This window comes from Pseudomonas sp. 5P_3.1_Bac2 (assembly GCF_025465995.1).
Classification (GTDB): domain Bacteria; phylum Pseudomonadota; class Gammaproteobacteria; order Pseudomonadales; family Pseudomonadaceae; genus Aquipseudomonas.
On record NZ_JANLNY010000006.1, the window covers coordinates 110865 to 168535 of the forward strand.

The 57671-nt window shown below is 57.4% G+C and carries 49 protein-coding genes (2 of these 49 cut by a window edge); 33 read left to right on the plus strand and 16 right to left on the minus strand.

The features are described from left to right. From glpD to NTD81_RS04915, 4 genes are all read right to left on the minus strand, one after another. On the minus strand, positions 1-1032 hold the 5' portion of the coding sequence (gene glpD / locus NTD81_RS04900; RefSeq protein WP_262180071.1) for a glycerol-3-phosphate dehydrogenase. The gene continues 516 nt to the left of window position 1, outside the view; only the first 1032 of its 1548 coding nucleotides appear in the window; the start codon lies at positions 1030-1032; the stop codon falls past the left edge of the window. Between the two features lie 180 nt (positions 1033-1212). Continuing rightward, complete coding sequence (locus NTD81_RS04905) at positions 1213-1968, minus strand: DeoR family transcriptional regulator (protein WP_262180072.1); 756 nt, start codon at positions 1966-1968, stop codon at positions 1213-1215. Positions 1969-2167: 199 nt separating this feature from the next. Further along, entirely contained in the window at positions 2168-3664 is a 1497-nt protein-coding gene (glpK, locus tag NTD81_RS04910) for a glycerol kinase GlpK (RefSeq protein WP_262180074.1), read from the minus strand. An 89-nt stretch (positions 3665-3753) separates the two neighbouring features. Beyond that, positions 3754-4560, minus strand: coding sequence for an MIP/aquaporin family protein (locus NTD81_RS04915; RefSeq protein ID WP_262180076.1), 807 nt, complete (start codon positions 4558-4560; stop codon positions 3754-3756). A gap of 332 nt (positions 4561-4892) precedes the next feature. Here NTD81_RS04915 and ybaK point away from each other — a divergent pair, with 332 nt between their 5' ends. The 3 genes from ybaK to NTD81_RS04930 all read left to right on the plus strand — a co-directional run bounded on the left by ybaK (position 4893) and on the right by NTD81_RS04930 (position 7158). Beyond that, positions 4893-5363, plus strand: coding sequence for a Cys-tRNA(Pro) deacylase (ybaK, locus tag NTD81_RS04920; protein ID WP_262180078.1), 471 nt, complete (start codon positions 4893-4895; stop codon positions 5361-5363). 100 nt (positions 5364-5463) lie between these two features. Beyond that, on the plus strand, positions 5464-6240 hold the full coding sequence (locus NTD81_RS04925; RefSeq protein WP_262180079.1) for a substrate-binding periplasmic protein: 777 nt from the start codon (positions 5464-5466) through the stop codon (positions 6238-6240). Positions 6241-6348: 108 nt separating this feature from the next. Further along, complete coding sequence (locus NTD81_RS04930) at positions 6349-7158, plus strand: PhzF family phenazine biosynthesis protein (RefSeq protein WP_262180081.1); 810 nt, start codon at positions 6349-6351, stop codon at positions 7156-7158. 6 nt (positions 7159-7164) lie between these two features. Here the strand turns inward: NTD81_RS04930 and NTD81_RS04935 are convergent, their stop codons facing one another. Both NTD81_RS04935 and argF read right to left on the minus strand, forming a co-directional pair. Further along, a complete protein-coding gene (locus NTD81_RS04935; RefSeq protein ID WP_262180083.1) occupies positions 7165-8262 on the minus strand; it encodes an ABC transporter ATP-binding protein in 1098 nt (365 codons plus the stop codon). Continuing rightward, entirely contained in the window at positions 8259-9179 is a 921-nt protein-coding gene (argF, locus tag NTD81_RS04940; RefSeq protein WP_262180084.1) for an ornithine carbamoyltransferase, read from the minus strand. The genes NTD81_RS04935 and argF overlap by 4 nt, the downstream gene beginning before the upstream one ends. 512 nt (positions 9180-9691) lie before the next feature. Here argF and grxD point away from each other — a divergent pair. Further along, entirely contained in the window at positions 9692-10018 is a 327-nt protein-coding gene (gene grxD, locus NTD81_RS04945) for a Grx4 family monothiol glutaredoxin (protein ID WP_262180086.1), read from the plus strand. 182 nt (positions 10019-10200) lie between these two features. Here grxD and bfr read toward each other — a convergent pair whose 3' ends face one another. Together bfr and NTD81_RS04955 are read right to left on the minus strand one after the other, a co-directional pair. Further along, positions 10201-10671, minus strand: a complete 471-nt coding sequence (gene bfr, locus NTD81_RS04950) for a bacterioferritin (RefSeq protein ID WP_262182041.1) — start codon at positions 10669-10671, stop codon at positions 10201-10203. Positions 10672-10869: 198 nt separating this feature from the next. Beyond that, positions 10870-11088, minus strand: coding sequence for a bacterioferritin-associated ferredoxin (locus tag NTD81_RS04955; protein ID WP_262180087.1), 219 nt, complete (start codon positions 11086-11088; stop codon positions 10870-10872). A 359-nt stretch (positions 11089-11447) separates the two neighbouring features. On the opposite strand from NTD81_RS04955, the gene flgB reads away from it, so the two are divergent. The 11 genes from flgB (at position 11448) to NTD81_RS05010 (ending at position 23112) form a co-directional block, all read left to right on the plus strand. Next, positions 11448-11855, plus strand: coding sequence for a flagellar basal body rod protein FlgB (gene flgB / locus NTD81_RS04960; protein WP_262180089.1), 408 nt, complete (start codon positions 11448-11450; stop codon positions 11853-11855). Positions 11856-11869: 14 nt separating this feature from the next. Beyond that, positions 11870-12319, plus strand: coding sequence for a flagellar basal body rod protein FlgC (gene flgC / locus NTD81_RS04965; protein WP_262180090.1), 450 nt, complete (start codon positions 11870-11872; stop codon positions 12317-12319). Positions 12320-12343: 24 nt separating this feature from the next. Continuing rightward, positions 12344-13033: a flagellar hook assembly protein FlgD gene (locus NTD81_RS04970; protein ID WP_262180092.1), complete on the plus strand. Its 690-nt coding sequence runs from the start codon at positions 12344-12346 to the stop codon at positions 13031-13033. A 40-nt stretch (positions 13034-13073) separates the two neighbouring features. Then, positions 13074-14444 carry a flagellar hook protein FlgE gene (gene flgE / locus NTD81_RS04975; RefSeq protein ID WP_262180093.1) on the plus strand — a complete coding sequence of 457 codons (1371 nt, stop codon included), beginning with the start codon at positions 13074-13076 and terminating at the stop codon, positions 14442-14444. 206 nt (positions 14445-14650) lie between these two features. Next, positions 14651-15391 carry a flagellar basal body rod protein FlgF gene (locus NTD81_RS04980; protein WP_262180095.1) on the plus strand — a complete coding sequence of 247 codons (741 nt, stop codon included), beginning with the start codon at positions 14651-14653 and terminating at the stop codon, positions 15389-15391. Positions 15392-15437: 46 nt separating this feature from the next. Next, positions 15438-16223 (plus strand): flagellar basal-body rod protein FlgG, encoded by a 786-nt coding sequence (flgG, locus tag NTD81_RS04985; RefSeq protein ID WP_262180097.1) that lies wholly within the window; start codon positions 15438-15440, stop codon positions 16221-16223. A 100-nt stretch (positions 16224-16323) separates the two neighbouring features. Next, a complete protein-coding gene (gene flgH, locus NTD81_RS04990; RefSeq protein ID WP_262180100.1) occupies positions 16324-17043 on the plus strand; it encodes a flagellar basal body L-ring protein FlgH in 720 nt (239 codons plus the stop codon). Between the two features lie 11 nt (positions 17044-17054). Continuing rightward, on the plus strand, positions 17055-18158 hold the full coding sequence (locus NTD81_RS04995) for a flagellar basal body P-ring protein FlgI (RefSeq protein ID WP_262180102.1): 1104 nt from the start codon (positions 17055-17057) through the stop codon (positions 18156-18158). A 10-nt stretch (positions 18159-18168) separates the two neighbouring features. Then, on the plus strand, positions 18169-19356 hold the full coding sequence (gene flgJ, locus NTD81_RS05000; protein ID WP_262180105.1) for a flagellar assembly peptidoglycan hydrolase FlgJ: 1188 nt from the start codon (positions 18169-18171) through the stop codon (positions 19354-19356). A 6-nt stretch (positions 19357-19362) separates the two neighbouring features. Continuing rightward, positions 19363-21408: a flagellar hook-associated protein FlgK gene (flgK, locus tag NTD81_RS05005; protein ID WP_262180107.1), complete on the plus strand. Its 2046-nt coding sequence runs from the start codon at positions 19363-19365 to the stop codon at positions 21406-21408. 42 nt (positions 21409-21450) lie between these two features. Then, entirely contained in the window at positions 21451-23112 is a 1662-nt protein-coding gene (locus NTD81_RS05010) for a flagellar hook-associated protein 3 (protein ID WP_262180109.1), read from the plus strand. 112 nt (positions 23113-23224) lie between these two features. Here NTD81_RS05010 and NTD81_RS05015 read toward each other — a convergent pair whose 3' ends face one another. Both NTD81_RS05015 and NTD81_RS05020 read right to left on the minus strand, forming a co-directional pair. Then, positions 23225-25057 (minus strand): tetratricopeptide repeat protein, encoded by a 1833-nt coding sequence (locus NTD81_RS05015; protein WP_262180112.1) that lies wholly within the window; start codon positions 25055-25057, stop codon positions 23225-23227. 77 nt (positions 25058-25134) lie between these two features. Continuing rightward, entirely contained in the window at positions 25135-28929 is a 3795-nt protein-coding gene (locus tag NTD81_RS05020; protein ID WP_262180114.1) for a hypothetical protein, read from the minus strand. 849 nt (positions 28930-29778) lie between these two features. Between NTD81_RS05020 and NTD81_RS05025 the strand changes: the two genes are divergently transcribed. From NTD81_RS05025 to NTD81_RS05075, 11 genes are all read left to right on the plus strand, one after another. After that, complete coding sequence (locus NTD81_RS05025; protein WP_262180116.1) at positions 29779-30069, plus strand: hypothetical protein; 291 nt, start codon at positions 29779-29781, stop codon at positions 30067-30069. 81 nt (positions 30070-30150) lie between these two features. After that, positions 30151-34557, plus strand: coding sequence for a glycosyltransferase (locus tag NTD81_RS05030; RefSeq protein ID WP_262180118.1), 4407 nt, complete (start codon positions 30151-30153; stop codon positions 34555-34557). A gap of 260 nt (positions 34558-34817) precedes the next feature. After that, positions 34818-36332 (plus strand): flagellin, encoded by a 1515-nt coding sequence (locus NTD81_RS05035; protein ID WP_262180120.1) that lies wholly within the window; start codon positions 34818-34820, stop codon positions 36330-36332. A gap of 71 nt (positions 36333-36403) precedes the next feature. After that, positions 36404-36757 (plus strand): flagellar protein FlaG, encoded by a 354-nt coding sequence (locus NTD81_RS05040; protein ID WP_262180122.1) that lies wholly within the window; start codon positions 36404-36406, stop codon positions 36755-36757. 75 nt (positions 36758-36832) lie between these two features. Further along, positions 36833-38569 (plus strand): flagellar filament capping protein FliD, encoded by a 1737-nt coding sequence (gene fliD / locus NTD81_RS05045; protein WP_262180124.1) that lies wholly within the window; start codon positions 36833-36835, stop codon positions 38567-38569. Beyond that, positions 38569-38961, plus strand: a complete 393-nt coding sequence (gene fliS, locus NTD81_RS05050) for a flagellar export chaperone FliS (protein ID WP_262180126.1) — start codon at positions 38569-38571, stop codon at positions 38959-38961. Before fliD ends, fliS (NTD81_RS05050) begins: the two co-directional genes overlap by 1 nt. An 81-nt stretch (positions 38962-39042) precedes the next feature. Next, positions 39043-39423 (plus strand): flagellar export chaperone FliS, encoded by a 381-nt coding sequence (gene fliS / locus NTD81_RS05055; protein WP_262180128.1) that lies wholly within the window; start codon positions 39043-39045, stop codon positions 39421-39423. 27 nt (positions 39424-39450) lie between these two features. Next, positions 39451-39747: a flagellar protein FliT gene (locus NTD81_RS05060; protein ID WP_262180130.1), complete on the plus strand. Its 297-nt coding sequence runs from the start codon at positions 39451-39453 to the stop codon at positions 39745-39747. Between the two features lie 231 nt (positions 39748-39978). Further along, positions 39979-41451 carry a sigma-54 dependent transcriptional regulator gene (locus NTD81_RS05065; RefSeq protein WP_262180133.1) on the plus strand — a complete coding sequence of 491 codons (1473 nt, stop codon included), beginning with the start codon at positions 39979-39981 and terminating at the stop codon, positions 41449-41451. A 182-nt stretch (positions 41452-41633) separates the two neighbouring features. Then, positions 41634-42845 (plus strand): sensor histidine kinase, encoded by a 1212-nt coding sequence (locus NTD81_RS05070; RefSeq protein WP_262180135.1) that lies wholly within the window; start codon positions 41634-41636, stop codon positions 42843-42845. A 6-nt stretch (positions 42846-42851) separates the two neighbouring features. Continuing rightward, entirely contained in the window at positions 42852-44252 is a 1401-nt protein-coding gene (locus tag NTD81_RS05075) for a sigma-54-dependent transcriptional regulator (RefSeq protein ID WP_262180137.1), read from the plus strand. A 28-nt stretch (positions 44253-44280) separates the two neighbouring features. Here NTD81_RS05075 and NTD81_RS05080 read toward each other — a convergent pair whose 3' ends face one another. Further along, positions 44281-44679 (minus strand): YbaN family protein, encoded by a 399-nt coding sequence (locus NTD81_RS05080; RefSeq protein WP_262180139.1) that lies wholly within the window; start codon positions 44677-44679, stop codon positions 44281-44283. A 15-nt stretch (positions 44680-44694) separates the two neighbouring features. After that, positions 44695-45285, minus strand: coding sequence for a YecA family protein (locus NTD81_RS05085; protein WP_262180141.1), 591 nt, complete (start codon positions 45283-45285; stop codon positions 44695-44697). Positions 45286-45470: 185 nt separating this feature from the next. Here NTD81_RS05085 and recQ point away from each other — a divergent pair, with 185 nt between their 5' ends. The 6 genes from recQ to NTD81_RS05115 all read left to right on the plus strand — a co-directional run bounded on the left by recQ (position 45471) and on the right by NTD81_RS05115 (position 53472). After that, the gene (gene recQ, locus NTD81_RS05090; RefSeq protein WP_262180143.1) at positions 45471-47597 is read left to right on the plus strand and encodes a DNA helicase RecQ; all 2127 of its coding nucleotides are present in this window, start codon (positions 45471-45473) and stop codon (positions 47595-47597) included. Positions 47598-47682: 85 nt separating this feature from the next. Next, entirely contained in the window at positions 47683-48849 is a 1167-nt protein-coding gene (locus tag NTD81_RS05095) for a diguanylate cyclase (RefSeq protein WP_262180145.1), read from the plus strand. Positions 48850-48964: 115 nt separating this feature from the next. Beyond that, positions 48965-49399 carry a MarR family transcriptional regulator gene (locus NTD81_RS05100; protein WP_262180147.1) on the plus strand — a complete coding sequence of 145 codons (435 nt, stop codon included), beginning with the start codon at positions 48965-48967 and terminating at the stop codon, positions 49397-49399. Next, entirely contained in the window at positions 49400-50803 is a 1404-nt protein-coding gene (locus NTD81_RS05105; RefSeq protein WP_262180149.1) for a DHA2 family efflux MFS transporter permease subunit, read from the plus strand. Positions 50804-51187: 384 nt separating this feature from the next. Continuing rightward, positions 51188-53065, plus strand: coding sequence for a FimV family protein (locus NTD81_RS05110; protein WP_262180151.1), 1878 nt, complete (start codon positions 51188-51190; stop codon positions 53063-53065). A gap of 116 nt (positions 53066-53181) precedes the next feature. Beyond that, positions 53182-53472: a SelT/SelW/SelH family protein gene (locus tag NTD81_RS05115; RefSeq protein WP_262180153.1), complete on the plus strand. Its 291-nt coding sequence runs from the start codon at positions 53182-53184 to the stop codon at positions 53470-53472. A gap of 4 nt (positions 53473-53476) precedes the next feature. Here the strand turns inward: NTD81_RS05115 and NTD81_RS05120 are convergent, their stop codons facing one another. The 3 genes from NTD81_RS05120 to NTD81_RS05130 all read right to left on the minus strand — a co-directional run bounded on the left by NTD81_RS05120 (position 53477) and on the right by NTD81_RS05130 (position 55523). Then, entirely contained in the window at positions 53477-54328 is an 852-nt protein-coding gene (locus tag NTD81_RS05120) for a DMT family transporter (RefSeq protein ID WP_262180155.1), read from the minus strand. Then, on the minus strand, positions 54325-54660 hold the full coding sequence (locus NTD81_RS05125; RefSeq protein ID WP_262180157.1) for a tRNA-binding protein: 336 nt from the start codon (positions 54658-54660) through the stop codon (positions 54325-54327). Before NTD81_RS05125 ends, NTD81_RS05120 begins: the two co-directional genes overlap by 4 nt. A gap of 110 nt (positions 54661-54770) precedes the next feature. Next, positions 54771-55523 carry an AraC family transcriptional regulator gene (locus tag NTD81_RS05130; RefSeq protein WP_262180158.1) on the minus strand — a complete coding sequence of 251 codons (753 nt, stop codon included), beginning with the start codon at positions 55521-55523 and terminating at the stop codon, positions 54771-54773. Between the two features lie 165 nt (positions 55524-55688). Here NTD81_RS05130 and NTD81_RS05135 point away from each other — a divergent pair, with 165 nt between their 5' ends. Beyond that, complete coding sequence (locus NTD81_RS05135; protein ID WP_262180160.1) at positions 55689-56513, plus strand: UDP-2,3-diacylglucosamine diphosphatase; 825 nt, start codon at positions 55689-55691, stop codon at positions 56511-56513. Here NTD81_RS05135 and NTD81_RS05140 read toward each other — a convergent pair. Beyond that, a protein-coding gene (locus tag NTD81_RS05140) for an adenylate/guanylate cyclase domain-containing protein (protein WP_262180161.1) crosses the window boundary here: on the minus strand, positions 56506-57671 show its 3' portion. Its footprint extends 217 nt past the window's final position; the window shows 1166 of its 1383 coding nt (coding positions 218-1383); its start codon lies beyond the right edge, outside the window; its stop codon occupies positions 56506-56508. The two genes, NTD81_RS05135 and NTD81_RS05140, sit on opposite strands and share 8 nt — an antisense overlap.

Genomic DNA, 57671 nt, shown 5'->3' on the forward strand with positions numbered 1-57671 from the left:
GTAATCACGGGTCACGGCTGATGGGTCGTCAGACTCGTCATTGCACAGCGGGCGTACGCCTGCGTAGGTGTGCAGGATATCGCTGCGGCTGATCTGGGTCTTGAAGTGGCGGTTGCACACATCCAGCAGGTAATCGGTTTCCGCCTCGGTGATTTTGACCTGAGCCGGGTCGCCTTGGTATTCGCGGTCAGTGGTGCCGATCAGGGTGAAGCGATCCTGATAAGGAATGGTGAAAACAATGCGCCGATCTTCGTTTTGCAAAATATAGGCGTGCTCGGCCTCGTACAGCCGTGGCACCACGATATGGCTGCCCTGAATCAGACGAATACCGTGGGGCGACTGCTGCTTAAGACCGGTATGGATAAATTCGGTGACCCAAGGTCCGGCAGCGTTGACCAGTGCGCGGGCGTGGATCGACAGCAGGCTGCCGTCACTGCGCTCTAAGTGAATGTGCCACAGGCCGTTGCTGCGCCGCGCGCTGACACAGCGGGTATGGGTGTGAATATGGGCGCCATGCTCGCGGGCGGCGATGGCGTTGAGCACCACTAAGCGGGCGTCATCGACCCAGCAATCAGAATATTCAAAGCCACGGCCGATCTCGCTTTGCAGCGGACTGTTGGCGCCAAAGCGCAAGCTGCGCGAGGCCGGCAGTTGTTCGCGCTTGCCCAAATGATCGTAAAGGAACAGGCCCGCGCGGATCATCCACGCGGGGCGCAGGTGCGGGCGATGGGGCAGCACGAAGCGCAGGGGCTTGACGATGTGCGGGGCCTTTTTCAGCAGCACTTCACGTTCGGCCAGGGCTTCGCGCACCAAGCGAAACTCATAATGTTCCAAATAGCGCAGGCCACCATGGATAAGCTTGCTGCTGGCGGAGGAGGTGTGTTTGGCCAGGTCGTCTTTTTCGCAAAGGAACACTGACAGTCCGCGTCCCGCCGCATCTGCGGCAATCCCTACACCGTTAATGCCGCCGCCAATAACCGCGACGTCGTAGCATTCGCTCAGGGGCTGAACAGGCAGGCTGGAATGGGGCACGGTAACTCTCCGCTTGAGTATTTAATATGAACATCAATGTTCGTTTGTGAAAATACTAGCGCAGGCAAATGAACTCGGCTAGTCGCCAGCGGCGAAATTGCCGTTGGTCTGACCAGCGGATAGCAGGCAGGCGTCAGCGCTGCTGCCAGCGGGCGATGGCAGCAGCAATGGGCTGGTGATTCACACCACTTCGAGGCGAATTTTGTGCTGGTTAAGCAACTGCATAAAACCGGCGGAAGGGGCGCGGTCTGTCACCAGGCAATCGATCAGGCTCAGCGAGCCCAAGCGCACCATGGCGTTGCGGCCGAACTTGCTGGAGTCGGCGGCCAAAATCACTTGTCGGGCGTTGGCGATGATCGCCTGGGAGACCCGCACTTCCTGGTAATCGAAGTCGAGCAGGCTGCCGTCTTCATCAATCCCGCTGATGCCGACCAGGGCGTAATCGACTTTAAATTGCTGGATAAAATCTGCGGCCGCCTGACCCACCACGCCACCGTCACTGCGCACCGTGCCACCGGCCAGCAGCACTTCAAAGTCAGCCTTGCTGCTCAATTGCGCGGCCACGTGCAGGTTGTTGGTGATGATCTTCAAACCTTGGTGGTTGAGCAGTTCACGGGCGATGGCTTCGGTGGTGGTGCCGATGTTAATAAACAGCGAGGCGTGATCCGGAATCAGCTTGGCCACGGCCTCGGCGATCTGTTGTTTCTCATCGCGCATCTGATCGGCGCGGGTGGCGTAGGCGGTGTTTTCGATGCTGGAGTCATAGGCCGCACCACCGTGGTAACGGCGCAGCAAATTGAGCTCAGCCAGTTGGTTGATGTCGCGGCGAATGGTTTGTGGGGTCAGCACAAACAGCTGGGCCATTTCCTCGATACTGACGTATCCGCGCTCATGCACCAGTTCTAAAATTTGTTGTTGGCGGGGCGGTAAATTCATGGCGGTCCTTAGGCTCTGTACGGAAAGTCCCTGCGCAGTGGTGCGCATGCTTATCTACCACGGGTAAGCCGCGCGTGCTCAGCGCTGTTGTCTCGCCTGAATGTGCGCTGCCGGAAAATCAGACAATCATCGGCAAAAGCTACGCAGGCCACAAGGTTTTACGGCAATTGGCCGCTCCTGTGGCGCTGCGCTACTGGGCTTATTCCTGATGGGGCTGCCAGTCGCGGGTGCGGCCCACGGCTTTTTGCCAGCCGGCATAGAGGCGCTCGCGCTCGCCTGCTTCGAGTTGCGGATTGAACTCACGCTCAATCACCGCCTTGCCGCGCAGCTCATCCAGACTGCTCCAGAAGCCGCAAGCGAGGCCCGCCAGATAGGCCGCGCCCAGCGCAGTGGTCTCACGCATTTGCGGGCGTTCCACGTGGGTGCCGAGGATATCGGCCTGGAACTGCATGAGGAAGTTATTGGCCACCGCGCCGCCATCTACGCGCAGGGCTTTGAGGCGTTCGCCGCAGTCGTGCTGCATGGCATCCAGCACGTCGCGAGTCTGATAGGCGATGGACTCCAGCGCCGCGCGGATGATGTGGTCTACCGTCACGCCACGGGTCAGGCCGAGCAGGGCGCCACGGGCGTATGGGTCCCAGTAGGGCGCGCCAAGGCCGGTAAAAGCCGGTACGAGGTACACGCCGTTGCTGTCTTTGACCTTACCGGCGAAGTATTCGGTGTCCAGGGCGTCGTTTACTACTTTCAGCTCATCACGCAGCCACTGCACCGTAGAGCCGCCGTTAAACACGGCGCCCTCCAGGGCATAGGCCACTTCGCCACGGGGTCCGCAGGCGATGGTGGTGAGCAGGCCGTGGGAGGAAATCACGGCTTTGTCGCCGGTGTTCATCAGCAAGAAGCAGCCGGTGCCGTAGGTGTTTTTCGCCTGGCCCGGGGTCACGCACATCTGGCCAAACAGCGCGGATTGCTGATCGCCGGCGATCCCGGCGATATCGATACCGCTTTTGGTTTTGCCGTACACCTCAGACGAGGAGCGCACTTCAGGCAGCATCTGGCGGGGGATGTTGAGCACCTGCAACATCTTCTCATCCCATTCGAGGGTGTGGATGTTGAACAGCATGGTGCGCGAGGCGTTGGTGTAGTCGGTGACGTGGACTTTACCGCCGGTGAATTTCCAGATCAGCCAGCTATCGATGGTGCCAAACAGCAGGTCGCCGCGCTCAGCGCGCTCACGGGCGCCGTCGACGTTATCGAGAATCCACTTAAGTTTGGTGCCAGAGAAATAGGGGTCGGTGACCAAGCCGGTGGTGGCGCGGATGTAATCCTGCAGGCCGTCACGCTTGAGCTGCTCACAAATTTCAGTGCTGCGGCGGCACTGCCAGACGATGGCGTTATACACCGGGCGGCCACTGTGCTTGTCCCACACCACCGTGGTCTCGCGCTGGTTGGTGATGCCGATGGCGGCCACCTGGGCATGGCTCAAGCCGGCTTGAGCCAAGGCTTCCACCATGGTCGCGCTTTGCGTGGCGAAAATCTCCATGGGGTCGTGCTCAACCCAACCACCCTGCGGGTAATGCTGGGCGAACTCACGTTGTGAGGTGCTGACCACATTGGCGTTGCGGTCGAAGATGATCGCCCGGGAGCTGGTGGTGCCTTGATCTAGGGCGATGATGTAGTTCTTATCCTGATCAGTCATGTTTTTGCCTTGCACAGATGGGTGGAGACTGGCGCTCCGCTAAATGAGTATTGCTGCATACGGGACTGCATTCGAGGTGATAGGCGCCGCTATGGGTTGGATGTAGGGCTAAGGCTGCGCGCAATGGCCAGACGATACAGGGCTGCGCCTATGCAGGTGCCGACTATCGGTGCACACAAGGGTACCCAAAAGTAAGGGATATCACGGCCACCGGTAAAAGCCATCTCGCCCCAGCCGGCTAAATAAGCCATCAGCTTAGGAGCAAAATCCCGCGCCGGGTTCAGTGCGAAGCCGGTCAGAGGGCCCGTGGCGCCACCAATTACCGCGATCAGCAGGCCGATCAGCAGCGGTGCTAGAGCGCCGCGGGGCAGGCCGTTATTGTCGTCGGTAATGGCCATGATGACCGCCATCAGAATGGCGGCAATCACCACTTCAACGGCAAAGGCTTGCAGGATGGAGAGAGCCGGGTGGGCGTAAGTGCTGAACACCGAAGCCAGCTCCAGGCTGGCCTGGCTGCCACGGACCATTTGATGGCTAAGTTCGTAATCGAAAAATAGCGCGTTATACAGGCCGTAGGTCAGCGCCGCGCCGCAGAAGGCACCGGCCATTTGCGCCAAGGCATAGGGCAGCAATTTGGCTTTGGGAAAGTCGCCAAATACGCTCAGGGCGATGCTCACCGCAGGATTTAAATGGGCACCGGAGATGCCCGCCGTCAGGTAGATCGCCATGCTGACGCCGATCCCCCAAATGATGCTGATTTCCCACAGGCCCAGGCTGGCACCGGCGACTTTGACAGCGGCCACGCAAGCCGTGCCGAAAAACAACAGCAGGGCCGTGCCGAGAAACTCAGCCAGGCATTGGCCAAACAGGGTAGGTTTAACTGGGGCAGTAGACATAGGTCGGTACGGATCTTGTTGTTGTATTGGGTCTGGTAAAACGTGCTGTGCCAGAGCCAAAACAGGCATTGCCTGTACTGCGTGGTTCGAGCAGGGCACAGAAGGAGATTTGTTCGTAAATGAAAAATATAGAGGCCAAATAGCCCTGTCAAACCGCGAAAGTGAACATTTGCTGGGATTCTGACCGGTGGTTTTTTCTATTAGCGCTTGGTCAAAGGCTCGCGGCGCTGGCTGAGGGGCGCTACGGGCAAAGGCTCTGGTGTACTGGCTGAGGGCCCATAATTGCCCTAGAGTGGCCGTCATTATTGCTGTTGCGCTTGGGGGAGCTGGCTGTGACACCTGCCTTGGACTTACTGAAAAAGCACCGAATCGAACATCAGGTACTGAGCTATAGCCACGATCCGAAAGTGGCTTCTTATGGCCTGGAGGCCGCCGACAAACTCAATTTGCCGCCGCCGCAGGTGTTTAAAACCCTGCTGGCCAGTAGTGAGAAAGGCGAGTTACTGGTGGCTGTGGTGCCGGTCACCGGCAGTTTGGATTTAAAAGCCCTGGCCCACGCTGCCGGGGTGAAAAAAGCGGATATGGCCGACCCCGCCGCCGCGCAGCGCGCTACCGGTTATTTAGTCGGTGGGATCAGCCCACTGGGGCAGAAAAAACGCCTGCGCACCTTTATTGATGCCAGCGCCCAGCAGTTTCCTCACATCTATGTCAGTGCCGGGCGGCGGGGTTTGGATGTGCAGCTGGCGGCCACAGACTTAGCTAGGCTGACTAATGGCCTGTTTGCTGCCGTTGGTCGTGCCTAGACGCAAAACCTGTGGTTGCTGTTGGCCTCAGCTAAGATGAGCAAGAGCCCGAATGATTAGGAGAGGGCGTCGACATAGGCATAAAGGAATGGAGTGGTGCATGTGGCCTCGTCGTTGGTGCAGGGTAGCCCCATTGTTATTGGCCTTGATGGCCACGGTTCCTGTGGTGCAAGCGCAGTCGCTGATTATCGCGGGTGATCAATGGTGTCCGATCAACTGCGAGGTTGACTCGTCGCGTCCAGGTATTTTTGTCGAGCTGGCTCAGCAGATCTTCGCTGAGGCCGGCATCAGTGTGGAATACCGCAACACCAACTGGGCGCGAACCCTGCAGCAGGTGCGCAGCGGTCGTTTCAATGCCGCCATCGGTGCCGGCCATGAAGACGCGCCGGACTTCATCTACACCGACACCCCGGTGGCCCTAGCACGCAACTGTTTTTATACGCGTAGCGACTCCACTTGGCGCTACGCCGGCCCTGAGTCCTTATTGGCGCAGCGCCTTGGGGTGATTAACGATTACAGCTATGGCGCCACGCTGAATGCCTATATTCAGGAGCATCGCGGCAATCCGGAGCGGGTCCAGCAGGCATCGGGTGAGCGCGCGCTGGCCTTGAGCATTACCAAGTTGCAGCGGGGGCGTCTGGATGTGCTGCTGGAAAACACCTGGGTGGTGCAAAACCTGCTCAAGCGCATGGGCAAAAGCGGACAATTACGCGAGGCCGGCTGTCGTGAGCCGGATGTGCCGATCTATTTAGCGTTTTCGCCGCGGCTGGAATCGAGTAAGCACTACGTGCAAATCTTCCAGCGAGGCCTGGAGCGTTATCGGGCGGATGGCCGCTTGCAGAAGCTGCTCGACGCCTATGGTGTGCAATCGCCTTAACTGTATCTGTGATTTGGCTTACGGCTGTGGTGGGCGTTTGTCTGCCGCCTTGGGCATGCTGCGCAGAGTCGCGATGACAGAGCATAGATACGGATTTGGGGGTTGAGCATGCAGTTGGATTTTTATCAGGTCGATGCTTTTAGCCGTACGCCATTTAGCGGTAATCCGGCGATGGTCTATCGCTTGGAGCAGTGGCTGGATGAGGCGTTGATGCAGCGCATCGCCGCTGAGCACAACTTGGCGGAGACCGCCTTTGTGGTGCGCCAGGATCATCTCTGGCAGATCCGCTGGTTTACCCCGCAGGCCGAAGTGCCTTTGTGTGGCCACGCCACACTGGCCAGTGCCCATGTGTTGTTCACTGTGTATGGCGAGCCTGGGGACAGTCTGGAGTTCAGCTGTATGTCCGGCCCCTTACGCGTCAGTCGAGAGACTGAGCAGTTGGTCTTGGACTTTCCGGTGCGGCGGGCCCAGCCACTGGCGGACCCGCAAGTGCTGCAAGCGGTTCAGCAAGCGTTGGGCGCGCCGGTAGAGGAACTTTTGGCGTTGTATGAGGGGGGCGCGATTCAGGAGTTGTTGGTGCTGCTGGCCGATGAAGCGCAGCTGCGCCAGCTGCAGCCCGATATGGCGGCGGTCGCCAAGCTGCCGGGCTTGGGGCTGTTGGTCAGCGCGCCGGGAAATAGCCAGGATTTTGTCTCCCGTTACTTCGCCCCAGGCATTGGCATTAATGAAGATCCGGTGACCGGCTCAACCCACTGCATCCTTACCCCTTACTGGGCGCAGCGCTTGGGTAAAAACCGCCTGAGTGCTTACCAGTGCTCGGCCCGGGGTGGTGAGCTGGCCTGCGAACTGGCGGGGGAGCGGGTGAAGATCGCTGGCCACGCGGTGCTGGTCGCCCGTGGCCAGTTACTCTTGCCTTAAACAGCGTTACAGCGCGCGGCGCACACCGGATTCCAGTAGCGTGGCTGGCGCGGCGACGCTACCTGGCGCGGCAAAGGCCACCAAATGCTCGGCGGCCACGCGAATGCCCACTTGTTGCCCCGGCTGATGATCAGCATGGCTTGGGAACAGCGCCTCTAGTTGACTGCCAGTGCTGAGCTGCAGGCGGTACAGGGTGGCAGCGCCTAAGAAGGTTTTCCCGACGATGCTCGCCTGCAGCGGGCTTTGTGGCTCATAGACGATATCGTCGGGGCGCAGCAGCACGTCCACCGCGCTGCCGATGGGCAGGTTGTAGGCGCGGTTGCCGCGAATCTCGCCCAGCTCTGTGCTGACCAAATCCGGGCCGAGCAATTGGCCTCGGATAAAATAACCCTGACCGATAAAGCTCGCGACAAACGGCGTGCGCGGCTCGTGGTAGAGGTTAAAGGGCGTGTCCCATTGCTCTAAGCGGCCTTTATTAAACACGCCGACCTGATCGCTGACGGCAAAGGCTTCCTCTTGGTCGTGGGTCACCAGAATCGCACTGGTGCCACGGGCCTTGAGGATATCGCGCACCTCATGACTCAAGCGTCTGCGCAGTTCGCCATCGAGGTTGGAAAAGGGCTCATCGAGCAGCAGCAGTTGTGGCTCCGGCGCCAAGGCGCGGGCCAGGGCAACACGCTGCTGTTGGCCGCCTGACAGCTCATGGGGGAAGCGCGCGGCGAGGTGGTCGAGTTTGACCAGCGCTAACAGCTCCTGGGTGACCTTGGCGCAGTTGGCTTGCTGGCGTATACCGAAGCCGACGTTTTGCGCCACGCTCAGGTGCGGGAATAGGGCGTAGTCCTGAAACACCATGCCGATCCGGCGCTTCTCTGGCGCCAAGGTAAAACCCGCTTTGGACAGGGTTTTGCCGGCCAGCTGAATCTCGCCGCCGCTGACCGGCTCAAAGCCGGCGATGGCGCGCAGGGTCGTGGTCTTGCCGCAACCTGATGGGCCTAACAAACAGCCGATATCGCCGGCGTTAAGGTGCAGGTTGAGGTCTTGCACCACCTTGTGCGCGTCATAGCTGCAACTGAGGTCGCGCAGGCTGAGGAGCAACTGGCTCATGCGTGGTGGTAAGCCGGTTCAACGAGGAATTCGAGCAGCGCCTTCTGCGCATGCAGACGGTTCTCGGCCTGATCCCAAGCCACGGCGCGCGGGTCGTCGAGCAGGTCTTCGCTGATCTCCTCGCCACGGTGGGCAGGCAGGCAGTGCAGGAACAGTACGTCCTCGGCGGCCAGATCGAGCAGGGCTTGGTTAACCTGATAGCCCTTGAACAGCTCAATGCGCTGTGCGCTTTCCTCTTCCTGGCCCATGGAGGTCCAGACGTCGGTGCTGACCAAATGGGCGCCGGCCACCGCCGCTTTAGGATCACGCAGCACTTGTACGCGCTCACCGGCTTGGGCCAGCAGTGCGGCACTCGGCTCATAGCCATCAGGGCAGGCGACACGCAGCTGGAAGTCGAACTGGATGGCCGCTTCTATATAGGAGTTGCACATGTTGTTACCGTCGCCAATCCAGGCCACGGTTTTGCCTTTGATGCTGCCCCGGTGCTCGTGGAAGGTTTGCATGTCGGCCAGCAGTTGGCAGGGGTGCAGGTCATCGGACAGGCCGTTGATCACCGGCACTCGCGAGTTAGCAGCGAACTCGGTCAGGGTGCTGTGGGCAAAGGTGCGGATCATCACCACGTCGAGCATGCGCGACATGACCCGCGCGGCATCGCCGATCGGCTCGCCTCGGCCGAGCTGGGTGTCCCGTGGCGAGAGGAAGATGGCCTGGCCGCCCAGTTGGATCATGCCGGCTTCAAACGACAGGCGAGTACGGGTCGAGGCCTTCTCGAAGATCATGCCCAAGACGCGGTTCTTCAACGGCTCGAACAGTACGCCGCGATTGCGCAAGTCCTTTAGCTCCATGCCGCGGCGGATCAAGCCCACCAGTTCATCTGGGGTGCAATCCATCAGCGAGAGAAAGTGTCTTGCGCTCATCGTTAACTACCTTTTGACTGCTTGGCGTAGGGTTAATGGCCATTGTTAAATCAAGGCAACGACTAAACCTACGGCTTGGGGCCGCACATGCGACGAATCGGGGAAGCGGCGATCTTATAAGCAACTGGTGCGCACTTACAACTCGCAGCACGGGGCGTTGGGCGCAAACACTAGCCAGTGGCTAGCGCTATTGGGTCGCTTGAGCAGAGGCTTGGCTGCAGTGCAGCGGGCACGATTAAGCGCCGGCGCGCCATTGTTTTCTCGCCTCAAGGGTTCAGCTGTGGTTGGGGACGTGGAGGCGGGCGTAGCGATTGTCTGCGTCAGGATCAACCCCTGTGGCGACTGCGCGGGCTATGCCGGGTGGCGTTTAGCCGCTGCACAGGTGGCACTGTGCGGTTGTCGTTTAGTGGATTAAAGCCTGGGTAAGGCCGAGCATTACGCTCGGCTTTTCGCTACAATGCCCGCCACCGTGCCGACCCCAGCGTCGGGTAAGTTAAGTCCTGAGGTGCCCCATGGATATCATCGAAACCATCAAAGAGCAGATCGCCAACAACACCGTTCTGCTGTACATGAAAGGCTCGCCCAACGCTCCACAGTGCGGCTTTTCCGCCAAAGCTTCGCAAGTGTTGATGGGCTGCGGCGAGAAGTTCGCTTACGTCGACATCCTGCAAAACCCTGAAATCCGCGCCAACCTGCCGAAGTACGCCAACTGGCCAACCTTCCCGCAACTGTGGGTCGCTGGTGAATTGGTCGGCGGCAGCGACATCCTGATCGAGATGTTTGAAAAGGGCGAACTGCAAACCCTGATCAAAGACGCGGTGCAAAAAGCCAACGCTTAATGCGCTGCGCGACGCTTGTTTCGTACAAGCGTGCTGCACCCAAAAACCGATGCCATGGCATCGGTTTTTTATTGCCTGCTATTTAGCTGCATCGGCTTTGCGCTGGGCTTGGCCTGAGTAAATAGCCGGCATAAAAAACGGCAGCCGCAGCTGCCGTTTGCTCACCTTGGCGAGGGCCAGGGTTACTCGTCCATTTGCGACTGCAGGTAGTTTTGCAGGCCAACGGCGTCGATCAGGCTCAGTTGGGTTTCCAGCCAGTCGATATGCTCTTCCTCGGAGCTGAGGATATCTTGCAGCAGGTCACGGCTGGCGTAGTCGCCGATGCTTTCGCAGTAAGCGATAGCCGCCTTTAGGTCAGCGTGAGCCTTGTGCTCGATCTTCAGATCGCACTCGAGCATTTCCTGAGTGTTTTCACCGATAAGGATTTTGCCCAGGTCTTGCAGGTTGGGCAGGCCTTCGAGGAACAGGATGCGCTTGATCAGCTTATCCGCGTGTTTCATCTCGTCGATGGACTCGTGGTACTCATGCTCGCCGAGTTTTTTTAAGCCCCAGTCTTCATACATACGCGCATGCAGAAAGTACTGGTTGATCGCCACCAACTCGTTGCCGAGGATCTTATTCAGATGTTGGATGACTTTCTTGTCGCCTTTCATGGTCGCTTCTGCCTTGAAGTAGTGGATAAGAGTCAAATTTTGGCCCCGTGATTCCCCGCTGTCAAACCTAAGTATTTGAATTTAAAGTTAAAATTAATATGAATGCGAACGCTTAAGTTCTGCATCTTTTACCTAAGGCATTGAATTTTAGGCATAAAAAAACCGGACACAGGGTCCGGTTGTTTGAAATCGGGCGATTTAGGCCATGACAAAACTTGCTGGGTAGGCGAGGGCAGCCTGGCTGCTTTGCACTTCACTCAGGGTTTCGCGCACTACTTGCTTGGCGAGGCAGGCACATTTGCCGCACTGGCTGGCCACACCGGTTGCATTACGGACTTCACGGTAGCTGCAGCAGCCTTCGTAAATGGCTTCGCGAATCTGACCGTCAGTAACACCTTCACAGAGACAGACGTACATATTAAGGCTCGCACCGGTAGCAGGTAGTGGTTAAGTGAGACGGATACTAATGTTAATGAGAATGCTTGTCAAAGACATATGGCGATGTTTCGCGGCCTTTCTAGTGGGGGTTCAGCTGAGACGCTGGTTTGGCGAGCGAGCCAGGCGACCGACGGTAATTTGACGAGATTGGCCGCTTTATCCCTGCCGGCAACGCTGTTTTGCCTGCTGCCATTGCCCGGAAGCGGTTAAAGATTGCCGCTTTGCCGCTGCTGATTATTCATAAGGTGTTGAAAATAAATGACTTTAATTTGTGGCATAGGCTTTGCTTAAGGCTGTGCAGGTAAAACTGTAACGGCAACCGGCAAAGGTTTCTGACCATGAGCATCAGCTTTGATCGAGCATTGGGTATCCACGAAAAAGCCTTGGGTTTTCGCGCCCAGCGTGCAGAGGTATTGGCGAACAACATCGCCAACGCCGACACACCGCATTACAAGGCGCGGGATATGGAGTTCGCCAATGTGCTGGCCGCTCAGGTGGAAAAAAACCAAAACGGCCACATCAGCTTGGATCGCACCGACAGCCAGCATATCGCCGCTGACGGGATCGATACTGGCGCTGGCGTGTTGGCCTACCGCACGCCGTTCCAACCATCCATCGATGAGAACACCGTGGATGCCCAAATCGAGCAGGCCAAGTACGCGGAAAACACCGTGCAATTCCAGGCCAGCTTCACCTTGCTTAACAGCAAGTTCAAAGGTCTGGTCAGCGCTCTGCGCGGCGAATAACAGGAGCCTCGAAAATGTCCCTCACCAGTGTGTTTAACATCGCCGGTACTGGCATGAGTGCACAGAGCACTCGTCTGAACACCATCTCCAGCAACATCGCCAACGCCGAGACGGTGTCGTCCAGCGTCGATCAGACCTACCGTGCCCGTCATCCGGTGTTTGCCACCATGTACCAGACGGCCACGCAAAACAGCGGTGACCAAGGTTCGCTGTTCGCCGAGCAGGATCAGTCTGGTGTTGGCGTGCAGGTGATGGGCGTGATCGAGGATCAAAGCAGCCTGATGCCACGCTACGAGCCGGATCATCCATCGGCGGATGAAAACGGCTACGTCTATTACCCCAACGTCAACGTGGTGGAAGAGATGGCGGACATGATTTCTGCCAGTCGCTCGTTCCAGACCAACGTTGAAATGATGAATACCGCCAAACAAATGATGCAGCGCGTCCTGACCCTGGGTCAGTAAGGCTGCACAGAGGAGCGCCAAGGTATGAGCAGTGTGAGCGGTGTGGCCGGCTCGGTGTTGGATAAGTATTCCATCACCAACACCAGTGGCAGTTCGAGCAACAGTGCACAGAGCACCAGTGATCTGGGGAAGGATCAGTTCCTTAATCTGCTGGTGGCCCAACTGAATAACCAAAACCCGCTGGAGCCCCAAGGCAACGGTGAGTTTATCGCTCAGTTGGCGCAGTTCAGCCAGGTTGAAGGTATCCAAGAGCTCAATAGCACGGTGGGCAACATCCTCAGCAATTACCAGTCATCGCAAGCCCTGCAGGCTTCCTCGATGGTCGGGCGCAAGGTGATTGTTCCGGCGGAGCAAGCCCTGGTCGATACCAGTGAAAGCTTCAAGGCCAGTCTGATTCTGCCCACCAGCAGCGCTAACGTTTATGTCAACGTTTTGGATAGCGCCGGGGCGACGGTTAGCCGGGTCAACTTGGGTGCGCAGGAGGCCGGTCAGATCAGTTTTATTTGGGATGGCAAAGATGCCAGCGGCAACACCTTGCCGCCAGCGACCTATACCTTTAAGGCTGAAGCCAGTTACGCCGACGGTAGCAAGGGCTTGTACACCTTGCTGCCGGCAAACGTCGATAGCGTGACGCTGGGTGGTTCGGAGTTGGTGTTGAACCTGGCTGGTATCGGCAGCGTGCCGCTGTCGCAAGTACAGGTCATTGGTCAGTAATAGTTCGCTTTAGCGCCGCTATCGCGGCCAAGGAGTTTGTATGGGATTCAACATCGGTTTGAGTGGCCTGCGCGCCGCCACCAACGACCTTAACGTCACGGGTAACAACATTTCCAACGCAGGCACTGCGGGCTTTAAAGCCTCCCGTGCGGAGTTTGCCGATGTGTACGCCGCTTCGGTGCTCGGCACTGGTAAAAACCAGCAGGGCAGTGGCGTGATGTTGGCGGATGTGGCCCAGCAGTTTAATCAGGGCAATATCAACTACACGCAAAACCCGCTGGATTTGGCCGTTAACGGCAACGGTTTTTTTATCACCAGCGATAACGGCAGCATCAGCTATACCCGTGCCGGCTACTTCGGTACGGATCGCGATGGCTATATCGTCAATAACTACGGCCAGCGCCTGCAGGGTTATTCCACCGATGGCAATGGCAATCTGGTTAAGGTGCAAGCTGACCTGCGCGTGCAGGTTGATCAGCAGGAGCCGAAGGCGACAGGTCAGGTGACGCAGAAGCTCAATCTGAACTCCTCCCAAGTGCGCCCGACCAATGCCGGGACGATGGCGCTGCCGACCTTCGATCCAAGTGATCCGCTGTCGTATAACGAGTCGACCTCGACCAATATTTACGATGCCCAGGGCAATGCCCACGTCATGACCCAGTACTTCGTGAAGAACGAGGCGCCGGCCAACAATGGTTGGACCATGAATGTGTTGATTGACGGGGTTAACCCGGCTGATCCGAGCAGCACTCGGCCGTTTAGCTATCAACTGAATTTTGATGCGTCCGGTCAGTTGGCGAGTCCTGCGTTGACCCCTGCAGCACCCAGCGTGCCACCAGCGGCCAGCGATACCCCTGAGGTTGCCGCAGGCACCGTGAATGGCACCTTTGATATTCCCTTGGATAAGTGGATTCCGGCGGAAGAAGATCCGGCCAACCCAGGCACTATGGTGGCTAACGGTGCTGCCAATGTGCCGATCAATTTCGATATGCGCGGTACCACTCAATACAACTCGCGCTTTGGGGTTAACTCCATCGTCCAGGATGGCTACACCACCGGCCAGCTGTCGAGCTTGGAAGTGGATGACAGTGGGATCATTTTTGCCCGCTACACCAACGGTCAATCGAAAGCTCAGGGGCAGGTGTTGCTGGCTAACTTTGCCAACAACCAAGGTTTGTCGCCCATGGGTAAGACCGCTTGGGTGCAAACCTTTGAGTCGGGCGAGCCGGCCATTGGTGAGCCGGGCAGCAGCACTCTGGGCGCTCTGCAAGGTGGTGCGTTGGAGGACTCCAACGTCGAGCTGTCCGATCAGCTGGTTAACCTGATCGTGGCGCAGCGTAACTACCAGGCCAACGCCAAAACCATCGAAACCGAAAGCGCGATTACCCAGACCATTATCAACCTGCGTTGATGCGGGTTGATGGCGGTAGGTCGCAGGTCTGCCGGTTGCGGCAAAGTCACGCCGCTGCGTCAATTTAAAGGCTCCTTCGGGAGCCTTTTTTATTGCCTTAAAAACCTTATATATCAAATAATTAAGATTATTTTTCGGGTCTGGCACAAGCATTGCTTTAGAGCTTGCATAGAGCAGCGGGCGTAGGCCCAACTCGGAGAATAACCATGGACAAAATGCTGTACGTATCGATGACTGGGGCCCACCAGAACACCCTGGCCCAGCGTGCGCACGCCAACAACCTGGCCAACGTTTCCACCACTGGATTTCGTCGGGACTTTGAGCAGGCGCGCTCCATGCAAGTGTTCGGTGACAGTTTTCCGTCACGGGTCTATGCCATGAGCGAGCGCCCAGGCACGGATTTCACTCCGGGCTCGTTGCAAGAAACCGGGCGTGATCTCGATGTGGCCATCGGCGGCAAAGGTTGGTTAGCCGTGCAAGCGCCCGATGGCAGTGAAGCCTATGTGCGTACTGCCAGCTTGAATGTCGATGCCCTGGGCGTGCTGCGCACCGGCGATGGTTTGCCGGTTATGGGCAACGCCGGGCCGATCGCGGTGCCGCCTGAGCAAAAAATCGAGATCGGTAACGACGGCACCATCAGTATCCGCGCCTTGGGCGAAGCGCCCAACGTGCTGGCAGAAGTGGATCGCCTGAAGCTGGTCAACCCTGATCTCAAGCAAATGGAGAAGGGCACCGACGGCTTGATTCGCTACACCGGGCAAGACCCGGTGGCCGCGGATGCCACGGTGGAAATCACCTCCGGATTTTTAGAGTCGAGCAACGTCAACGCGGTGGCTGAGATGACCGCGATTCTGTCGTTGTCCCGGCAGTTTGAACTGCAAGTGAAGATGATGCGCACTGCCGAAGATGATGCGGCTGCCGTGGCCCGCGTCTTGCAAATGAGCTGATAACCAGCACGCGCCGTCGATAAACCGACGCCCGAGGAGAACCTTTATGCTTCCTGCACTGTGGGTCAGTAAAACCGGTTTGTCCGCTCAGGACATGAACCTGACCACCATTTCCAACAACTTGGCCAACGTGTCGACCACTGGCTTTAAGCGTGATCGTGCCGAGTTCCAGGACTTGCTCTACCAAATTCGTCGTCAGCCGGGCGGCCAGACCACCCAGGACAGCGAGCTGCCGTCGGGCCTGCAACTGGGCACCGGGGTGCGCATCGTCGGTACGCAGAAAGTCTTCACCGAAGGCAGTTTGCAGACCACTGATCAGCCGCTGGATCTGGCCGTTAACGGCCGTGGCTTCTTTCAGATTCTGATGCCCGATGGCACCGTTTCTTACACCCGCGATGGCACCTTCCATCTCAACTCCGATGGCCAGGTGGTGACGTCTAACGGCTACGCGCTGGAGCCGGCCATCGTGCTGCCCAACGAAGTCAGCACCTTCACCGTGGGTGAGGACGGCACGGTGTCGGTGACGACCGCCGGCAACCCGCAGCCGCAGATCGTTGGCAACTTGCAGACCGCCGACTTCATCAACCCGGCTGGGCTGGAAGCGATCGGCAACAACCTGTTCCTCGAAACCGCTGCCAGTGGCGCGCCGCAAGTGGGCACGCCGGGCTTGAACGGCCTAGGCACCACCCTGCAAAACACCTTGGAAAACTCCAACGTCAGCGTGGTGGAAGAGCTGGTCGACATGATCACCACCCAGCGTGCCTATGAGATGAACTCCAAGGTCATCTCCACCGCTGACCAGATGCTCGGCTACATCTCGCAGAACCTTTAACACCTATGGCTAGCCCCTGAATCAGGGGCGGCAATGGCATTGACGTAAGTACCGACACTGCGAGCAACGCTCCGCAGTGGCTATACCTGAGGTAATAGACATGATCCGGCTCTTCACCCTTAGCGCATTGCTCAGCTCGCTGTTGTTAAGCGGCTGTGTGGCGCCCTCGCCAAAGCCGAATGACCCCTATTACGCTCCAGTCATGCCGCGCACGCCGCTGCCGGCCGCGCAAAATAACGGCTCGATTTTCCAGGCCGGCTTTGACAATGGCCTGTTCAGTGATCGCAAGGCTTATCGGATCGGTGATGTCATCACCATCACCCTCAATGAACGCACCCAAGCCAGCAAAAACACCAACAGCCAAGTGCAAAAGGACAGCTCTGGCAGCCTCGGTGTGCCGAACCTGTTTGGCATGACGGTTGCGCCGAAGAACCCTCTGTCGGGTCTCAGTGCCTTGGGCATGACTGGCGATAAGCTGAGCCTGAGCGCTGACTACGACGCCAGTCGGGAAAACTCCGGTTCCGGCCAGGCCGGGCAGAGCAACAGCCTGACTGGCTCGATCACCGTGTCGGTGGCCGAAGTGATGCCCAACGGCATTCTGCAAGTGCGTGGCGAAAAATGGCTGACCCTGAACACGGGAGATGAGCTGGTGCGCATTTCTGGTTTGGTCCGCGCCGATGACATCTCCACCGACAACACCGTGTCATCCACCCGGGTTGCCGATGCGCGCATCACCTACTCGGGCACCGGGGCGTTCGCCGATTCGACTCAACCGGGTTGGATGAGTCGCTTCTTTATGAGCCCGCTGTGGCCGTTCTAAGGGAGCTGTCGATGAAGCTGGCTAAATACCTAATGGCATTTACTGCGCTGCTGCTGATCAATGTGGCGCAGGCGGAGCGGCTGAAAGATTTGGCCAGCATTCAGGGCGTGCGCACCAACCAGCTGATCGGTTACGGCTTGGTGGTGGGGCTCAATGGCAGTGGTGACCAAACCACGCAGACGCCATTTACCGTGCAGACCTTCAACAACATGCTGTCGCAGTTCGGTATCAAGGTGCCGGCAGGCGGCAACCTGCAATTGAAAAACGTCGCGGCGGTGTCGATTCATGCCGACCTGCCGGCCTTTGCCAAGCCCGGCCAGACCATCGACATCACCGTGTCCTCGATTGGTAACGCCAAGAGCCTGCGCGGCGGCAGCTTGCTGATGACGCCGCTCAAAGGCATCGACGGCAATATCTACGCCGTAGCCCAGGGCAACCTGGTAGTGGGCGGCTTTGATGCCGGTGGCAGCGATGGCTCGCGGATCACCGTCAACGTGCCGTCTTCCGGCCGTATCCCCGGCGGCGCCACGGTGGAGCGCCCTGTGCCGAGCGGTTTCGAGCAAGGCAACACGCTGACCTTGAACCTCAACCGCCCAGACTTCACCACGGCGAAAAACATCGTCGATCATATCAACGAGCTGCTTGGCCCAGGGGTGGCTCAAGCGCTGGATGGCGCCTCGATTCGCGTCAGCGCGCCACTCGATCCGAGCCAGCGGGTGGACTATTTGTCGATTCTGGAAAATCTCGAGGTAGAGGTGGGCCAGGCGGTGGCCAAGGTCATCATCAACTCGCGTACCGGCACCATTGTGATTGGCCAGAACGTGCGTGTGCAGCCGGCCGCGGTGACCCACGGCAGCCTCACCGTGACCATCACCGAAGACCCTATCGTCAGCCAGCCCGAGGCTCTTTCCGGCGGCCAGACTGCCGTGGTGCCACGCTCGCGGGTGAATGCCGAGCAAGAGGCCAAGCCGATGTTTAAGTTCGGCCCCGGCACCACGTTGGATGAAATTGTGCGGGCGGTGAATCAGGTCGGCGCTTCGCCTTCTGACCTGATGGCCATCTTGGAGGCGCTCAAACAAGCCGGCGCCTTACAAGCCGACCTGATTGTGATTTGAGGACTTAAGCATGGACTCCCGACTCTCCGCCGGCTTACTGGGCAGTGGCAGCAGCCCTAGTGATAGTGGCTCGGTCACCGACCTTAATCGCCTGCAGCAATTTAAGGTCGGCGGCGATAGCGAAGAGAACATCAAGAAGGTCGCTAAAGAATTCGAATCGCTGTTTATGAATGAAATGCTCAAAGCCATGCGCTCGGCCAACGAAGTGTTTGGCGAGGGCAACTTTATGAACAGCAACGAGAGCAAGACCTATCAAGACATGTACGACCAGCAGTTGTCGGTAACCCTGGCCAATAACAAAAATGGCATTGGTCTGGCCGATGTGCTGGAACGGCAGATGTCCAAACTCAAGACGCGCAGCTCGCGGCCCAATCCCTTTGCCCAGGTGGATCAGGCCAGTCCGGCGGCGCCCAGCAAGCCCCTGGCTAATGTCGATAGCAGCCGAAATGACGCGGCGCTGCTCAACCAACGGCGCCTGTCCTTACCGAGCAAGCTGACTGATCGCTTGCTCGCCGGAATTGTGCCGAACACGGGCGCCGCCGACGCCAGCAACACCGGGCAAAGCCTGGCGCAAGTCGATTGGCGTACGGCTCAAGCTTATGCCGCACCGGCCGACAAAGCCCTAAGCATCAATGGCAGCGACGCCATTACCGGCCGCCGTGTCGCCCAACCGCCCTTAGCGCCGGCGAAAGCGGCGTTTGGCTCCAAGGACGAATTTATCGCCACCATGCTGCCCATGGCGGAGCAGGCGGCGCAGAAAATTGGCGTTGATCCGCGTTATCTGGTGGCGCAAGCCGCCCTGGAAACCGGTTGGGGTAAATCGATTATTCGCCAGCAAGATGGCAGCAGCAGCCACAACTTATTCGGTATCAAGACCCATGGCGCTTGGGAGGGTGAGTCGGCCCGGGTGCTGACCACTGAGTACCAAGACGGTAAGGCCGTAAAAGAAGCCGCGTCGTTCCGTGCTTATGAATCCTATTCCCATAGTTTTGAGGATTACGTGAGCTTCTTGCAGGGCAACGATCGCTATGACAAAGCCCTGAGCAAAACCGAAAAACCTGAGCAGTTTGCCCAAGAACTGCAAAAGGCCGGTTACGCCACCGACCCTAATTACGCACGCAAAATCGCCCAGATCGCGCGGCAAATGCAAACTTATCAAACCGTGGCCGCCGCCAGCGTGCCGCCTGCGAAAGGCTGATAAACCATGGCTGACTTACTTAAAATTGGCTTGTCCGGCCTCAATGCCAATAAAACCTCGTTGGCGGTGACGGGGCACAACATCACCAACGTCAACACCCCAGGGTTTACCCGCCAGGATACGATTCAGGCAACTCAGACGCCGCAGTTCACTGGCGCCGGGTACATCGGTACGGGCACCACCCTGACTGATGTGCGGCGCATCTATAACGAGTTTCTGACCACCCAAGTGCGCAGCAGCACTGCACTCAATAGCGACGCCAGTGCCTATGAAGGGCAGATCAGCCAGCTCGACTCGCTGCTGGCTGGCGCCACCACTGGGATCAGTCCGGGCCTGCAAAAAGTCTTTGCGGCGCTGCAAACGGCTGCCGAAGATCCGGCCAACCTGCCCGCGCGGCAATTGGTACTGTCTGAGGCGCAAGGTCTGGCGAATCGCTTTAACACTGTCTATGACCGTCTCAGGGATCAAAACGCATTTGTTAATAAGCAGCTGTCGGCGGTCAGTGATCAGGTCAACCAACTAGCCGGCTCCATCGCCAAGCTCAATGATGCGATTGCCATGGCCAGTGCTACCGGCAATCCACCTAACGACTTGCTCGACTCGCGCGAGGAAGCCGTGCGGCAGCTCTCGACCTTTATTGGCGTCACCGTGGTGGCGCAGGACGACAGCAGTTACAACCTGTTTGTCGGCTCCGGGCAGCCGTTGGTGGTGGGCAACAAAGCTTCGCGAATCGAGGTGGTGCCCGGCACTAAAGACCCGCTGCGCAACGAGGTCCAGTTCGTCAGTGGCAACTCGCGGCAAAACATCACCAGCATGGTCACCGGCGGCGAGATGGGTGGTTTGATCCGCTATCGCGAAGATGTGCTCGATACCACGCTCAACTCCGTTGGCCGCCTGGCACTGTCCGTGACGGATCAGATCAACAGTCAGCTGGGGCAGGGGCTGGATCTCAATGGCGACTTTGGCAAGGGCTTGTTCCGCCAGCTTAATGATCCCGAGTTGACGGCCCAGCGCAGTCTGGCTCAGGTGGGTAACTACGACCCCACGGCCAACCTCAATGTGCTGATCCAGGACACCACTCAGCTGAGCACCAGTGACTATGAAGTAACTTTCACCGATGCCAGTAACTTCACGGTGCGGCGTCTGGATGACGGTAAGGATTTTGGCCCCTTTGATGTGGGCGCTGTGCCGCCGGCGGAGTTCGATGGCCTGTCGATCAACATCAATGCTGGCAGTGTGGTCAATGGCGATAAATTCCGCCTGATCCCTACGCGCAATGCCGCGCAGACCATCCGTGCGGACATGACTCAACCGCAGGAGCTGGCCTTTGCTGCGCCGCTGAAATCTGAGGTCAGCCCGGCCAACGTGGGCACCGGCACCATCAGCCAGCCGGTGCTCAAAAGCATCATCGATATCTACGACCCGGTGGCCAAGGCCGACTTAGAAGCCAGCCTGCGCCAACAACCGCCAGTGCGCATTGTGATGGGGCCAGAGCCTACGGTGGCCGGGGATCTGCAAAGCTTCGATGTGTATGACTCAGGCGGTAACATTCTGTTTAGCAACAGCATCACGCCAGGGCAAACCAACAACATTGAGATCACTGTGCCGGCGGATCTTGGCCCGCCTTATCTGGAGGAGTTCACGTACGCGGTGAGCATCGGTGGGCGGCCGAAAGAGGGCGATAACTTCTCGGTTTCGTTCAACACCAATGGCGTCTCGGATAACCGCAATGCCCTGCAGCTAATCGACCTGCAAAAGCGTCCCGTGGTAGGCATTAATCCACTGTCGCCGGAAACCACTGGCGCCAGCTTCACCGATGCCTATGGTGATTTGGTCGAGCGCGTTGGCACCCTGACCAGTCAGGCCCGGGTCGACACCGAAGCCAACACGGCCATCCTCAAACAGGCCACCGATAACCGCGACTCTCTGTCTGCTGTGAGCTTGGATGAAGAGGCGGCCAATCTGATCAAGTTCGAGCAGTACTACCAGGCGTCGGCACAAATCATTCAAGTTGCCCGTAGTCTGTTCGATACCCTGATTAATTCCTTCTAATGCACCGTCTGGGTTGGCATTTAGAGCTTCGAGGTTAGTTTTATGGTCATGCGCATTTCTTCGGTTCAGGCGTACAACAATGGGGTAAACGGCCTGGGTCGTAACTACTCCAATGTGATTCGTACCCAAGAACAGATCAGCAGTGGCAATCGCATTCTGACCCCAGCCGATGATCCGGTGGCCTCGGTGCGCTTGTTGCAGTTGGAGCAGCAGCAGGCAGAGTTGGGCCAGTACAAGTCCAACCTGACAGCGGCCAAGAACAGCCTGAGTCAGGAGGAGTCGACGCTCAATTCGGTCAACACCGTGTTGCAGCGCATTCGCGAATTGGCGGTACAGGCCGGTGGCGGTGCATTGTCCGCTGATGATCGCAAGTCCATCGCCAAAGAGTTGGAGGAGCGTGAAGGCGAGCTGCTCAATCTGATGAACTCGCGTAACGCCCGGGGCGAATATTTGTTTAGCGGCAACTTGGGTAAAACCGAGCCCTTTACCCGTAACCCTGATGGCACTTACTCCTATCATGGTGACGAAGGCCAGCGCAGTTTGCAGGTGGCCACCTCCAGTACGGTGGCGATCAACGACAACGGCAAGAGCCTGTTTGAAGCCGTGACCAACGCCAACCGGGTGATGGGCGACAGCGGTGTGGACAACCCCAACTTACCAATGCCGCCGCTGCAGTCCACCAGCTTTGCCGCCAAGACTGCAGCCGATCAACGTGTGTTTATCTCGCCGGGTTTGGTGCAAGACAACGAGGCGTACAACAGCCAGTTCCGCCCGGGTGAGCCGTATTCGATGGTGATGGTCACTGGCAAAGAGTTCGCCATCTACGACAAGGATGGCGTCGATGTCACCAGCGATATCGCCGGTGGCGGCCAGATCGATCCGGTGGCTACGGGCGGTAACGTCATTAACTTTCGCGGTATGCGGTTTCAGTTGGATGTCATCCTCAAAGACGGTGACAACCCCCTGGATCTAGATAACTTGCTGGCTGACAGCAACACGGTCGGCACCCCAGGGGCCCACAGCTTCACCCTGCAATCGATCCCCACTGACTTTGCCCTGACGCGCTCATCGGGCAACACTTCCTCTGCGCGACTAAGCGCCGGGGAGGTGACCAACCAAGCGGTGTTCAACAGTCAGTTTCCTACCTCCGGAGTGTTGCTGCGTTATAACGGCGCTGATTTCGAGGTCTATTCGCAGCCCTATAAGGCCGGTAATCCGGTGCTGCAAACCGCGGCGGTCACGCCCGGGCCGCCGGATACTGTCGACGTGTTAGGTGCCACCTTGCAAGTTAACGGCACCCTCGACAGTGGCGACCAGTTCAGTGTGCAGCCGCAATTCCAAGAGCAGCGCAGCATTCTCAATACCGTTAGCCGTCTGCGTCAGGCGCTGGAAGCCACCCCGGCGACAGCTAACGGTAGCTTGGCGGTGCGCGATGAGGTGGCGATTGCCTTGAGCAATCTGGACAACGGCATGGGGCAGGTGCTGGGTGTGCAAACACAGATCGGTGCGCGCCTTAATCTGATCGAAACCACGCAGACCGATAACGAAGACGTGACCTTGGTGAATAAGTCCGTGCAGGCCGATCTGCGTGAGTTGGATTACGCCGAGGCGCTGTCGCGCTTGTCGTTCCAGACCATTGTGTTGGAGGCCGCGCAGCAAAGTTATGTGAAGATCGCCAGCCTCAATTTGTTCAATAAAATGTGATGGCTTGAGCGCATAAAAAACCGCCGCAGTGCTGCACTGCGGCGGTTTTTTTTGGCCTTAACCGACCGCTGACTAGGGGCTGTAAGCCCCCGCTGCGCGGCTCTTGAGCCGCTTAATGTGGCCGAACTAAGTGCTTAAGTTGCTCCTCAAGGTTGCGTACCAGGCGAGGAGTGTCGAATAACACACCCTCTGCGCGTACTGCTTGTAAGCGTGTGCGCAGCTCTTGCAAGGTGCTTGGGCTATGCGCCAGAGCCACGGCCTGTTCCTCATAGCTGGCCAGGTCATAGGTGATCAGCTCGGGCAGCTCTGCTGCCGTGAGCAGGGCGCCAGCCATGCGTGAGGCGAAGGTTTGGCCGCTGCGGGTGAGCACCGGCAGCCCCATCCACAGCGCATCATTGGCGGTGGTGCCGGCGTTGAAGGGGTAGGTGTCGAGGAATAGATCAGCCACCGCAAAGCGCGCCAAATAATCCTCAGGCGAGACTCGCTGGGCAAAAATCAGCCGCGCCATATCAATGCCGAAGCCTTGGGCCTGGGCGATTAAATTAGCCTGCGCCCAGGGGTTATCCGAGAGCAGCCAGAGCACCGAATTAGGCGTGCGCTGCAAGATGCGCATCCAGCAATGGAACATCTGCTCAGTGAACTTGTAGTTATTGTTGAACGAGCAGAACACCACGGCGTCTTCCGGCAAGTTGCAGCTGCTGCGGCTGGGCGGCGCGGATGCTTGCCGTTGGCGGTCGCTGGCCTGGTAGACATCCGGCAGGTAGAGCGGTTTTTCCGAATAGAACTGCGTTTGATCTTCGGGGATCAGAAATTTGTCGGCGATCACGTAATCAATCGACGGTAAGCCTGTGGTGGCCGGTAAGCCTAGGTAGGTGAGCTGTACTGGCGCCGGACGCAAGGCCAGTATGTAAGGGCGAGCGCCGAGGGTTTGCCCTTGCAGGTCGATGAGGATGTCAATTTCATGCGCGCGGATCAGTTGCGCGGCAGCTTCATCGCTTAAGTGATGGATGCGCTCGAAATGATCCATGGCCTTGATCACGCGTTGGCGTAAGGCCGAGCCGTCTTCATGGCTCCAGTCGAAGCCATATACCTCAAACTGCTCGCGATTGTGCAGCTCAAACAACTCCACGGTCAGCTTGGCCACCGGGTGCAGACAGAAGTCGGAGGAGCAGTAGGCAATGCGCAGCTTTTTGTGTTTATACGGCTTATCCGGCGCCAACTTATGCGCAGGCGTGCTCAGCTTATTGCGCACGTACTGCTGGGCGGCCGCCAGTTGCTCCTGCGGGTCTTCGGAAATACTGATCATGGCCAGGGCCGAGGTGTACTCGCGCTGCATGGCTTCGGGCAAACCGGGTAGGGGCTCATACACGGGCCACAGACACTGTTTCGCGCGCAGGAACACCCAGTGGTGAATCACATCCGGCTGGTTGGGTTCCAGCTGCAGGCTCTTGGTTAAGGCGTTGAGCGCATCGGCAAAGCGGTTTTGTTCTTCGTAATGCCGGCCTAGGTTGTTCAGCGCCATCAATAAAAACGGTCGTTGTTCGGCGTCATCCGCGCGGGCGTGGGTTTCCAGCCATTGCCACTGGGCGGTAGCGATATCGTGCTGGCCCAGACGCTCGTGTACCAAACCCAGGTTAAAGCGCGGCTGCAAGAAGTTTGGGTCCAAGCGCAAGGCGTGGTTATACACCTCACCGGCACCGGCGTAATCGCCTTCACTGAACAGAATCACCCCAAGGTTGAACAAGGCCAGATGGTCGTGAGTGGTGCGGTTGCGCTTGAGCCAGGTTTGGTACAGCACCGCGGCCAGAGGAGCCTGCTGTTGGGCGCTGAGTTGGTTGCACAGGTCGAACAGTTGTAGCAGGCCCAGCTCCCCATTCCAGGCCTGTAAGGTGGCTTGGGCAAAGTCCACGGGGGCGGGTTGCGGCTGAGTAGTGTGTTTGGCCATATAGGTGCAGTCCAACAGATTACAGATGATAAAAAGCCGGATGATCCTAGGATCATCCGGCTTACCGGCCTATTAAATTAAGGTGTAGTCAAGCTGGCATAGTCCGTTGCAGAGAGAATCTCTTGGAGGAAGCCTTTCTGTTCGGCGGACAGTTTATCGATAGTCAACTGCCCCAGTTGCGTTACGTTCAGCGCTTCGAGCTGATCGTTGGACAGGGCCTGTGCTTGAGTACTGCTGATTGCCGCGAGATTGGTGGCGTCAAGGCCTTCCAACTGTTCGCGTGTCAGTTCAGCAATGTTGGCGCTGCTGATATTGGCCACGCCGCCCGCCAGGTCGTTGAGCTGTGCTGTGCTAAGCGCACGGGTTTGGCTGCCAGTCATCGCGCCAATCTGGCCGGCACTCAGATAGCCCATCTGATCTGAAGTCAACGCCGCGATCTGTTCATTTTGCAGGGTACTGAAGTTGGTACCACTGATTGCGCCTAGTTGTTCATCGCTCAGAGCTGCCACTTGGGCCGTGGTCAGGCCCCGCAATTGGGTACTGCTCAGGGCGGCAATTTGTCCTGATTCAAGTCCTTTGGTTGCATCACTAACGCCGGCTACGCCCAAGGCGGCGATCTGCTCCACCAGCAATTGGTTAACTTTGGTATCTAGATTGCGCAGCAGCGAGTCGTTGGCGTCAGTCAGGGTGGTGAGCAGTTGGCTATTCGTTAGTGCAGTCAACTGATTATTGCTGAGCCCCGCAACCTGGCCGGTTTTCAGCGCGGCAATGGACTCGGTGGTTAATCCTGCCACCTGCTCTAGTGAAAGGTCTTGAATGTCGTTGCCGGTGAGTTTTTTCACCACTGCGCCCACCTGTACGGCAGACAGCGCTTGTACCTGATCCGAGGTCAAGCCCTTAACTTGGCTGTAAGTCATATTAGCCAGCTGAGTGGTGCTCATGCCTTGGATTTGCTCAACGGAGAAGTCGTTAGCATTCGCTGCGGCTAAGTCTTCAATGATGCCCAGTTGAGTGTTATCGAGGACGCGCAATTGGCTTTGGCTGAAACTCCTCACCTGTTCATTAGTCAGGCTGAGCAGTTGATCAGTATTAAGGGCTTTGACCTGCGTCGTGCTGAGCTGGCCAATCTGATCGGTGGAGAGCTTGTTCAGCACGCTACCTAACTGATCGTTATCCATCGCGCGCAATTGGCTGTTATTCAGGCCTTGCACTTGATCCTTGCTTAAGAAGCTCAGTTGATCCGAGCCCAGTGTTTTGACTTGTGTGGTGCTCAGGCTTCTGAGGTCCTGAGTCTCAAAGCTGGCGATTTGACCGCCATTGAGATTAGCCAGTTGGGCGGTGGTCAGCGCAGCACTTTGCTGCTCAGACAGAGCGCTAATTTGGCCGTACGAAAGTAGTGCCGCCTGCGCAGTGGTCAAGGCTCGAATCTGGCTGGTGCTTAGCGCAGCAATGCCGGCAGTACCGCCGATCGAGGCCAACTGACCGTCACTGAGGGCCGCGATGTGCTTGCTTTGCAAGCGATTGAGGCCTTCATCTAAATCTTCTTGCTCAAGTGCCTTCACTTGATCAGCGGTCAACGCGTTGAACTGCAAATTGCTTAAATTTTTAACCTGATCACTGGTCAGGTTGCGTATTTGCTCAGTCGACAGTCCACTGATCTGCGTGGTGTTAAGAGCGGCCAGGGCATCGCTCTTAAGATTGTTGAGGGCTTCTTTGGAGAGTTGATTCAATTTGGTGGCTGTCAGGGCGCTCAGTTGTGTGCTCGAGAGCGCCTGTGACTGGGTGGAGCTCAGGGCGGCGATTTGGCTCTCAGTCAGAGAGCCGACCTGGCCTTTGGTCAGCACGGCAATTTTATCGGTGCTTAGACTTTTCACCTGGTCTTCGGTCAGCGCGGCGATCTGGCTGGTTTGCAGCTTGCTGCTCAGGCTGTTGATGTCATTGGCTTCCAGTGCCTGAATTTGCGCCGTGCTCAAGGTTTTCACCGCGCTAGCGCTGAGTTTGGCGGCCTGATCGTCGGTCAGGCTGGTGATTTGTTCTGCGCTTAAGGCAGCAATCTGCGCCGTGCTCATGCTGGCAATGGCCGCAGTGGACAGGGCCGCAATCTGCTCGCCACTGAGCACTTTGATGCCTTTGGTATCGGCGCTTAAGGCCTTAACTTGGGCTGCGCTCATGCTCGCCAGCTGCTCGGTTTTCAAGGCGCCAAGCTGTTCGGTGCTTAGGGCGCCAATCTGGGCGGTGGTCAGCGCTTTGAATTGAGCGGTGGTCAGCGACTGCAGTTGGTCGGTGCTGAGAGCAGCGATCTGGTTGGCCTTGAAGGTGCTGGCCAGCTTGCCTACGGCCTCGTAAGTCATTACCCCGATTTGTTCATCTGTAAGGCTCTGCGCGGTTTTGCTGGTTAGCTTACTGATTTGCCCCGCAGAGAGACTTTGAATTTGAGCGGTCGTCATCGTGGCGATTTGATCAAGCTGTATGCCAACGATTGCCGCTGTAGATAACGAGGAGACTTGATCCTTGGTCAGAGCACTAATATTGCCAGTGCCCAACGCTTTAACCTGAGCGGAGGTTAAGGCGGCAGTTTGCTGAGTGCTCAGGCTCGCAATCTTGTCGGAACTTAGGCTGGAGATTTGAGCCGTGGTAAGCGAGCTGATGGCCGATGCTGACAAAGACGATAATTGGTCGGCGCTCAGTGCGCCGATGCCGACATCGCCCAAAGACTTGATTTGCGCAGTGCTCATCACCCCCAGTTGCTCAGCGCTCAAGGAGCCTAACTGAGAGGTTGTCAGCTTGCTGACTTGGGCGGTGGTCATGGCTTTGATCGCACTCGTGCTCAGTGCGCCAACTTGGTCAGGGGTCAAGGCGGCAATGCGGTCTGTTTTCAGAGCGCTGATTTGTGACGGCAGCAGGGCAGAAAGTTGTTCCTGGGACAGGCTGCTCACTTGGCTGCTGCTAATGGCGCCAATTTGCAGCGTGTTCATCATGCTCAAGCTTTGCGCCGACAGCGAGGACACTTGCTCCGCGCTCATAGCATTGATTTGCGCGGTGGTTAATGAACGAGCTTGCATGGCCGTCAGGCTGCGGATTTGGCTCTCATCCAGCGCTTGAATCTGTGAGGTCTTCAGTGCCTTAACCTGGGTGCCGGTGAGTGCCCCCAGTTGATCTACCCCCAGGCCTTGTAACTGATCGGTGGTTAAGCCGGCGATTTGCTTAGTGCTCAGGCTGGCCACTTGCGAGGAGCCGAGAATATCGATGGCATCCAGTTGCCCAGGTTTAAGGGCCTGCACCTGGGCGGAGGTCAAAGCTGCAACCTGTTCACTTTTCATCGAGCGCAGTTGCTCAATACTGAGCTCACCGATTTGTTTGGTCGACAGTTTCTGGATCTGTCCGGTGGTCAGGACATTAACCGCATCCAGTTGCCCAGCCGTCAGCGCCTGCACTTGGGCGGTGGTTAGGGCAGCAGCCGTGTCATCGACTTCTAACTTACGCAATTGCTCGGCGCTGAGTGCGGCCAACTGTTGGGCGGTCAGCGCCTGCGTTTTGACAGTGTCGGAGCCGATGGCTCCTACTTGTTCGTAGGTCAGACTGGCGATTTGCGCGGTGGTTAAGGTGCGCAGTTGCGAGGTGTTGAAGTTGCTGATTTGCCCGGAGGATAGGCCGTATTCAATTTGATAGGCCGAGAACGCTTTGATCTGCGCGGTATTGAGATGAACGATGACGCCTTCATCAATCGAGCTTACTTGCTCGGCCGAGAGGACTTCGATCTGCTGCGCAGTTAAGGTTTTAATCGCAGCCGAATCAGCCGATTTAATCTGATCTGTGGTGAGGGCAGCTACTTGATCAAGGGTGTAAGACTTAAAACTAGTGATGGCGGTCATGGTGCTGCCCTCTGTCGTATCTAGATCAATGACGCCCAGTAGTTATTTTAGTGAGTCTGGGGTCACGTAAGTTTTGCCCACCGTCCAGCAGGCTCTGTCTGTAAGCAGGTCGGCGCTTCGTCGAACAACTTTAGCGCAATTAGATCAAATAGTGGCAAATAGCTATATTGATTAGCCTGCTATGTAACAACTGCATTCTTATTAGCCGCTCTAAATCGGGCTTTTGGCTTGGTCTGTATCTTTTGGATGTCACTTTGTGTCCCGATGGAATTTTTAGAAGAGTCGTGCTTCATCGTCTGAGAAGTTCTAGACAGCATCGAGGTGGCTGCTGAGAGGCACGTAATCCGCGGGGTTGCCTTGGCTGGGGGGCTTAAAGACAGCGTCGGCTGCAGGTGTGGGTATATGTATGAAGGGTTACGATAGTTTTAATCGTAATTTTGAGATGCATCACATTCTTCGGTTGTTTTTTATTAATCGGTGTTGTGTGGGGGAGGGCGGGGTTGCGCCCATTAAGTTTATGAAAGTTGTAGTTGTTCAATATGCTTGGGGGCTTTGCTAATAATTGGTTTTGTAAATTGGATATGTTCTTTGAGTCGTTTTAATTTTGTACTGTGTTGGGCTGTTTGGCTTAGTCCTGTGGTTAAGTTGCCTATGACAACCACTAGCCTTGCTGTCTAGACTCATGTGTCGCAACTCAATCTGGCTGTTGCTGTAATGACTTGGCTCGTCTTAAAGGTTTGTTCGGCAAGCGAGGGCTAGGGCGCGCTAGCAAGGAGTGGCCTCAGGCCAAATTTATGAGTTGGCTAAATAATTGCATTGCAGGATCTATCCGAGCATAGCGTCAGGAATATGACTGATGCGCGAGCGGTTAGTCAGTACGGTGCACTGGATGCGCTGGCTAGCGGCTTGGAGCAACCTTTACACGATAGCGTTGGGGTGATTGATATGAGCCAAGAGGCGGTCAGCGGTCAGCGGCATTACCTGGAGGTTTTGCCCATGCTTCATGAAAGCCTGCAGCCTGAACTCTATATGGAAATTGGTGTACGCAACGCCGGGAGCTTAAAGCTTGCTACGGGCTGCGCAGTCGGGATCGACCCGCTAAAACAGTTCACTCAATCGTTGCCGGCACCGGCGTTCTGAAAGGTTAGGGTTTTGAATTTCTTTGTTAGCCAGTAGATCGTCTGTTTAGATCTTTTAATCAACTCACTGGATGATCTTGATGTGAGCACACGTTATAAGCTTGACCCGGAATTTAATATCTACGTAAAAGCTGGTGCCGCAAGGTTCAACTACAGCGATGGCGATGCCGTAGAGAATTTCCTGTATGCGACCATCAAAGGAGCCAGTGATGTTTCCAGCGGCTCTGAAGAGTTGCAACGGTACATTTCCAACTGGCCGACCCTTTATCACCTGAGCCCGGCGCGGGCCAACCTGTTCCGTCCCATTGAGGCCAGCCTCCGTGGCAAAAAGGTGCTGGAATTAGGCTCGGGATGTGGCGCCATCAGCCGCTTCTTGGGGGAAACCGGTTGTGAACTAACGTGCGTTGAGGGCAGCTTGCGCCGTGCAGGTATCACTGCAGCCCGTTGCCGTGATCTGCCTAACGTCAAAGTCTACAACGACAACTTCCAAGACTTCGAGGCTGACGGTTTATTTGACGTCGTGACCCTTATCGGTGTGCTGGAGTACAGCCGTAAATTTATCGGTGGCGATGACCCGGTAGGGGCTGCCTTGGCACTAGCGCGTTCATTCCTCAAGCCGGATGGCGTGTTGCTGATTGCCATCGAAAACAAGCTAGGCCTCAAATATTGGGCGGGTGCTTACGAAGACCACCAGGGGATTCCGTTCTACGGTATTGAAAGCCTTTATGGTGAAGGCGAGGCCGTAACTTTCGGTCGTCGTGACTTAGCTCGTGTGTTGCAAAAGGCTGAGTTTGGCGACCTGGAGTACTTCTATCCCTACCCAGATTACAAACTGCCAACCATGGTTCTCACCGAACATGCTCTTGAGCAGGAACCTGAAGTATTGCTGAACTTGCTCAGTGGGGTCTTTGCACCTAATCAGAGTGCTACTTATCAGCGCGTGTTTTCAGAAGGCGCAGCCTACCGCGGCCTGGTTGAAAACGGTCTGGTGGGGGACTTGGCTAACTCCTTCTTTATTGTGGCCAAGAAGGGCCAGGGCAACTGGGTCAGCGACAACCAGGCTGTCGCATTTACTTATTCCAATGGGCGCCGCCGCGGGTTAAATAAAGAAGTCAGCATCCATGGTGTGGCGGGGCAGCTACAGGTACGTCGCCGCCGGATTGCAACTAATGCGGATAAACCCCATTGGATGCAGTTTGCTGACAGCGAAGCGCTCAGCAGTGGCGAGCTACTGTTTAACTCCTTGCTGCCGATTATTAATCGCGAGGGCTGGGGGATTGAGAGCCTCGCCCAGTGGCTGCGGCCTCTATCCCACTTGCTGTTTAGCAAGGCCAAGACTGTGGCTGGCCGGCAGGTATTGCCGGGCGAGTACTTCGATGCCACCCCATTCAATCTGCTGATTGATGCTAATGGTAATAGCTGTTTCTTCGACCTGGAGTGGCGCCTGTGGCCAGAGGTTGAAGTGGCTTTGCCGCTGTTCCGTGGCCTGTTCCATTGTCTGGCGCGCATTGGCACTGTGGCACGCCCGGCAAACGATACGCCGTTGGGGCTGGCTGAGTTAGCGGCGCGGGTCGTGGCTCAGTTGACCGGCCAGCGAGTGGATCTGGACGCTTATCTAGCGCGTGAAGTTGAGTTTCTACAGCAGGTGCAGTTGTTCGCGGGCAATGTTGAGGGCTTGCAGGCTTCGCAACTGGAAATTCGCTATTCGCCGACCCATCTGCGGCAGGCCTTGGCGAAACTGAAGAATGAGTTGGCGCACGCACAGCCTGCCCCTACAGCTGTGCCAGGGCAGATCAAGCTTGTTGAGGCGCAGCAGGCCCCTGGCTTTATTGATAACTGGTTGGCCAACCGGTTACCGACTGAGCATGAAAATCAACTGATCTCAGGCTATCTGCAGAATCACGCAGGCGGCCCTGTGCTTGGTGTGGTGGTACTAGACCTTGAAGGTGATACCTCCAAACTGATGGCCACGATCAAGAGTCTTGGCCTTGAACGTGGCTTGTATGCCACCTTGAAGATCATTGCCCTGACCCCGGCAGCAGTACCGCAGACCTCTGCAGCGGACAAGTTGCACTTCTGTCAGATTGATCCTGAGGACTATGTCCCAGTGCTTAATCAATTGATCAGTGCGGCAGATGTTGAATGGTTCATGCTGGTGAGTGCGGGAGAAGAATTTACCCCCAGCGGCCTGATGATGGCGGCCTTGCACCTGACTCGGCAGCCCGACTGCAAGGCGCTGTTTGCCGATGAGATGCACCGAGATGCGCAAGGCGTATTGGGTACGGCATTGCGTCCAGGGGTAAACCTGGATTACCTGCTCAGCTTACCTTTAGCCATGGCGCGGCATTGGTTGTTCAGCCGGCAATTGTTTGTTGAGTTGGGAGGTTACACGCAAGAGTATGCGGGCGCGTTGGAGTTTGACTTGCTCCTACGCTTGATTGAGCGCGATGGCATTGATGGCATGGCCCATGTCGCAGAGCCGCTGGTCATCTACGATGCGCCGCGAATTCAAGACAACCCGGATGAGCAAGCCACTTTGCTGCGGCATCTACAGGTGCGCGGTTACAACGCCAGCTTAGTGGCCGGCGCTCCAGGTCGTTATCGCGTTAATTACGGGCATGCTGCTCAGCCCCTGGTGTCTATTATCATCCCCACCAAAGACCAGTTGCCGATGGTACAGCGCTGTGTCGAGAGTCTGTTGGAGTTGACTCAATACCCGAACTACGAGGTGTTGATCGTCGATAACAATAGCGAGACTTCCCAAGCTCAGCATTGGCTGCAAGGGATTGTTGAGATGGGGGAGGCCAATTTGCGCGTGCTGCGTTACCCGCATCCCTTCAACTATTCAGCGATCAATAACATGGCGGCCAAGGAAGCTCGGGGTGAGTACTTGGTGCTACTGAATAACGACACGGCGATTATTGATGGCGCCTGGCTGAATGAACTGCTCAACCATGCGCAGCGTCCTGAAGTGGGTGTAGTCGGGGCCAAGCTGCTTTATCCGGATGGTAGCATCCAGCATGCCGGGGTCGTCCTAGGATTACGTGGCCCTGCTGATCACCCGTTTATTGGTGAGCCAGCTGAGGCTGCGGGTTACATGCAGCGTATGCAAGTGGTGCAGAATTACACCGCCGTTACCGCTGCCTGTCTGATGATTCGGCGCGAAGTCTACGAGCAAGTCGGTGGCTTGGATGAGCAGGCGTTTAAGGTCTCTTACAACGACGTCGATCTGTGTTTGAAGGTCCGCCAGGCAGGTTATCTGACCGTGTGGACGCCCTACGCGCAACTGCTGCACGAAGGCAGTGTTAGTCAGACTCACGTTGATAAGGCTACTGCCGAGATCAAGCGCAAGCGCTTTATCGGTGAGCAGGATGAAATGTACGAGCGCTGGTTGCCTTTGTTAGCGCGCGACCCGGCTTATAACCCGAACTTTTCTCTCAACGGCAAAGGTTTTGAAGTCGAGCCGGATATCAAGCTGACCTGGAGACCCTTGACCTGGCAGCCATTGCCTGTGGTTCTGGCCCATCCGGCTGACCCCCATGGCTGTGGCAACTACCGGATTATTTTGCCGTTCAACGCGCAAAAAGAAGCCGGTTTGATCGATGGCATGCTTTCCCCGGGCTTACTCCAGGTCATCGATCTTGAGCGCTATGACCCGGATGTAATCGTGCTGCAGCGGCAGATTGGTGATGAACGTCTGGAGGCGATGCGCAGAATCAAAAAATTCTCGCGGGCATTTAAGGTCTATGAGCTGGACGACTATCTACCCAATCTGCCCATGAAAAGTATGCACCGCGAGCATATGCCTAAGGACGTGTTGAAATCATTGCGCAAGGGCCTGGGCTTTGTTGATCGTTTTGTCGTCTCAACCGAGCGTCTGGCAGATGCCTTCTCTGGGCTGCATGAGCAGATTCAGGTAGTGGAAAACCGCTTGGCGCCACAGTGGTGGCAAGGCCTGACGAGTAAGCGCGGTCGTGGTCGTAAGCCGCGTGTAGGTTGGGCCGGTGGCGGCAGCCATACCGGTGACCTGGAACTGATTGCGGACGTGGTCAAAGCCTTGGCCAACGAAGTGGAGTGGGTGTTCTTTGGTATGTGCCCAGCAAAACTGCGGCCCTACGTTTATGAATTCCATGCTGGTGTCGATATAGCACAGTACCCGGCAGCCCTGGCGAGCATGGATCTGGACCTAGCTCTGGCACCGGTCGAGCAGAACCTGTTCAACGAGTGTAAGAGTAACCTGCGCTTGCTTGAGTATGGCGTCTGTGGGTTCCCTGTTATTTGCAGTGACTTGGTCTGTTATAAGGGTGATTTACCTGTGACACGGGTTAAGAATCGCTTTAAGGATTGGGTCGATGCTATTCGTGCGCACATCAGTGATCTGGATGCCAGTGCGAAGCTGGGGGATGAGTTGCGCGCTCGGGTGCACAAGGATTGGATGCTGGATGAGGCCAATGCTAAAGCCTGGATGCAAGCTTGGTCGGCAGGCTAGGTAGTGATGGGGTTTAGACTTAGATCTGCTGATTAGGGCAGGCAGCAGATCTCGGTTTTGCAATGCGCAGTCGTGGCGGGCTGCGCAAATCTCAATTTTTAGGCTTGTATACCAATAAAAAAATTCTGTTAAGGCCCTAAAGCTCCCCGCAAGTACGCCGATACAACAATCGAATGCGAACTTTATGGGGCGTCTGAGCAAGCAGGCCCAAAGCTCGCAAGCTCAGACGAACTTAGCTAGGACCTTTGGAGGAATTCATCATGGCCCTTACAGTCAATACCAACGTTGCCTCGCTGAACACTCAGCGTAACCTCAACACCTCGTCAAAGGGTCTGGATACCTCTTTGCAGCGTCTGTCGACCGGCTTCCGGATCAACAGCGCTAAAGACGATGCCGCCGGCCTGCAGATTTCCAACCGACTGACCAGTCAGATCAACGGTTTGAACGTTGCTACCCGTAACTCCAACGACGGTATCTCCTTGGCGCAAACCGCTGAAGGTGCACTGCAGCAGTCCACCGGTATCCTGCAGCGTATGCGTGACCTGGCTCTGCAATCGGCCAACGGCTCTAACGGCGCCAGCGAACGTGCAGCCCTGCAAGGTGAAGTGGCTCAGCTGCAACAAGAGCTGAACCGTATTGCCGACACCACCAGCTTCGGTGGCCGTAAAATTCTCGACGGCTCGTTCGGCTCGCAGAGCTTCCAAGTCGGTGCCAACGCCTACGAAACCATCAACGTATCCATTGGCTCTGCCGCCACCGATCGCATCGGTGTTAACCGCTTCACTTCCGCTCAGGGCGCTGGTACTGGCTATGCACCGTCCGCTCAAGGTAGCGGCTTTAATGCAACCTCCGGCAGTGCGTTTGCCTCGAGCGGTTTCAGCATTAACTCCAAGCTGTCCAAAGGTGATGTGGCTGTCACCTATGCTTCGGGCGGTTCCGCCAGTGAAGTGGCTGCTGCTGTTAACGGTAAGAGCGACGAGACTGGCGTAACCGCCAGTGCACGTACTGTTGCCCGTCTGGGTGGCATCTCTGCCGGCGCTTCGGGTAGCAACACGGTGTCGTTCAAGCTGTACGGCGCTAACAGCAAAACCACTGCAGCGGAAGGTGCAACTGTTTCGGCTGTGGTCAAAGATCCTTCGGATCTGGGCGCTCTGGCCGACGCAATCAACAAAGAAACCGGCAAAACTGGTATCTCGGCCATCTCCAAAGGCGGCGAGATCGAACTGGTTAGCTCCCGTGGCGATGCCATCGTGCTCGGTGACTTTGCCGCGACTTCCGGCACTGCAAGCCTCACTGCCTACGACTTCGCTGGTGAGACTGCACTGAGCTCCGGCACTATTTCCGCGGGTTCGGGTATGCGTGCAGACGGTCAGATCCGTTTCGAAGCGTCGGATGCCTTCTCCCTGTCCGGTATGGGCTCGGGCTTGGCCACTAGCAGCGGCGCTGTATTCAGTGAGCTGGATACTGTCCGTGAGATCGACATCAGCACGTCGACTGGTGCTCAAGATGCTCTGGGTATCATCAACGGTGCAATCGCTAACATCGATAGCCAACGTGCTCAACTCGGTGCTGTACAAAACCGCTTTGAGAACACCATTTCCAACCTGCAAAACATCTCGGAAAACGCCTCTGCTGCCCGCAGCCGGATTCGTGACACCGATTTCGCAGCGGAAACTTCGGAACTGACTAAAAACCAGATCCTGCAACAAGCTGGTACAGCAATCCTGGCTCAGGCCAACCAGCTGCCACAAGCGGTGCTCAGCCTGCTGGGCTAAGTTTAACCAGCTAGACTACGGGGGGAAGGGGCTAACTCTTTCCCCCGTTGCCTCATTCTGAGGAGATGATTATGGATGTCAGGTCTATTGCAAGCTCAGCTACAGCCTCTGTTGTTGCTGATACTTCCTTTGCCAGTTCAGCCGCAGAAACTGCTAGTGCTGCTGGGCTGCGAGGCAATAACGTGAACGCGCGCAGTGGTACTCGTGAAGATGTAGAGGCGGCTGTGGCAACTATCCAAGACTTCGTCCAGTCGGTCAGTCGCAGTCTCAACTTTTCGCTCGAAGAGAATAGTGGTCAGGTCATTGTAAAGGTCACAGACAGTGGCTCGGGTGATGTGATCAGACAGATTCCTTCTGAGGAAGCATTACAGCTGGCTGAAAACCTCTCCGAGGTTCGCAGTTTGCTTTTCAAGGCCGAGGCTTGACCTAGAAGGTTGGCACGGCTTTTGACTATTCAATATCCATAAGGGTTGGTAGTCATAATTTTGTCGAGGTGAATCATGGCTGGTATTTCAGGCTTAGGCTCGGGTATTGAAATCGATAAGATCGTCCCTGCTTTGGTGGCGGCGGAAAGAGCGCCAAAACAAAATCAGTTGGATACTCTGCAGAAGAGTACGGAGTCGCAAATCTCCGGCTTAGGAACTCTGTTTTCTGCGGTCAACGATTTGAGTACAACGCTTGCCAGCCTGAAAAACGTCTCGGCCTTTCAAAAAACTACGGTCTCGTCATCGAGCTCTTCGGTAGTGACCGCCACCTCCACTGGCTCTATCCCCGCGGGCAAGTTCAGTCTGCAGGTGCAGCAGTTAGCTTCCAGCAGCAAGGTTGTCTTGCCCTCTGTCGCGGGCGGTTCAACTGCTACGTTCAATACCGGATCGCTGAGTATCAGTGCCGGTAGTGCCAGTATCAGTATTGACGTCACTGCGCAGAACAACAGCCTGTTGGGTATTCGCGACGCCATTAATACGGCGGGTGACAGCCAGGGCATCAGTGCCAGTATCGTGACCGACTCATCTGGTTCGCGTTTGGTGTTGAGCTCAAGTAAAACTGGTGCGGGCAATGATCTGAAGGTCAGCGCCAGTCAGGACGGTCTTGCTACAGGTGCTAACTCGTTGAACGCGCTGGGCTTCTCTGGCGGCAGCAGCGTTACTCAATTACCACTGGTTGCAGGTGGTGCCAGTGCCACGTTCAAGCAAGGCACCCTGAGCATCGGAAGTGGTGCCGTCAATTTGAGTGTCGAGGTTGAGGCACAAGACTCCCTCGACACCATCATGCAGAAGATTAATGCCGGCGGTAGCTCGCAAGGCATCAGTGCTTCGATTGAGACGGTGGACGGCGGCTCACGTTTGGTCATCCACTCCAGTGCCGCTGAAGATCTAACCGTTACTGCGCAAAGTGATGATACCGGTGACGGTGACGTCAGCTTAAGCACTCTGGCCTCCACGGCTGGCAGCAACAGCAAAACTATTGATACTGCTAAGTCGGCGATATTCAAGGTGGATGGTCTGTCGGTGGAAAAGCCCACTAACAGTATCGATGATGTGATCGAAGGCCTGACGCTCAACCTCACGGGTGTGCAGTCGGCAGATGATATTGCGGCGAATAAAACTGTCGACATCACCATCAGCCAAGACAAGTCGACGGTTCGCACTAATCTGCAGAAGTTTGTCGACAGCTACAACAAACTGATTGCGGCTACTAACAGTTTGACTGTTGTGGTGCCGTCTGAGGTTGACGGTGAGGTGCCTGTGACTGGCGCGCTAGTCGGTGACTCGACCATCCGTAACTTGCTCGCCGGTCTGCGCAAGCAGATGGTCACGCTCAACACCAGTGGCAGCGGTATTAGCTCCTTAGCTGAGTTAGGTGTTACGACGCAGAAAGACGGCACCTTGAGTCTCGACAGCAGCAAGCTTGATGCTTTGCTGGTGAATAAGTACGACCAAGTCAGTGAGTTTCTCACCGGATCCAACGGTTTGGTTGGTCGCCTCTCCAGCGTTACAGATCCCTATGTCGCGACTGACGGCGTCATTAAGCAGCGTGAAAGTGCGTTGTGGTCGATAAAGAGCAGCATCAATACGCAAACAGAAGCTTTGGACCTGCGCATGGAAAAGCTGCAGACCCGTCTCTATGCCCAATACAACGCAATGGATAGTTTGGTATCGCAGCTTTCACGCACCAGTGAAAACCTAACTAACACACTTGCCAATCTACCTGGTGTGGTCAAGAAGAGTTCGTCGTAATGAGTAAAGCGCCGATTGATACCTATAAGCAGGTCAACCTAAGCCAGGATGTCTCGCCTTACCGCACCGTACAGTTGTTGCTTGATGGTGCTGTGCAGCGCGTCATGTTGGCCAAGCAAGCTCATGCTGAAGGTAATAGCGAGATTCGTGGTCTAGCCGTAGGTTCCACCATCACTATCCTCGGGGTGTTGCAGGCCAGTTTAGATAAGACGTTGGGCGGCGATATTGCTGAAAACCTCGATGCCCTCTACGACTATATGACTCGCCGTTTGGCGGGCGTGGCCATCGATAAAACCTTAGGTTCGCTGGACGAAGTGCAGGGTGTGCTTGAACAGCTTAAGAGCGCTTGGGATCAAATTGGCCCGGAAGTAGAACCCGCTCTAGCGCAATGATTTCATCGCTTCAATGGCTAAAGTTTTATTTGGTTGCGCCGATAGCTGGGGTATCCATTTAGCCAATAGCGAGAACATGCGATGAACCCAATGGCGGCTCTCAAGCAATATCAATCTGTTAATACCCAAGCCAAGGCCATTGATGCTTCGCCTCATCGTTTGATTCAGATGCTGATGGAAGGCGGGCTGACCCGCTTGGCTCAAGCCCGTGGTGCGGTGGAACGTGAGCAACTAGCGCTCAAAGGCGAGCTGATCAGTAAGGCCATCGGCATTATTGGTGGCTTGCGTGAAGGTTTGAATCTAGAGGCTGGTGGTGAGTTGGCGAGCAATCTGGATAGTTTGTACGAGTACATGACCGCGCGTTTAATTGAAGCCAATCTAAAAAACGATGTGGCACCGTTGGATGAAGTGGCGGGCTTGCTGCGCAACGTCAAATCCGGCTGGGATCAGATTGCGCAGTAAGCTGCGCCATGGCTTAAGGAATTAAAGATGAATTCATCTGTGCAACGCCTTGAACAAACTGGCAGTGCCATGCGTCAAGCCATGGCGAGCTATGATTGGGCGGCGATCGGTGAGCTGGATATGCAATGCCGCCAGGCAGTGGATGACGCCATGCTGGACTCGCCCAGCGACGAAGCTACGCTGCGCTTGCGGATGCAGGAACTCCTGGAGCTGTATCGTGAGCTGGTCAGTGTTTGCCAAAACGAGAAAGATCGTTTGGCCAGCGAACTGCTACAGATGAATCAGTCTAGCAAGGCTGCCAAGGTCTATAACCTCTTCGGTTGATTCTCCCCCCGCAGGTCGGTACTTTGCTGTGCCGGCCTTGCCCATCTCGCTACTCCCGCTGACACTCTACTGCGCAAAATAAATAGTGTGGTCAGATTGTTAGACGCGGTAAGATTCACGCCATTAAATTGACTGTGCGACGTAAATTGACTTTACTAGTGGCCAATTAGCAGCGCTGGATTGAGTTTTGCCAGTGGGCGCGTTTTTCACTCCAGGATCAGCAAAGAAATTATGTGGCGCGAGACCAAAATCCTACTGATTGACGACAACACTGAGCGCCGTCGTGATTTGACGGTCATCCTGAACTTCCTGGGGGAAGATCACCTCGCTTGTGACAGCCAGAGTTGGCAGCAATGCGTTGCCCAGTTGGAGTCCAGTCGGGAAGTGTTAAGTGTGTTGTTGGGGGACGTTAAAGCTAAGGGCGGACTGCTTGAAACCCTCAAACAAGTTGCCGCTTGGGATGCGTTCCTGCCAACCCTACTGATTGAAGAGCATGCCGCCGCCGATTGGCCGGACGAGCAGCGCCGCAGCGTGCTGGCCAGCCTGGAGATGCCGCCTAGCTATAACAAGCTGCTCGACTCGCTGCACCGTGCCCAGGTTTATCGCGAAATGTACGATCAGGCCCGTGAGCGTGGTCGGCAACGCGAGAGCAATCTGTTCCGCAGCCTGGTCGGCACCAGCCGCGCCATCCAGCAAGTGCGGCACATGATGCAGCAAGTTGCGGACACCGAGGCCAGTGTGCTGATTCTCGGTGAGTCCGGCACGGGGAAAGAAGTGGTGGCGCGCAACCTGCACTATCACTCCAAGCGTCGCTCTGGCCCATTTGTACCGGTTAACTGCGGTGCGATTCCGGCAGAGCTGTTGGAAAGCGAGCTGTTCGGCCATGAAAAGGGCGCCTTTACCGGGGCAATTACCTCGCGTTCGGGGCGTTTTGAGCTGGCTAATGGCGGCACCTTGTTCCTCGACGAAATTGGCGACATGCCGCTGCCCATGCAGGTCAAGCTGCTGCGGGTGCTGCAGGAACGCACCTTCGAGCGCGTCGGTAGCAACAAAACCCAGAACGCGGATGTGCGTATCATCGCGGCGACCCACAAGAATCTCGAGCAGATGATTGAGGACGGCAGCTTCCGCGAAGACCTGTACTACCGGCTGAATGTCTTCCCCATCGAGATGGCGCCGCTGCGTGAGCGCATTGAAGACATTCCGTTGCTGCTCAATGAGCTGATCTCGCGTATGGAAGTGGAGAAGCGTGGCTCGATCCGCTTTAACTCCGCCGCCATTATGTCGCTGTGCCGCCATGATTGGGCAGGCAACGTGCGCGAGCTGGCCAACTTGGTCGAGCGCATGGCGATCATGCATCCCTATGGGGTGATTGGCGTCGGCGAGCTGCCGAAGAAATTCCGTCATGTCGATGATGAAGACGAGAACATGGTCGCCGGTCTGCGCGATGAGCTGGATGAGCGCACCAGTCTGATGGCCAGCTCGGTTGGAGTTGACTCGGTGGCCATGCTGCCTCCAGAGGGCTTAGACCTTAAAGACTACCTCGGCAGCCTTGAGCAGGGCCTGATTCAGCAAGCGCTGGACGACGCCAATGGGGTGGTGGCGCGTGCCGCCGAGCGTCTGCGTATCCGCCGCACCACGTTGGTGGAAAAAATGCGCAAGTACGGCATGAGTCGTCGCGAGGACGATGGTCTCGACGATTAAAATTACGTCAGACAAGTGTCACTGGCCTGCCTAAGGCCACATCAATAAGGCCGAAGGATTGACGTATCCTTCGGCCTTATTGTTTAAGTATTTGATTTTAATTAAGTATTTTTTAGGCACGGGTATTGCTATAGCTCTTGCAACCGACTGTCTTCTGACGGCTCGCCCTGCGAGAGATAACCATGAGCACCAACCTGCAACTCAACGATACCTTCGCGCACTCGGCCGCTAATGCTGAGCCCGTGAGCCGTAGCGGCATTGAGCAAACCCTGGCTCTGTTTAGTCAGGTGTCGAATCAACTCAATGAGTCGTACAGCATGCTTGAGGCTCGGGTTGATGATCTCAAGGGCCAGCTGGCGTTGGTCAGTGCCCAGCGTATGCAGGAGCTTGCTGAGAAAGAACGGCTTGCCCATCGCCTGCAAAGTTTGCTGGATCTGCTCCCTGGCGGGGTGATTGTCCTCGATGGCCAGGGCGTGGTGCGCGAGGCTAACCCTGTGGCCTGCCAACTGCTCGGTACGCCCTTGGTCGGCCTGCTGTGGCGCCACGTGATTGCCCGTACTTTCGCCCCTCGTGAAGACGACGGTCATGAGATTTCCCTCAAAGACGGCCGCCGGGTGTCGATTGCTACGCGTTCACTGCATGGTGAGCCGGGCCAGTTGGTGCTGCTCAGCGACCTGACAGAAACCCGTCGCCTGCAAGAGCAGCTCTCGCGCCACGAACGGTTATCCGCATTGGGGCGGATGGTGGCGTCACTGGCCCATCAGATCCGCACACCGCTTTCCGCTGCGTTGATCTACGCCAGCCACCTCAGCGCAGAGGTGTTGCCGGTGGAGCAGCAACAGCGCTTTGCCGGGCGCTTGAAAGATCGCTTGCATGAGCTTGAGCATCAAGTGCGCGACATGCTGATTTTCGCCCGTGGTGAGCTGCCGTTGCCGGATCGCCTCAGCCCAAAAGCCTTATTTAGTGCCGTGCGTGCCGCTGCCGAACCCCACGTACAGGGTATGCAGGTGCGTTGGCAGTGCGACAGCCATGCCGGTGAGCTGTTGTGCAACCGTGACACCTTGGTTGGCTGCGTGCTCAACCTAGTGGAAAACGCCATCCAGGCCGGTGGTCGCGACACCCGCTTGAAGATTCATCTGTATGAGCGCGGCGGCAATTTGCGTCTGTGCATCAGCGACAACGGTCCCGGCATTGAACCGGCGACCCAAGCCCGCTTGGGCGAACCATTTTTCACCACCAAAACCACCGGCACTGGTTTGGGCTTGGCGGTAGTGACGGCGGTGGCCCGTGCTCATCATGGCGAGTTGCAACTGCGCTCGCGGCTGGGGCGCGGTACATGCGCTTTGCTGCGCTTGCCGCTGTTGGATAGCCGCCCGACGAGCCCGCAGGAGTAAAGCGCTATGGCCAGCAAAATTCTCTTGGTTGAAGACGATCGCGCGCTGCGCGAAGCCTTGGCCGACACTCTAGCCTTGGGCGGCCATGCATACCGCGCCGTGGACTGTGCCGAGGCGGCGCTGCAGGCGTTGACGCAGGAACCGTTCAGCTTAGTGATCAGCGACGTCAACATGCCGGGCATGGATGGTCATCAGCTGTTGGCGCAGATTCGCCAACGCATGCCGCAGCTGCCGGTATTGCTGATGACGGCTTTTGCCGCCGTGGAGCGGGCGGTGGATGCCATGCGCCAAGGCGCCGTGGACTATTTGGTCAAGCCTTTTGAGCCCAAGGCGCTGCTGAGTTTGATCAATCGTCACGCCTTGGGCCACGTGCTGCCTGAGCAAGGCGGTCCGGTGGCGCAAGAGCCCGCCAGTGTGCAACTGCTGGCCCTGGCCGCACGGGTGGCGCGGAGCGATTCCACGGTGTTGATTACCGGCGAGTCCGGCACAGGTAAAGAAGTGCTGGCGCGCTATATCCACGAACAATCGCCGCGGGCGGGCAAGCCGTTTATTGCGATTAACTGCGCGGCAATTCCCGACAACATGCTCGAAGCGACTCTGTTTGGGCACGAGAAGGGCGCCTTTACTGGCGCCATCGCCAGTGCCCCGGGCAAGTTCGAAATGGCCGACGGCGGCACTTTACTCCTCGACGAAATCTCCGAGATGCCTCTGGCCTTGCAAGCCAAGTTGCTGCGTGTGCTGCAAGAGCGCGAAGTGGAGCGGGTGGGGGCGCGTAAGCCGATTAATTTGGACATCCGTGTACTGGCCACCAGTAACCGCGATCTAGCCGCAGAAGTGGCCGCCGGGCGCTTCCGTGAGGATCTCTACTATCGCCTGTCGGTGTTTCCTTTGGCGTGGCGTCCGCTGCGCGAGCGTCCAGCGGATATCGTGCCGCTGGCTGAGCGTTTGCTGGCCAAGTACGTGAAGAAGATGAACCACGGGCCGATTCGCTTTTGCGCCCAAGCTCAGCAGTGTTTGCTGAGCCATAGCTGGCCGGGCAACGTGCGCGAGCTGGATAACGCTATTCAGCGCGCATTGATTTTGCAGCAAGGGGGGGTGATTCAGCCTGAGGATCTGTGCCTGCTCGCGCCCATCGGTGCCGCGCCTGTGAGCGCCGCGCCGAGTAACTTTGCGCCGGCTGCCAGCGTGCCGCTGGCTGTGCCCAGCGCTGAGAGTGAAGCAGGGGTACTCGGCGAGGATCTGCGTCGCCATGAGTATCAGATGATCATCGACACCCTGCGCGCTGAGCGCGGTCGGCGTAAGGAGGCTGCGGAGCGCTTGGGCATCAGCCCGCGAACCTTGCGCTATAAGCTGGCGCAGATGCGTGATGCCGGGATGGATGTGGAAGCCTATCTGTTCGCCAGTTAACTGACGCAGGTGGCAGAGACTCGAAGCGTTACTGCCGTTCTAGGGTTTTCTGCCGGATGATGTAAATGCTTACGCACACTGCGCTGGTCAGCATAAATAAGCGTGCCCAAAACAGCGGCACCAGATAGCACGACAGGCCAATGCTCAGCCACATCAGGCTAATGGCGTAGACCTTACCCTTGAGCGGAATGCCCTGGCCTTCGAGATAAGGCACCACCCACGGGCCCAGCTGGGGATGCTTGACCAGCCACTGATAGAAACGCTCGGAGCTGCGCATAAAGCAGGCCGCGGCCAGGAGCAAAAAGGGCGTGGTCGGCAACACCGGCAAAAAAATCCCCAGCACACCCAGCGCCACGCTTAACCCGCCAATGGCGAGTAGGGCGTAGCGCAACACCGGGTTACGCTGGGGTTTGACGGAGCGCGCCATACTGCCGGCGCGTGCTTAGTGGTGACGTGGTTTGAGCAGAGCCGGTTTTTCTTCGGGGGCGTTGCACAGCAGGAACAGCGCGGTCAGCAGTTCAGGGATTTGCTCAATCATGCTGTCGACCAGATCGCGGTCTTGGGCGATTTCAGCAAACTCAGGCTGTTCGTCGAACAGGCCGGAACCGACCATGATTGGTAGCAGCAGTTCGCTGACTTCATCTTCGGCGTCGTCGAACCATACGGCTTCGCGCAGGAACACGCCTTCCATAAAGCCGATGCACCAGCCGCGCAGGTCGGAATCGTCCGGCTCGTCGCCCAAGTCCAGTTCACACGGCACCTCTGGCTCGTCGTCGCTGGCCAGTTGGCGGGCGATATGGGCTTGCAGCTGGATCAGGGTGGCTTCGATCTCTTCGCGCTGGGCGTCGTCGCGGTAATGCGGCGGTTCAGAGAACAGGGCGTCGATCCACTCCCGTGGCGCGACTTTCTCAGGGCAGATGGACAGGGCTGTCAGATAACCGTGAGCGGCGATGTAATCCAACGCCTCATCGTGCAGCTCATCAGCATCAAGGAAGGCTTGCAGGCGGGAGAGTTGCTCGGCGAAGGAGGACATTGCGGCTACCTAGAGGAAATAAACAAAGGTGGATTCTAGTCTAGCGCAGCCTAAGCGGCCATAGCCCAGTTGCCAGCGCAGCCAATTTAGCCGCGCGGGCAGGGCATTACGACAGAAAGTCGCTATGGCCGAGCGTGCTTGAGCAGCGCTTGCGTATAATGCCCGGCTTGTTTTGGAGACCCTTCATGCTCGAGCACGCCCAGCGCATTCTTAAAGACGTATTCGGTTACGACAGTTTTCGTGGCCGGCAGGGCGCAATTATCGAGCGGGTCGCCACCGGTGGCGATGCCTTAGTGCTGATGCCCACCGGCGGCGGCAAGTCGCTGTGTTTCCAAGTGCCGGCCTTGCTGCGTGAAGGCTTGGCCGTGGTGGTGTCGCCGCTGATTGCCTTGATGGACGATCAAGTTGCCACCCTCAATGAGCTGGGCGTGGCTGCTGTGGCGCTGAACTCCAGCTTAAGCGCCGACGAGCAGCGCGAGATTGCCATGCGCATCCGGCGTGGCGAAATCAAGATGCTCTATCTCGCCCCAGAGCGCCTAGTCCAGCCACGCATGCTGAGCTTTCTGGAAAGCTTGCAGATTGCCCTGTTTGCCATTGATGAGGCGCACTGCGTGTCGCAATGGGGCCATGACTTCCGCCCGGAATACTTACAACTGGGCCAGTTAGCCGAGCTGTTCCCGCAGGTGCCGCGCATTGCCCTGACTGCCACGGCGGACATGCGCACCCGCGAGGAGATCGTCCAGCGCCTGCATCTGCACAGTGCCGAGCGTTTTTTGTCGAGCTTCGACCGGCCGAATATTTTTTATCGCATCGTGCCCAAAGAGCAGCCGCGTAAGCAGTTGATCAGCTTTTTGACTCCGCGTAAGGGCGATGCCGGCATCGTGTACTGCCTGTCACGCAAGAAGGTCGAAGAGGTCGCCGCCTTTCTCAGTGAACAAGGCTTCCCTGCGTTGCCTTATCACGCCGGTTTGCCCAATGAGCTGCGTGCCTTCAACCAGAAGCGCTTTCTCAATGAGGAAGGCTTGATCATGGTCGCCACCGTGGCTTTTGGCATGGGTATCGACAAGCCTAACGTGCGCTTTGTCGCCCATATGGATCTGCCGAAATCTTTGGAAGCCTACTACCAGGAAACCGGCCGCGCCGGTCGCGATGGTCTGCCGGCTGATGCCTGGATGAGTTACGGCCTGCAGGACGTCATCTTCCTTAAACAGATGCTCAATAATTCCGAGGGTGATGAGCGGCATAAGCGTGTCGAGCAGCATAAGCTCGACGCCATGTTGGCCCTGTGTGAAGAGACGCGCTGCCGGCGCCAGGCGCTGCTGGCTTACTTCGATGAAGAATTAGCGCAGCCCTGCGGCCACTGCGATAACTGCCAGGACCCGGTGCAAACCTGGGACGCCACCGAGCCGGCGCGCCAAGCGCTGTCAGCGATTCACCGCACCGGCCAGCGCTATGGCGTGGGGCATCTGGTGGATGTGTTGCTCGGTCGTGATAACGACAAAGTACGCGCCGTCGGTCATCAGCATCTGAGTGTGTTTGGTATTGGCAAGGCCCTGCATGAGGCCGAGTGGCGTTCGTTGTACCGCCAGTTGGTGGCGCGAGGTTTGGTTGATGTCGATCTCGACGGTTTTGGCGGCCTGCGCTTGTCTGACAGCTGCCGGCCCTTGCTCAAGGGCGAAGTCAGTCTGCAACTGCGCCGTGATCTCAAACCGCAGCAAAGCGCCAAGGCCTCCAGCAGTGCGGCCAGTCAGTTGGTGCGTGGCGATGAGCGGGCGCAGTGGGAAGCGTTGCGCACCTTACGGCGCAAGCTGGCCGAGGAGCATGGGGTACCGCCTTATGTGATCTTCCCGGATGCCACGCTGTTGGAAATGCTGCGTAGCAAGCCGGCTAATTTGGCCGAGATGGCTCAGGTCAGCGGGGTTGGCGCGCGTAAGCTGGAACGCTACGGCGAGGCGTTTTTGGCCGTGCTCGGCGGCGCGCAAAGTACTAGCGCCAGCGTGGCCGATCTGCGCCACGAGTTGGTGAGTTTGGCCTGTGCCGGGATGACTCCGGCGCAGATCGCCAAGCAGCTCAGCTGCAGCGAGAAGAACGTCTACAGCCTGCTGGCTGAAGCTATTTCTCGTCAGCAGCTGTCGTTGGAGCAAGCGCTGGATTTACCCGAGGAACTGCTGGGGCAGATTCAGGACACTTTCCTTGATGGGGAGGGCGAGTTGCCGTCTGTCGCCACCGTCAGCGAGCTGTTGGACGGGCGGGTTGAGCTTGGTATTTTGCATTGCGTACGTGCGGCACTTCAGGCGGAATTTGAAATCTGAGTGACTGCGACTAGGAATCAAGGGTGGTCGCGTTGATGGATCGACACGCTCATAAAGCCTGATGCTTTACCCTCCCGAGGTTCCGGTGCTACCCCCTATTATTCTCCCCCACGATATTGATTCCAGCCCTTATGCCGAGCAACTGAGTGTAGGCTTTCGCCGCTTACGCTTTAGCGAGCCATTGGAGCGGGAATATCACGACTATCAGTCCAACGAAAGTTTTGAGCTAAGACGCATCAGCCTGTGCATGGGCATCGTGGCCTGGCTGGCGTTCGGCGGCTTCGACTTTGTCTTGCTCAGTGCTGAGCAATTGCATTGGATGCTGACCGTGCGCAGCATTGGCTTGGCCATCATCGTAGGGCTGACGGTGTTGGCCTTCCAGCGCCGTTTTATTCGTCAGCTGCCCTTGTTCAGCCTGTTGGCCTTGCTGACCTTGGGAGCCGCTTCAGCCTATCTGGTGGCGCATGCCCACCGCTATGATCCCAGTTACCCCTACGAGGGGCTGCTGTTGGTGTGTATGGCCGGCTATTTTTTAGCCGGCTTGCGCCTGCCCCAAGCGCTCGGCTGTTCCATGTTAGTGCTGCTGATGTATGTGGTGTTGGAAGTGCTTGTGGGCAAGGTAAGCCGCGCGATGTTGTTTAACAGCATGATGTTTTTGTTGGTTGGCAACCTGATGGGCGCTGTGGGTTGTTACTTGCTGGAATACAAGTCTCGCGAGCACTTTCTGGTCAATCGCATCATGCGCATGTTGGCCGAGAGTGACAGCCTCACCGGCTTGCGTAATCGGCGCAGTTTCAATCGTCAATTCGACAGCCTGTACCGCCAAGCCCAGCGCGAGCATTGCAACATCGCCTTGCTGCTGTGCGATCTCGATCACTTCAAGGCTTACAACGATCATTACGGTCATCAGTTGGGTGACAAAGCCCTGCAGACCATCGGCAATCTGCTCCAGCAAGCGGCCCGGCGGCCCTTGGATATGGCGGTGCGTTTGGGCGGAGAAGAGTTTGCCGTGCTGTTGTATGACATTAGCGTCAATGAGGCGCGTAACCATGCCGAGGCGCTGCGCCTGACCCTGCAGGAAATGCAGATCGAGCATCGTGGCTCATCCACTGCCAATGTCCTGACCATGTCCATCGGCGTGGCCTGTGCCGAGCCCGGTGAGGAGGGCGGCGCTTTGTCGCGCCTGTATGAGATCGCCGACCGCGCGCTCTATGAGGCGAAGGCCTTTGGGCGCAACCAAGTGGGTTTTTAACCTCCCCATGTATTTATTTGCGACAGTGGATCACAGCCGCTTGTGCTGACAGGTAACGGAATTAGGGTTATGGTTAGCTGACTAATAATTAGTACTGTCCATAAGAGTCGCGACTATGTCGGAAACCGATCAGCACCGTTTTGCTATGCAAGTTGCTCAACTGTCCCGCTCTTGGCGGGCAGAGTTAGACCGTCGTTTGGTGGGGCTGGGCTTATCTCAGGCACGTTGGTTGGTGCTGCTGCATTTGGGGCGTATCAATGGTTTGCCGACGCAACGGGAGTTGGCGCAAAGCGTCGGCGTCGAGGGGCCAACTTTGGCGCGTTTGCTCGATAGTCTGGAAGCCCAAGGCTTGGTCAGCCGCCAGGCCGTGCCAGAAGACCGGCGCGCAAAAAAAGTTGTGCTCAGCCCAGAAGCTTGGCCAGTGATCGAGAAGATCGAGGCCATTTCCAGTCAGCTGCGTAAAGAAGTCTTTGCTGGTATCGATGAGGAAGAGCTGCGTCGTTGCCAGAAGGTTCACGCCCAGGTCCTGAGTAATCTGGAAAAACTCTAAATGGCCAATGATCTCCAAGCGCTGCAGCAGCGCTTTGGTGCGCGTTATCCGCAGTATTTGTTGGCCATCCTCATGCTCAGCACCATGTCTGTGGTGCTGGCTGCTACCAGTATCAACGTAGCCCTGCCGGCGATCATGGCCGATTTCACCATCGGCTTGCCGTTAGCGCAGTGGCTGTCCACCGGGTTTCTCGCCGCCATGACCGCCGGGTTACTGCTTGCAGCATGGGCGCAGGCGCGCTTCGGCCCACGACGCACCACGCAGGCGGGGCTCTTGCTGTTTTGTGTGGTGTCCTTGCTTGCCTTGGTGGCCGACAACGCCGCTGAGCTGATCGCGGTGCGAGTGATTCAGGGCTTCTGCGCCGGGGTGGTGCAGCCGTTATCTACGGTGCTGATTTTTCGCGTATTCGCTTCCGGTGGCCGGGGTCAGGCCTTGGGTATCTATGGCTTTGGCGTGATGCTGGCGCCATCCCTTGGCCCCGCGGCGGGTGGCTATCTGGTCGATCATTTCGGTTGGCAGGGGATCTTCTGGATGCCGCTGCCCCTGTGCGTGCTGGCGCTGTTGGTGAGCCAGTGGTTGCTGCCGGATGAGCGTGAATGTCAGGTGAAGCGTCTGGACGTCCAAGCGTTTATTTGGCTGTGCGTGGCGATCTTTGCTCTGCTGGGCTGTTGTGCTGAGGCGCAGCGCTTTGCTTGGACTGAGCCGCGGGTTTGGTTGCCAGGATTGCTGGCGCTGCTCAGTGGCTGGATCTTTATGCGCCGCAGCTGGCGGGCTGAGCAGCCGCTCTTACCACTGGGCCTGTGGCGCCATGCGGGTTTTCGCAGTGCCAGTTGGGTCGCTCTGACTTTGGGTTTTGGTCTGTATGCCTCGACTTATTTGATCCCGCTGTATCTGCAAACGGTGGAGGGCTTCAGCGCGGGGCAATCCGGCATGCTGCTGTTACCGGCGGGTTTATTGATGGGCTTGGCCTCGCTGACGGCAGGCATGCTCAGTGATCGTCTGTCTTCGGCAGTGTTGCTCTGCGCCGGCTTGCTGCTATTTGCCATCGGTAGCGCGGGTCTGGCCTGGTTGGAGCAGGGCGCGGCGTTTTTGCTGGTGTGTTTTTGGGCCTGTGTCGGACGCATTGGCTTAGGTGTGGTGCTGCCGGCGTTGAATACCGGCTCTTTAGACATCCTCAGTCCGCAGGAGCTGGCACAAGGAGCCGGCGCCATTACCTTTGTCAGGCAGCTGGGCGGTGCCTTTGGGGTTAACCTGCTGACCTTTTTCTTAGAGTGGCGCCAGCGTGCCGGCGGTGCGGACTCATTGGCCGTTCTAAATGCTTTTAAGCAGAGTTTTTGGCTGATGGCGGCGGTGTTTGCCTTGACTCTCGTAGCGGCTTACGGCGTTAAGTCGACAAGATCCTGACACTTCATTGCCCTAAAAATAATCCTGTCATTTTATTGACCGCTCAGCTATTCTGCTTCCGGTGATGGCTATTTGCTATGAATTGGTTTTTTAGGATGCATCAGCACTGCCACCGTTGGGTTAACAAGGACTGCAGCGCCCGACGCATCCTCCGCGCCGCCCAGAACTCCTCGATGCAGGATGCTTACGCACAAGCGTGAAGGGGGAGGCAGTTTAGCGGCTTTATTGAGAGCGTTAATGATGGCTACGGTCCGTCACTTACTTATCGGCCTGGCATCCAGTACTGCCCTTTATTCAGGATTTGCCCCAGCACTTGGGCTGGGAGATATTGCCCTGCATTCAGCGCTCAGTCAGCCGCTAGATGCTGAGATCGAATTATTAGATGTGGCCGACCTCACCTCGGCTGATCTGCATGTACGCCTGGCGCCGACAGAGATCTATCAGCGTGCCGGGGTCGAGCGTTTATACGCCCTCAATGACCTGCGCTTTACGCCGCTGCTGCGCGGCGCCAAAAGTGTCATTCGGGTGGTATCGAGTCAGCCGATTCGCGAGCCGTACCTCAACTTTATCGTCGAAGTGCAGCGCCCTAACGGCCAGCTCTACCGTGAATACACTTTACTGTTGGATCCGCCCGAGTCGGCGGCCTATCGCAATGTGGCGCAAGCAGTAGCGCTAGCTACGGCGCCGACCAGTGTCACAACTGCTACTGCGGCTGCTCCCACGGCAGGCCATGCCGTTCGGGCCCCCGCGGTGTTACCTAAGGCCAGTGCGGGCAAGAGCTACACCGTCGCCAGTGGCGACAGCCTGTGGCAGATCGCCAACCGCTTGAACCCCGGCCAACACTCGCAGCAGGCGTTGATGGCGGACATCTACGCGTTAAACCCCAGTGCCTTTGCCGGTGGCGACAGTCACCGCCTGCTGGCCGGGGCCCAGTTGCGTTTGCCCGATAGTGTTGCAGCCGTGCCAGCGCCTGTGGTGCCTGCCGCCGAGGAGGCCCAAGCCGAGGCTGCTCAAGCACCGGTTGCCGCTCCCCGCGAAGCGGTGTTGAGCATTGACCCTGAAGAGCTATCAGCACAGCCGAAGCCGGTGAGTCCGCAGGAGCAGGTCAAGCTTGAGCAACAGCTCGACAGTCAACTGGCCGAGACGATTCAGTTGCAGCAAAGCCTGGCCGAACTCGGGGCGCAGGTGCAGGATCTGCGCGAGCAGATGAGCGTGCGTGATAAGCAAATCGTCGCCTTGCTGGCGCAACTGGCCGCACGCCAGAGCGAGCAGCCGCAAGTCGCTGAGGTCAGCACCGCTCAGTTGCCAAGCGCGGCCAATCTCAATCAGGGCTGGTTAGCGGCTATCAGTGTGGCACTGGGCGCGGCTTTGTTGCTGTCCGCTGGCTGGTGGTGGCGGGCCCGGCATAAGCGCGTTGAGCCTGCGACTGTAGCGCAAAGCGCGGCGCTGTCAGCGCCTCCTTCGCCCGCACGGGCGCGCAACTTTGTTCACTCAGCGGCTGCTTTGCGCCAACCCGCTATGGCCAAGGCGCAGCCGCTGGATGCCTTGCAAAGCGCCAACGTGTATATCGCCCATGGTCAGCTCACCGAGGCAGCCAATACTTTACGACAGGGTTTGGCGGAAACACCGCAGCGCAGTGATTTGGCGTTTCGGCTGCTCGAAGTGCTGGCGCTGCAAGGCGATGGGCAAGGTTTTAGCGACTTAGAAGTACAGGTGCGTAGCAGCGGTTTTGCGCCGGCGCGCCTCGATCAGCTCAAAGCGCAATACCGCCACTTGTTTAGCTCGGCTCCGGCAGGCCTGCTCGATGACGCTGTGCTGAACTTGGATGATGCGCCTGAAACCAGCCTGGCCGATGCCCCTCAGCTTAATCTGCATGACATCGCGCTGGATGCCGACTGGGATCAGCTCAGCCCGTTCAGTGCTTCGTCTGCCGCGCAGCCCGCACCACCGCCTGTGGCGGGCAGCTGTGAATTGTTTGCGCCGATCGGCCACCGTGATGCACGCAGTCCTTTTGCCGAAAGCATGTTGGTTGAGGAGGCCTATCACGACAGTTGCAGTGGCGAGGTTTTGACGCTGGATCTGCCGGAGCTTGAAGTACTGTCCGCTGCCGGCGCTGATCCGAACAGCAAGCTCAGCAGTGCCATTAGCTATATCGAGCAAGGCAGCCTGGACAGGGCCAGCGAGGTGCTGCGCCAAGTGCTCAGTGAGGGTGACGAAGCGCAGCAGCAACAAGCTCGGCAGTTGTTGCAAAACATCGCCTAAGGGCTGCAAACCTTTAGCAAACGCCCGTGTGTCAATGCTGCGCGGGCGTTTTTGCTGGGCAGGACAGGTTATTATCGCCGCCTTATTGAGCAGCTTTACTCAAGGCGAGGCGTGATATGTCCAGTCCCAAGGCCGAGGTGGTAATCACCTATTGCACCCAATGTCAGTGGCTGTTGCGGGCGGCTTGGCTCGCTCAGGAATTACTCTCCAGTTTTAGCGATGATTTGGCTCGGGTCAGCCTTGAACCAGCCAGCGGCGGGCAGTTCCGTATCACCTGCGATGGCGTGCAGATCTGGGAGCGCAAAGCCGATGGCGGTTTTCCCGAGGCCAAGGTGCTCAAGCAGCGGGTGCGCGACCTGATTGATCCGGGGCGCGATCTCGGCCATAACGACCGGCACACCCCATAAGCGCTTATTTGGCCAGGCGCGCCGACAGCACAATCGCGCCGATAATCAGCACGCCGCCGAGCAGCATGCGCAGCGTCGGCTGCTCGCTGAACAGCAGCCAAGCGAAGGCGATGCCATAGATCGGCTCCAGAGCAAACACCACTGCGGTGGTACGCGCTTTGAGCACCTTGAGGCTGGCGACGAACAGGGTGTGGGCGACGCCGGTGCAGAACAGCCCCAGCATGGCCATCCACCACCAATCGATGGCGCGCACGCTGCCCAGGTCGCTCCAGGCCAGCGGCAGGAACATCACAATCACCACCAGATTCTGGTACAGCGCCGACTGCACGGGCTCAATGCTGCGTGTGTTAAAGCGGTTAAGCAGCGACAACAGGGCAAACAGCAGTCCTGAGCCAACCGCCCAGAGCAGGCCGCTGGTCGCTTGGCTGCCGAGGTCAAAGTCGGGCGTGACCAGCACTAAGCCCGCGCACACCACCGCGACCATGGCAAATTCGCTGGGCCGAGTGCGCTCGCGAAACAGCAGGCCCTCGAGCAGCACGGTAAAGGCCGGGAAGCTGGCAAAGCCCAAGGTCGCGATGGCCACGCTGGACACTTGCACGGAGTGAAAGAACATCCACCAATGGCAACCCAGCAATACACCACTTAGGATCAGCAGGTTGGTTTGACGCAGATTCAAGCGTTGCAGTTTGGCCTGACTGAACAGCTTGGTGAAAAGCAGCAGCACCACCACGGCAAACATCGCCCGGCCGGCGGTGATAATTTGTGGACTGCTCAAGGCTAACTTGCCGAAGATTCCCGATAAGCCAAACAGCAGCGCGCCTAGGTGCACAGCCAATAACGCATTTCGTAAGGTCATGCCAGGCGTGCACCGTTAGCCAGAGGCTTGTCGAAGCCGGCTAGCACCACTTTGTTGTCGGCGTCATACGCCCCAGTCACCAGCACCTCCGAACGTATGCCGGCGATGCGCTTGGGGGCGAAGTTGCATACACACAGTACTTGGCGGCCGAGCAGCTCGTCCGGCTGATAGTGGGCGGTGATTTGCGCACTGGACTGCTTAATGCCCAGCTCGCCTAAGTCGACTTGCAGGACATAAGCGGGTTTTATCGCCTTGGCATTCACTTCGGCGCTGATCACTGTGCCGACGCGTAGCTCGACCCGTGCAAAGTCTTCCCATTCGATTTGCGACATCACCCACTTCCTGTTCAACAAGTACTGGTTAGAGGCGCCAGTCTAGTGATTTCGGCAGGCTAAATCTGTCGTCAGACTTGCGCGTTTTAGCGCGCATCTCGCGCGATGCGTTAGTGACCGGTTTGGCGCAAGGCGCGGGGGCTGCGTCCAAAGTGACGGGAGAGGGCGGCAGTAAAAGCGCTTTGCGAGTTGTAGCCCACCCGCTGGGCAATCTCGCCAATGGCCAGGTGGGTTTCTTGTAATAACTGCCTGGCCAGCTGCAGGCGCCGGCCACGCACATAGTCCATCGGCGTTTGCCCGGTGGCGGCAAGAAAACGCACATGGAAGCGCGCGGCGGAAAGCCCGGCTAAGCGGGCCAAGTCGTGGACCTGCAAGGGATGGGCCGCGTGTTGGTCGATATAGGCATCAAGCGCGGCTAAGGGCAGGCTATCGACACTAGGCGACAGCGTGCTGGCACTGGCGATACTGGCCAGAAGCAGCGCGGCGCCTTGCTGGGCAATGACTGGATCATGCACGGGGCTGGCGGCTAACCAGTTAACCAGCTGGGTCTGCGCCGGGTTAAGGCTGATCGAGGCGGGCTTTTCCAGCAGGCGCTGGGTGGCATCGGCATGCCCTCCCAGTTGTTGTTGCAGCCACTGGGGTTGCGGCACATCCAGCACCAGGCATTGGCTGCCACGGCGGCTGCCGCAACTGTGCTGGGCATTGCCCGGTACCACCGCCAGGGTCTGGCGCAGCACCTGGCTGCCACGTCCGTCGATCTCAAAGTCGAGCTGGCCGCTGAGGCCAAATACCAGCTGGGCGTGGTCGTGGCTGTGGCTGAGCAATTCGTGGCTGTAGTGACGCACCGATAGCAGCGAGGACATGCGAGGCTCCTGGTTCCAGCCGCGAGTCTAACAGGGCAAAGACCCTCGATTCTAAGCTGAATGTAGGGCGTTAAGCGCAGATTCATTGTCATCTGACAGACATCTTGTCGTCATAGTTATTTCACCACTGTTACGGACACTCCAAAAAACAGCCGGAGGTCGCCCATGACTAGTGCCCAGCGTGTCCCGCCCAGCCGTAAGCAACGAGTCCGCACCCTGTGGATTTCTGATACTCACCTAGGCACCCGCGACAGTCAGGCCGAGCATCTGGCGGCGTTCCTTAAGCGTTATCACACCGACAAAATTTACCTAGTGGGCGACATCATCGATGGCTGGAAGCTGCGTAGCGGCGTGTATTGGCCGCAGGCGCACACCAATGTGATTCGCCGCCTGCTGACCATGAGCAAGCGCGGCACCGAGGTGATCTACGTCACCGGCAACCACGATGAGTTTCTGCGCCGCTACTCCAAGTTATTGCTGGGCAATATCCAGCTGGTCGATGAGGCGGAGCATCACACCGCTGATGGCCGGCGTTTGCTGGTGATTCACGGCGATCAGTTTGATGTGATCACCCGTTACCACCGCTGGCTGGCTTTTCTCGGCGACTCGGCTTACAGCCTGACCCTCGTGCTTAACCGCTGGCTCAATCATTGGCGCCGGCGTTACGGCTATGGCTATTGGTCGCTGTCGGCGTACCTCAAGCACAAGGTAAAAACCGCAGTGAACTTTATCAGTGACTTTGAGCAGGCGATCAGCCATGAGTGCGCCAGGCGCGGCTTTAACGGGGTGATCTGCGGGCATATCCACCACGCTGAGATTCGCCAGATGGGCGCGGTGCAATATATGAATTGTGGCGATTGGGTGGAGTCGTGCACGGCGCTGGTAGAACACCTGGATGGCAGTATCAGCCTCTATCGCCTGGCCGATGATCCGTTGCTGACTCGTGCCGCGGCTGGGCTGGCGGCTGCGCCCAGCGACAGCGCTACATAATCACCTTATCGCTGAGTTTGTCGGCGGCGTGGCGCAGGGCCTCGACGATCTTGTCTTTGTCGAAGTTCTGAATGCTGTTGGTGTCCAGGTACATGGAGAAGCCCGGCAGTTCATGCTCCACATAACTGGGACTGGCGCCTAAGTCGCGGCGCAGGTCCATAACTTGGTAGATCTGCACCGGCCGGGCAAAGCCTTTGACGTTAATCTGGCCCTTGTCGCGGCACATGATGATGTCTTTGATCAATGCGTAAGTATCGTGGGAGATCAGAATCTCGCCGCAGTCCGCCGCGTGCTCGAGGCGGCTGGCCAGATTCACCTCGCGGCCGATGATGGTGTAATCCATACGGGTATCGGCGCCAAAGTTGCCCACCGTGCAGTAGCCGGTGTTGAGGCCCATGCGGATTTCCAGCGGTTTAGTAATGCCTTGGGCACGCCATTGCTGGCGCAGCACCTTCATGTGTTTGCGCATGGCGATGGCCATGGCCACGGCATTTACCGCATCGGCCTTGGCGCCCTTGGTGGCGGGGTCGCCGAAAAACACCATAACGCTGTCGCCGACGAACTTGTCGATGGTGCCGCCGTAGCGCAGGCAAATCTTCGACATCTCGTTGAGGTAGCTATTGAGCATGTCGGTCAGGGCTTCGGGCTCTAACTCCTCAGACAGCTCGGTGAAGTCTTTGATGTCGGAGAAAAATACCGTGAGTTTTTTCCGCTGGGTTTCTAGGCGCACGTTTTTTTTGCCGTTAAAGATGGACTCCCAGACTTGCGGCGACAGGTATTTGGCCAGGTTGCGCGCTAAGCGTGCGGCCTTTTCTTGCTCAAGGGAGATCGCCCGGCGTGCATGATCCAGGCGCAAGCCTTGCAGATGCACGTAGTAAGCGGTGACGCAGATATACAGTGTGGTGAAGCCGATACTGACCAAGGTCAGCAGCAGCGGTGCATTCAATTGGATGGTCGGTTGCACCACCGCAGCGCTCAGCGCGGCGCCAGCGATGCCGACCACCAGGGCGATGAGCAGGTAGCGAATACCGCCACCGACCAGCGCACTGAAGCTCAAAATCAGCAACGACATCAGGCTCGGTACTAGGGCGAAATGCAGCAACGGCAGCACGGCGCCATAGTGCAACGCATCGACCAGCAGCAGACCGACTTTGCAGT

Coding starts and splice junctions, on each gene's coding strand:
- NTD81_RS04905 (WP_262180072.1), bottom strand. CDS start 1,968: ATGAATTTACCGCCCCGCCAACAACAAATTTTAGAACTGGTGCATGAG.
- glpK (WP_262180074.1), bottom strand. CDS start 3,664: ATGACTGATCAGGATAAGAACTACATCATCGCCCTAGATCAAGGCACC.
- NTD81_RS04915 (WP_262180076.1), bottom strand. CDS start 4,560: ATGTCTACTGCCCCAGTTAAACCTACCCTGTTTGGCCAATGCCTGGCT.
- NTD81_RS04925 (WP_262180079.1), top strand. CDS start 5,464: ATGTGGCCTCGTCGTTGGTGCAGGGTAGCCCCATTGTTATTGGCCTTG.
- NTD81_RS04930 (WP_262180081.1), top strand. CDS start 6,349: ATGCAGTTGGATTTTTATCAGGTCGATGCTTTTAGCCGTACGCCATTT.
- NTD81_RS04935 (WP_262180083.1), bottom strand. CDS start 8,262: ATGAGCCAGTTGCTCCTCAGCCTGCGCGACCTCAGTTGCAGCTATGAC.
- argF (WP_262180084.1), bottom strand. CDS start 9,179: ATGAGCGCAAGACACTTTCTCTCGCTGATGGATTGCACCCCAGATGAA.
- grxD (WP_262180086.1), top strand. CDS start 9,692: ATGGATATCATCGAAACCATCAAAGAGCAGATCGCCAACAACACCGTT.
- bfr (WP_262182041.1), bottom strand. CDS start 10,671: ATGAAAGGCGACAAGAAAGTCATCCAACATCTGAATAAGATCCTCGGC.
- NTD81_RS04955 (WP_262180087.1), bottom strand. CDS start 11,088: ATGTACGTCTGTCTCTGTGAAGGTGTTACTGACGGTCAGATTCGCGAA.
- flgB (WP_262180089.1), top strand. CDS start 11,448: ATGAGCATCAGCTTTGATCGAGCATTGGGTATCCACGAAAAAGCCTTG.
- flgC (WP_262180090.1), top strand. CDS start 11,870: ATGTCCCTCACCAGTGTGTTTAACATCGCCGGTACTGGCATGAGTGCA.
- NTD81_RS04970 (WP_262180092.1), top strand. CDS start 12,344: ATGAGCAGTGTGAGCGGTGTGGCCGGCTCGGTGTTGGATAAGTATTCC.
- flgE (WP_262180093.1), top strand. CDS start 13,074: ATGGGATTCAACATCGGTTTGAGTGGCCTGCGCGCCGCCACCAACGAC.
- NTD81_RS04980 (WP_262180095.1), top strand. CDS start 14,651: ATGGACAAAATGCTGTACGTATCGATGACTGGGGCCCACCAGAACACC.
- flgG (WP_262180097.1), top strand. CDS start 15,438: ATGCTTCCTGCACTGTGGGTCAGTAAAACCGGTTTGTCCGCTCAGGAC.
- flgH (WP_262180100.1), top strand. CDS start 16,324: ATGATCCGGCTCTTCACCCTTAGCGCATTGCTCAGCTCGCTGTTGTTA.
- NTD81_RS04995 (WP_262180102.1), top strand. CDS start 17,055: ATGAAGCTGGCTAAATACCTAATGGCATTTACTGCGCTGCTGCTGATC.
- flgJ (WP_262180105.1), top strand. CDS start 18,169: ATGGACTCCCGACTCTCCGCCGGCTTACTGGGCAGTGGCAGCAGCCCT.
- flgK (WP_262180107.1), top strand. CDS start 19,363: ATGGCTGACTTACTTAAAATTGGCTTGTCCGGCCTCAATGCCAATAAA.
- NTD81_RS05010 (WP_262180109.1), top strand. CDS start 21,451: ATGGTCATGCGCATTTCTTCGGTTCAGGCGTACAACAATGGGGTAAAC.
- NTD81_RS05015 (WP_262180112.1), bottom strand. CDS start 25,057: ATGGCCAAACACACTACTCAGCCGCAACCCGCCCCCGTGGACTTTGCC.
- NTD81_RS05020 (WP_262180114.1), bottom strand. CDS start 28,929: ATGACCGCCATCACTAGTTTTAAGTCTTACACCCTTGATCAAGTAGCT.
- NTD81_RS05025 (WP_262180116.1), top strand. CDS start 29,779: ATGACTGATGCGCGAGCGGTTAGTCAGTACGGTGCACTGGATGCGCTG.
- NTD81_RS05035 (WP_262180120.1), top strand. CDS start 34,818: ATGGCCCTTACAGTCAATACCAACGTTGCCTCGCTGAACACTCAGCGT.
- NTD81_RS05040 (WP_262180122.1), top strand. CDS start 36,404: ATGGATGTCAGGTCTATTGCAAGCTCAGCTACAGCCTCTGTTGTTGCT.
- fliD (WP_262180124.1), top strand. CDS start 36,833: ATGGCTGGTATTTCAGGCTTAGGCTCGGGTATTGAAATCGATAAGATC.
- fliS (WP_262180126.1), top strand. CDS start 38,569: ATGAGTAAAGCGCCGATTGATACCTATAAGCAGGTCAACCTAAGCCAG.
- fliS (WP_262180128.1), top strand. CDS start 39,043: ATGAACCCAATGGCGGCTCTCAAGCAATATCAATCTGTTAATACCCAA.
- NTD81_RS05060 (WP_262180130.1), top strand. CDS start 39,451: ATGAATTCATCTGTGCAACGCCTTGAACAAACTGGCAGTGCCATGCGT.
- NTD81_RS05065 (WP_262180133.1), top strand. CDS start 39,979: ATGTGGCGCGAGACCAAAATCCTACTGATTGACGACAACACTGAGCGC.
- NTD81_RS05070 (WP_262180135.1), top strand. CDS start 41,634: ATGAGCACCAACCTGCAACTCAACGATACCTTCGCGCACTCGGCCGCT.
- NTD81_RS05075 (WP_262180137.1), top strand. CDS start 42,852: ATGGCCAGCAAAATTCTCTTGGTTGAAGACGATCGCGCGCTGCGCGAA.
- NTD81_RS05080 (WP_262180139.1), bottom strand. CDS start 44,679: ATGGCGCGCTCCGTCAAACCCCAGCGTAACCCGGTGTTGCGCTACGCC.
- NTD81_RS05085 (WP_262180141.1), bottom strand. CDS start 45,285: ATGTCCTCCTTCGCCGAGCAACTCTCCCGCCTGCAAGCCTTCCTTGAT.
- recQ (WP_262180143.1), top strand. CDS start 45,471: ATGCTCGAGCACGCCCAGCGCATTCTTAAAGACGTATTCGGTTACGAC.
- NTD81_RS05100 (WP_262180147.1), top strand. CDS start 48,965: ATGTCGGAAACCGATCAGCACCGTTTTGCTATGCAAGTTGCTCAACTG.
- NTD81_RS05105 (WP_262180149.1), top strand. CDS start 49,400: ATGGCCAATGATCTCCAAGCGCTGCAGCAGCGCTTTGGTGCGCGTTAT.
- NTD81_RS05115 (WP_262180153.1), top strand. CDS start 53,182: ATGTCCAGTCCCAAGGCCGAGGTGGTAATCACCTATTGCACCCAATGT.
- NTD81_RS05120 (WP_262180155.1), bottom strand. CDS start 54,328: ATGACCTTACGAAATGCGTTATTGGCTGTGCACCTAGGCGCGCTGCTG.
- NTD81_RS05125 (WP_262180157.1), bottom strand. CDS start 54,660: ATGTCGCAAATCGAATGGGAAGACTTTGCACGGGTCGAGCTACGCGTC.
- NTD81_RS05130 (WP_262180158.1), bottom strand. CDS start 55,523: ATGTCCTCGCTGCTATCGGTGCGTCACTACAGCCACGAATTGCTCAGC.
- NTD81_RS05135 (WP_262180160.1), top strand. CDS start 55,689: ATGACTAGTGCCCAGCGTGTCCCGCCCAGCCGTAAGCAACGAGTCCGC.